Here is a 43,855-nt window from a genome sequence, read left to right as displayed (position 1 = left end):
CTCGCTAAGGCTCGCTAGAATGACGATCCTTTTTGGTTTGGAGGCTGTTAAAGTCATCATCATTCTGAACAGCGAGGGACGAGTGTGATTCAGAATCTACGCACAGAGTGCTCCGAGTTTGAAATAAACTGACTGAGCTCGCGAATTACAATGGAAAAGTAACAGCGAATAATGAAGGAGAATGAATCATCGATAAGACACCTTGCGTTTATATCCTAACGTCAAATAACAACGCCGTTCTCTACATAGGTGTTACCAGTCAGCTGCCCCAAAGAATATGGCAACATAAAAATGGAGTAGTGGAAGGATTTACTAAGAAATACAACGTTCATAAGCTCGTTTACTTTGAGTTATTCGACGATATGGCTAATGCTATAAACCGAGAAAAGCAGCTCAAGCAGTGGAAGCGTGAGTGGAAGTTAGCCTTGGTAAGAGAAACGAACCCTAACTTTCTCGATCTATCTACTGAGTATCAGTAAAAATCATCCCTATCTTTAAACGTATTTAAGCTAACCACATCCGCTTTTTGTGTCGGTGCCGCTTCCCCTTCTAGCGCTGCTTTGAACTTTACGACCTGTTTTTGCAACTCGTTCATCAATACCACATTGGTGTGATGAGGGTTTTTACACGTGCTGATGACTCTATCAATGTGGCTTTGTTGAGCCCACAATCTTTCTTTCATATTTTCTGATGCGCTTTCGATCATCTCTTTCGCCATCTCATGACGAAATTGCTCAAAAGCTTCTGGGTCTCGCTCTGCCATTCGAACCATTTCATCGAATGGAGGAAGCGTTTGGGACGGGATATGACGTAGATTAGACATCGATGCTCTCCAAATCCTTATGGAAATTGCCTTTAGTTACTAAAAGCCTATACCACTAGAAAGAGGAGAGAGGATGAATTCTTCAGCCGTCTCACTTATAAGAGAAGCTTTCAAGCTTGAGATTGAATAAGTGCGGCATGTCGATGTTTGGTTGTGGTGGTTACTGTAGTTGTTGGATGCGGTAAACGCAGCGTCTTTGGCCGCTAATGATGTGTTCGGTACGCTCTACTTTGGTGTCACGTCCAAGTAAAGACTGAAAGACACTTAATTCTGACTGGCACAAGCTTGGGCAGCGAGTTGCGGCTTTACAAATCGGACAGTGATTTTCGATCAAGATGAATCCGTTCTCATCTTTCTCGAGCTCGGCCATATAGCCTTCTTGCTCTCTTAATGTGACAAGTGTTTCTAGTTTGCTTTGCAGAGAGTCGCATTGCTCAAGATGCTGACGATAACTTTGTAACGTGAGTTTTTCCCTTTCTGATGTGACTTTTTCCAGTCCATCTTTGCCAAAGATATGTTCGACAGCTTCTATAAACTGAATGGTCAACTCACCGTGACGGTCAGCAAATTGCTCATGACCTTTTTGAGTGAGAGACCAATGACGAGCAGGGCGACCAACTTTCACTTTTACGTCATGGATAGAAAGAATGCCATCATCTTCTAAACTTTGTAGGTGCTGACGAGCCCCCATGGTTGTCATACCTAGCTCAGAAGAGAGTTGTTTTGCAGTGACGGAGCCATCACGCTTAACGATTTGCAATATCCTATCTACGGTCTTCATATACCCACCATTTATACGTCAGTACATATTATGCGCGATAGGGTTAGTAAAGAAAAGTGTTGACTTAATTTGAGTGTGGATTTGTAGGGGCTATGTTCATATGAGCCAATATATGTCGTCATTCTGAACGGCGAGGAATAAGGTGATTCAGAATCTATCTTTTGGTTGAGCAGCGGTTAAGGCGAGCAGGACAGAATAGGAGTTTGCTGTTACCAGATTCTTAGTCTCGCTGGAGCTTGCTAGAATGACGAGTTCTTTCGATTTAGAGCTTATTAAAGTCACCGTCATTCTGAACAACGAGGAACGAGTGTGATTCAGAATCTATTGCCCGTTGTGCCGGAAAGAAAGGCTCAAACTCAGACTGAGCGAGAGCCTCGAGAAATGCTTAAAGAATAATATCACGCACTTCTGGATCTTTACGATCTAAGTAGTGAGTCGATTTGATGCGGCGAATAGTTCGGCATCTACCGCGCACGAGCAGCGTTTCTGTGGTCGCCATATTGCCTTGACGAGAGATACCTTCCAGCAAGTCACCTTTAGTGATGCCTGTAGCTGAAAATACCACATTGTCGCTACGAGCCATGTCTTCCATTTTGAGGACAACATTCGCTTTTACGCCCATTTCATCGCAGCGTTTTAGTTCATCTGCGCCGTAAATGCGGTTTTCTTCAGTATCGCCTTTTACTTCGTGACGAGGAAGCAGACGACCGTGCATGTCACCGTCTAGCGCTCGAATTACCGCTGCTGATACAACCCCTTCTGGCGCGCCGCCAATACAGTACATCATGTCCACTTCACTGTCTGGCATACAAGTCAGAATAGAGGCAGCCACGTCACCATCAGGCACCGCAAAGACACGCACGCCCATTGCTTGCATTTCTGCAATAACGTTATCGTGGCGAGGTTTCGCAAGGGTAATAACGACTAGGGTATCAAGTGGCTTGTTCAGGGCCTTTGCTACGTTCTCTAGGTTTTCTTTTAACGGCTTTTCTAAGTCAATTACGCCTTTTGCACCAGGGCCAACAACCAGTTTTTCCATGTACATATCTGGCGCTTTAAGAAAGCTGCCTTTCTCACCTGCGGCAAGTACGGCTAGTGCGTTCGATTGTCCCATTGCCGTCATACGCGTTCCTTCAATCGGGTCGACTGCAATATCTACTTCATCACCACCAATACCCACTTGCTCACCAATGTACAGCATTGGCGCATCATCGATTTCACCCTCACCAATGACAATTTCACCACTGATATCTGTTTTGTTCAGTAGCGTGCGCATAACTTCAACAGCAGCGCCATCGGCTGCGTTTTTATCGCCACGGCCAAGCCATTTGTAACCAGCCAGAGCTGCACCTTCAGTCACACGGGAAAATGCCATTGCTAAATCGCGTTTCATGATGTCTCCAAGTAAGCAAGAGGGAAGAAGAATTTGCGCGGCGATTCTATCACAAGGTCGAGTAAACGTTTGCCTTTTTGCGAGGCTTTTACTTTATCTAACTTGAATTTGATCAATACTTAGGGCGATTTTCAGCGTAGCGAGACGCAAAATCCTTGCTCAAAAATGCTTCGGCGACAAGAAAAGTCAGCGTTTAGTGAGATTGCGCTGATTTTTTGACCAAATGATGCAAAATATCGAATATAGTGAGTGTTTCTCATCGCGACGCTGAGTAGAATGAACCTTATATAGGTTAGGTGTGCATCAATCTCGCACATCGTCCCAACGGAATAACATAGGTAGGCCAAGATGTCTTTTGAAGTACTAGAACAACTAGAATCTAAAATTCAAACTGCAGTTGACACAATCACTCTTCTTCAGATGGAAGTCGAAGAGCTGAAAGAAGATAAAGCTAAACTTGCGGAAGAAGCGAACGAGCTTCGCTCTCAACGTGAAGAGCTAGAGCAAAAAGCACAACAAGCACAGCAAGAGCACGCACAATGGCAAGAGCGCATTCGTGCACTACTTGGCAAAATGGACGAAGTGGAATAATTCGGCTTCTTCATTCCAAATTAAAAACACCCGCGTTAAGCGGGTGTTTGTGTTTTAGGGAAGTAGAAAATGTTAAGACAAGGCTAGGCGCTAAGAGCCAAGAGAAGACCCTATAACTTAGGCGCCTAAGACTCGTTATGCTTCTTCATCCAACTCTAAATCAATATTCAATGGTTCAGGCGACAGGATAATTCCGGTGCTATCAGCATAAATATAATCTTCAGGTAAGAAGCTGACGCCGCCAAAGTTGACTGGTACATCCAATTCACCAATACCCTGGCTGGTCGCTCCAACAGGAATAGAAGCGAGGGCTTGAATGCCTAAATTCATATCTTCAAGTTCATCGACTTCACGAACACAACCGTAAACGACAATGCCTTCCCACTCGTTTTCTTCCGCAATGGTTGCGATTTCTGCATCGATAAGGGCTTTACGTAGGGAACCGCCACCGTCAATTAACAAAACGCGACCAAGTCCATCTTGCTCTAATGTCTCGCGGATCAACGAATTATCTTCAAAACACTTGATGGTGGTGATTTGCCCGGCAAATGAAGCGCGACCGCCAAAGTTACTGAACATTGGTTCAACCACATCTACCTGATCGAGGTAGATATCACAGAGTGCTGAGGTATTGTATTCCATAGCGTACCTTTCTAAACAGAAATTGGTTGTCTTTGAGTATATCTAGGCATTAAGTCAATGCAATGACAATCCTTTTTTAACTTACTAGAGTTTGAGCTACCACAATTGTTGCAAACAAAACGTTGGTGACTAAAGAGCATTTCACGATGACTGGCATCATTGGTGCTATCTGAGCGGGCTTTTGTGTATGCCAAACCGCTTTACCATGATCGGCCACGAAATAAATACTAAGTAAAAATGGCAAGCTAATCCAAACGGGTTTGTCTTGAATTAACAAGTAAGCCGCAAAGGCAAGAATAGCACCGCCAAGTAAAACAAAGTGGTACTGCTTGGCTTTGCGTTGACCCAATCGCACTGCGACTGTGCGTTTACCACACTCTCGGTCGTTCTCGATATCACGCATATTGTTGATGTTGAGTACTGCAACGGCGAGTAAACCGCAGCCTAGAGCAGGTAAGAATAGCGTGGTATCTACGTGACCAGTATGCAAGAAATAAGTACCGGATACGCCGAGTAAACCAAAAAACAAGAAAACTGAAATATCGCCAAGCCCCACGTAACCGTATGGTTTGCTACCCATGGTATAAGCAATGGCTGCGAGAATGGCCAGAATTCCCAGCCCGATAAAAGTAACAATACTTTCCAGTGAACTTAGTGAATAGAAAACTAACACCAAGCCTGAAATGGCGGTCAGAGCGATGTTAAAGATAATCGCCTGTTTCATCTGTTTCGCACTTACCGCGCCTGACTGCATCGCTCGTAATGGGCCGAGGCGTTTGTCGTTATCTGTACCTTGAACGGCATCGCCATAGTCGTTTGCCAGGTTGGACAGAATTTGCAGCAATGTCGCGGTTACGAAAGCCATGATGGCAATCGTCAGTGAGAAATGACCCGCCGAGTAGGCGAGTACACTACCTGTTAAGATAGAGACTAATGCCAGAGGTAATGTTTTTGGACGAGCGGCTTCAAGCCAGATCTGTAGAGATTGTTTCATGGAAATTTCGTGCTAGTAACCAATGTGCCCAGTATAAGCACAAAGAGGCAGATACGCTATTGACCTAAAACAACTCAACTAGAAGTCAAAGGGTGATTCAGAATCTATCATCCGGTTGTGCAGTGGTGAAGGTGAGTGGGAAAGAAAGGCGTCTGCTGTTAGCAGATTCTTAGTCTCGCTTAAGCTCGCTAGAATGACGAGAGCTTTTGATCTAGATGTTGTCTAAGTCACCGTCATTCTGAACAGCGAGGAACGAGTGTGATTCAGAATCTATCATCCGATTATGAAATGTTGTGGTGAGAGAGAAAGAATAGGCGTTTGCTGTTAGCAGATTCTTAGTCTCGCTTAAGCTCGCTAGAATGACGAGATCTTTTTGATTTAGGTGTTGTCACAGTAACCGTCATTCTGAACAGCGAGGAACGAATGTGATTCAGAATCGATCATCCGATTGTGCGGTGATTAAGGTGAGAGAGGAAAAATAGGCGTCTGTTGTTACCAGGTTCTTAGTCTCGCTAGATCTCGCTAGAATGACCAGACCTTTTGATTTAGATGTCGTCTAAGTGACCGTCATTCTGAACAGCGAGGAACGAGTGTGATTCAGAATCCATCATCCGATTGTGCAGTGGTTAAGGTGAGAGAGAAAGAATAGGCGTCTGCTGTTAGCAGATTCTTAGCCTCGCTTGAGCTCGCTAGAATGACGAGATCCTTGATTTGGGTGTTGTCTAAGTCACCGTCATTCTATACAAAAAGCCCAGAAACAAGGTTCTGGGCTTTGGTAAAATAGATTGCGATTAAAGAATAAAGCGGCTTAGATCTTCATCTTCAATTGTGTCGCCTAGGCGCGCTTTCACGTAAGCGGAATCAATAACGAATTTAGCGCCAGATTGCTCCGCTGCGTCGTAAGAGATTTCATCCATCAAGCGTTCCATTACGGTGTGTAAGCGACGAGCACCGATGTTTTCTGTGCTTTCGTTGACCGTCCATGCCGCTTCCGCGATTTGCGTGATGCCGTCTTCTGTGAATTCGATGTCCACATCTTCCGTTTTCATCAACGCAACGTACTGCTCTGTTAGAGAGGCTTTTGGTTCTGTCAGAATGCGTTTGAAGTCGTTGCTGCTTAGTGCTTCTAGTTCAACACGAATTGGTAGACGACCTTGCAATTCTGGGATCAAGTCAGATGGTTTTGCCACTTGGAATGCACCAGATGCAACAAACAGAATATGGTCTGTTTTTACCATGCCGTGCTTGGTTGATACCGTGCTGCCTTCAATCAATGGAAGTAGGTCGCGCTGAACACCTTCGCGTGAAACGTCTGGGCCTGAGCTCTCGCCGCGTTTACAGATCTTGTCGATCTCATCGATAAATACGATGCCGTTGTTTTCAACGTTGAAAATCGCTGCTTCTTTTAGCTCTTCTTGGTTTACCAGTTTCGCCGCTTCTTCTTCCGCTAACGCTTTCATTGCGTCTTTGATTTTCAGCTTACGTTTTTTCTTAGTGTCGCCTGCCAGGTTTTGGAACATGCCTTGCAGCTGGTTAGTCATCTCTTCCATACCAGGAGGCGCCATGATCTCTACGCCCATTTGTGGTGCGGCTACGTCGATTTCAATTTCTTTATCGTCTAGTTGGCCTTCACGCAGTTTCTTACGGAAGATCTGGCGAGTGTGAGAAGACTCTTCCGTTTGCTCTGCTTGACCCCAACTATCACGTGCTGGTGGCAGTAGCGCATCAAGAATACGTTCTTCCGCTTGCTCTTCTGCGCGGAATTTCACTTTCTCCATCGCTTGTTGATGCGTCATTTTCACAGCGACATCTGTTAGGTCACGGATGATGGTTTCAACTTCTTTACCAACGTAACCCACTTCGGTGAATTTTGTCGCTTCAACTTTGATGAAAGGGGCATTTGCCAGTTTTGCGAGGCGTCGTGCGATTTCAGTCTTACCAACACCAGTAGGACCAATCATCAAGATGTTTTTTGGCGTCACTTCGGCACGCAAGCTTTCTTCAAGCTGCATGCGGCGCCAGCGGTTACGAAGTGCAATCGCAACCGAACGCTTGGCTTTTTCTTGACCGATAATGTGGCGGTTCAATTCATGAACGATTTCGCGAGGCGTCATTTCAGACATATTCTTTCCTTACTTCGTTACGATTACGCGGTTGGTTTTTCAGGCTCTACTGTTGAGTCTAGCTCTTCTACCGTGTGGTGATGGTTAGTGAAGACACAAATATCACCCGCGATATTGAGAGCTTTTTCCGCGATCTCACGAGCATCTAGATCTGTGTTTTCTAGTAGGGCGGTTGCGGCAGCTTGTGCGTAAGCACCACCAGAGCCAATCGCAATCAGGTCATGTTCTGGCTGTACGACATCACCATTACCGGTAATGATTAACGATGCGGTTTCGTCGGCAACGGCAAGTAAGGCTTCGAGCTTGCGCAAAGCACGATCGCTACGCCAGTCTTTAGCTAGCTCAACTGCCGCTTTGGTTAGGTGACCTTGGTGCATTTGCAGTTTGCTTTCGAAGCGCTCAAAAAGGGTGAAGGCATCCGCAGTACCGCCGGCAAAGCCCGCTAGTACTTGGTTGTTGTACAGGCGGCGAACTTTGCGCGCATTACCTTTCATTACGGTATTGCCTAGAGATACTTGGCCATCACCCGCGATGACGACTTTATTATTTCGACGTACAGATACAATGGTAGTCACAGTCGACCTCTTGATTATTTCTCTTTGGATTTAATTCAGTATATGGGGGAGGAGAAATGGGGATTCAAGGGGGCAAAAAGAAAGGCCCTAGGATCTTAGCTCCTAGGGCCTGAGTTTAAAGATTTTCTTTCCAAATCGCACACGGCTCGATTTTCGCGCGTTGCAGTTTATGACGGTCACGTTCTGCATCACGTTTGAACTTATACGGACCTAGCACCACGCGATACCATGAACTGCCTTCTTTCTTACGAATCTTGCTCGACATCCCTTGGAACGCGATTGCAAGCTTACGCTCTTCGGCTTGTGCCTGGGTTTTGTACGCGCCACACTGCATGATGTAAGGAATTTTAGAAACTTCAATTTCTTTGGCCACAACTTCAACTTCACGTTTCGGTAGTGACTCAACATATTCCCATTTTTCTTCTGGTGGTGGCGGCAAGTCTTTTTTCGGCTTTGGTTTGCTTACAGTGGTTGTTGGCTGCTTCACGACTGGTTGTTTAGGTTCTGGGTCACTACTCAAAAGGTAAAGACCATAGCCAAAACCGCCCACGAGCAAGATAGCGAGCAGGCCACTGCGCCAAGGTTTTTTTCTTTTCGGCGGCTGTTTTTTTGTCGACTTTTTTGGGGCGCCTCGCCCTCGTCTTACATAATCTCTATTTGCCACGGTTATTTCTGGTCATCAAGGATTCTTGCAAATATGTTAATCCAGAACGAGTTGAGAAAACACCCTATTGATAGAATCTTGATAGCTAAAGCGCGACAACGCCCGAGTGTAGGAGTGTGTTTCCGTTCTCACTTACATTTATTCAGGGATACACAAAAAGCAGGAGGGGTAAATAAAAAAAAGCGGCGCCTTAGCACCGCTTTGGGGATGAATACCTAATCTTTAGGTTAAGGGCGCTGTGGTGGCGCTGCACTTCCACGAATGACGAGATTAGTTTCAAGCAGACGTGAGCCTGAATGCACGTCGTGGCCTTTTAACATCTCGAGCATCATTAGCATCGCTTGTCGACCAATCTCATAGCGAGGTTGAGAGATGGTGGTCAACGGTGGATCGCAGTACTGAGCGAAGTTAATGTCATCAAAGCCCACAACAGAGAGATCTTGCGGTACTCGTAAGCCAAGCTTTTTCGCTTCTTGAATTGCGCCGATGGCCATTGTGTCACAGTGACAGAAAATAGCCGTTGGTGGTTCTGGCAATTCGAGCAGTTTACGAACGGCTTTTGCTCCGCCATCAAAAGAGAACTCAGTAATGACACTATATTGCGGATCTTTATTGATGCCGGCACGGCGCAGGGCTTGTTGGTAGCCTTGCTGGCGGAATTGACACAATATTGCTGTATCTGGTCCAGAGATTTGAGCAATGCGTTTATGACCTAATTGGGTCAGGTAATTCACCGCTTCAAATGCTGAGGTCAGGTTATCAATATGTACTGTCGGAAGCTCGAGTTCAGGCGCAAATTCACACGCCATTACCATCGGAGGTAAGTTCTTTTGCTCTGGCTTACTGACATCGAATGGTAGATCTGTACCAAGCAGTAGCATTCCATCTGCCTGCTTAGTAAATACGAGGTTAACGAAAGAGCTTTCGCGTTTCTTCTGTTGTCCGCTATCACCCAACAGGACTAGATAGCCATGTTCCATGGCTGCATCTTCAATACCGCGAATAATTTCAGAAAAATAAGGATCACAGATGTCGGGAACGATAGTAACAATGGTTTTTGATTCGTTTCTACGTAAGTTACGCGCTAATGAGTTTGGAGAATAACCCGCTTCAAGTACGGCATCTTCTACTCTCTTTCTTGTAGAAGAAGAGACTTTCTCTGGATTCATTAAGGCTCGAGATACCGTAGCCGTAGACACTCCCGCAAGCTGGGCAACATCCTTCATTGTCGCCATAGTTTTTAACCTCTCATTTATTTTTTGCCAAGATGACGTTATTCCGGTTTGAAATCAGAGTAATCAAACCGAGTTAGAGCTGTGTTTGCTCTTCGCTCAGTTCGTGTTAACGAGTGGGAAAATGGATTCTTCACCGCGATATCAATTTGTGGGAATAGTCATTGTTTTAATCTAAGCCTGTGCAAACAAGTCACTTTAGACTTTTCTAATTTGGATAGTCTATTCATTTCTAAAGTGAAAGTTACGGTCTGTTTAACAAAAATTGCAATCTTGGTGTGATCCTGGTCACATTAAATGGTAATTCATTACATAGTTAAACGTTTGCTAGCTGAGATCTTGTGGTTCTATGTCTAAATTCCAGCGCACTTTCTTAGCATTTGGCAACAACTCAATAGCAGGTTTGGCACTGGTTAATAACTTTTGCATCAATGAACGATGCTGAGTTTGCAGTAATAGTTGCCAACGGTATTTACCAGCCCGCTTGGCCAAAGGTGAAGGAGTTGGGCCTAACACCATGCAGGAATCATCGAACAGAGGGTGTGACTCTAACGTAAAGCGAACCTGACGCAGGAAGTCTTCAACTACCTCACTTTGGTTCGCCTCTGCTTTAAACAGAGTCAAGAAACTATAAGGCGGAAGCTGAGCCAGTTTGCGTTCTTCCAGAGCAGTCATAGCAAAGTGGCGATAGTCTTTTTGAAGTAGGGCCTGCAGCAAGCTGTGCTCAGGATGGTGGGTTTGTAGGATAACCTCGCCAGGTTTACTTGCGCGGCCGGCACGACCTGCGACTTGAATAAACAACTGCGCTAGTCGCTCGGAAGCGCGGAAGTCACTACTATAAAGAGAGCCATCAACATCCAAAAGAGCAACGAGCGTTACATTTGGAAAATGGTGCCCCTTAGCCAGCATTTGGGTGCCAATCAGAATTTGATGTTCACCTTTACGAATCGATTCAAGGGCATCTTCCAAACTACCTTTGCGGCGTGTGCTGTCTCTGTCGATGCGAATGGCGTTGTATTCTGGAAATAACTGAGCCAATTGTTGTTCGAGTTGTTCCGTTCCTACGCCGACGGTAACCAATTGGGTTGAACCACACCCCTGACATTGATGAATCACCGGTTGTTGTGAGCCGCAGTGATGGCAGCGTATTTCGTTGCTGTAATGGTGGAACGTATAGTACGCATCACAGCGTTTACATTCTGCAATCCAACCGCATTCATGGCACATCAAAGCGGGCGAAAAGCCTCGACGGTTAAGAAACAACATTACTTGATTGCCCGCTTTTAAATGCTTGCGCATCTCGGCAATCAGTTGGGCAGATAAGCCACTTTCTAAATACTGACCTTTTACATCTAACACTTTATTGGTGGTTGGTACGGCAGAGCCAGCTCGTTGGGTTAGTGTTAAATGGTGATACTTGCCTGACAAGGCATTGTGCAATGTCTCCAGTGCAGGTGTGGCTGAGCCCAGAACAATCGGAACTTGTTCTTTATGAGCGCGCATTACAGCAACATCGCGTGCATGATAACGCAAGCTATCTTGCTGTTTGTAAGAGGTGTCATGTTCCTCGTCCACAATGATAATCCCGAGATCAGCAAAAGGCGCGAGTAGGGCAGAGCGTGTGCCGATAATGATTCCGGCCGCTTTGTCGCGTGCAGAAAGCCACGCATTCAGACGCTCCGTCTCGTTTAACCCGGAGTGGATGACGTCAACTGGCACATTAAAACGGCGTTTAAAGCGGTTGATGGTTTGGGGCGTTAAGCCAATCTCTGGTACTAAAACCAAGGCTTGTTTCCCTTGCTCTAAAACTGGCTTGATAAGGTTGAGGTACACTTCTGTCTTACCTGAGCCCGTGACGCCTTCTAATAAATAGGAGGCAAAACCTGTTTGGCTATTTACACTCGCAATAGCCAGCGCTTGTTCGTGGTTGAGCTTTGGCTTTTCGACGTCGCATTCAACGTGCTGTCCCCACTGGGTGATTACAGGCTTCTTCTCGATACGTTCAATCCAGCCTTTCTCTTCTAAAGACTTTAGTACTGTTGAGGCTATCTCTTGGTCGACAAATTCCTGGTGAGGCAAAGCGCCGTTAACCAACATTTGCAAGACCTTCTGTTGTTTGACCGCTCGACGATCAAGCCCTTGCATCAGCTTGTCTTTACCGGATTCGGTAATTTGCCACTCTTGTAGCGTCGCAAAATCTGCAGGCTTTCCTTTACGTAGAGCTGCTGGCATCGCATTGTGTAGCGTATCTCCAAGTGGGTATTGGTAGAACTGGCTGCACCAAGTCAGCAACGAATAAAGCTTTTCAGACCATATCGGCTGAGAATCAAGAACTGCTTTGATTGGCTTGAGTTGATCTTTGGGAAAGTCCGAGTGATTAACCATCGCGGTGACGATGCCAACTAACGTTTGGCGTCCAAAAGGTACGGAAACGCGTCCACCAATGATCGGAAACAGGTGCCCCGGAATGGCGTAATCAAATTGTTTGTCGAGCGGAACGGGTAATGCCACTCTAGCAATGGTTGGACGCATAAATTCTTAGATATTAAAAAAGAGGGAAAGGAAATGAGAGTCTATTAAAATCGGTATGGAAATTCGAGTAAAGCAATGCGATTCAGCGTGAATCGTGCCTCTATGATTAGTCTGGCTAAAAAAGTGGCGAAAAAGTTGCCAAATGTGTTGATCCGAGCAATGTGATTCTTTACTATATGGCGCCTTGAGATATGGCGTCGGCAATTAGTTGATGCGGTATCCCATTTTATTATTAATTGCGTGTGGTGTGCGGCTTAGATTCGTATAGCGACACGGCCTACTATTGAGGTTATCCCATGAAAGCTGGTATCCACCCAGAATACAAAGCAGTAAAAGCGACTTGTTCTTGCGGCAACTCTTTTGAGTTCAACTCTACTCTAGGTAAAGAGTCTATCCACCTAGACGTATGTGACAAGTGTCACCCATTCTACACTGGTAAGCAACGTATCGTTGATACAGGCGGCCGTGTTGATCGCTTCAACAAGCGTTTCGGTGCACTATCAAGCGGTAAGAAATAATAGCAGCCGCTATTACGATTACAGTTTAGAAAAGGACGCTTCGGCGTCCTTTTTGTTTAATGGCTACCAAGCGAAGAGGGATGTATAGGGTTTGGAATATTCCCGATTATTTTTCACTCAGCGCTTGCAACCTAAAGTGTGATCTGTATAATGCAGCGCACTGGTTAAGCCAGTTGTGAACCAATGAGCAGTGAGGAGCGAGCAAATCTAAGGATTTGCGAGGTAATGTATACTCAGCTTATGTTCGCGGTTAATACAATTAGCTATCTTTTCTTCGGAAAAACTATCCTCAAAGGTGACTTTGGCATATAGGGATAGTTAATCGAAAATTAACTGACAATGCGTCCTAATCTTGGATGCTACGGTTTCACATAAATCAATCGGCATTCTCTCGTCTTGACGAGTTTGAGTGGCGATATTGTTTGTGTAATTTATTAAATTTGGAGCTCTGTCTCATGCAGAACCAACGTATCCGTATCCGCCTAAAAGCTTTCGATTACAAACTAATCGATGCTTCTACAGCGGAAATCGTTGAAACAGCTAAGCGCACTGGCGCACAGGTTCGTGGTCCAATCCCACTGCCAACTCGTAAAGAGCGTTTCACAGTTCTTATCTCTCCACACGTTAACAAGAAAGCACGTGACCAGTACGAAATCCGTACTCACAAGCGTCTAATCGACATCGTTGAGCCAACAGACAAGACTGTTGATGCTCTAATGCGTCTAGACCTTGCTGCGGGCGTTGACGTTCAAATTAGCCTAGGTTAAGGGAGATTAGAAGTATGATTGGTCTAATCGGTCGTAAAGTGGGCATGACCCGCGTATTTACTGAAGAAGGCGTTTCTATCCCAGTAACAGTTGTTGAGGTTGAAGCTAACCGTGTTTCTCAAGTGAAAACTCTTGAAACTGACGGCTACGCAGCAATCCAGGTTACAGCTGGTTCTAAGAAAGCTAACCGCGTAAACAAAGCTGAAGCAGGTCACTTTGCTAAAGCTGGCGTTGAAGCTGGTCGCGGTCTTTGGGAATTCCGTTTAGAAAACGGCGAAGAGTTCGAAGTTGGTTCAGAACTAACTGTTGAACTATTCAACGAAACTAAGAAAGTAGACGTTACTGGTACATCTAAGGGTAAAGGTTTCCAAGGCGCTGTTAAGCGTTGGAACTTCCGTACTCAAGATATGACTCACGGTAACTCATTGTCTCACCGTGCTCCTGGTTCTATCGGTCAATGTCAGACTCCAGGTCGCGTATTTAAAGGCAAGAAAATGGCAGGTCACATGGGTGCTGAGCGTGTAACGACTCAAAACCTAGAGATCGTACGTGTTGACGCTGAGCGCAACCTGCTTCTTATTAAAGGTGCAGTCCCAGGCGCAACTGGCGGCAACGTGATCGTTAAACCAGCTGTTAAAGCATAACGTCTCAGGAGTAAGTAATGGAACTAATGGTTAAAGGTGCCGATGCACTAACTGTTTCCGAAACTACTTTCGGACGTGAGTTTAACGAAGCTCTTGTACACCAAGTAGTTGTTGCGTACGCAGCAGGTGCTCGTCAAGGTACTCGTGCTCAAAAAACACGTTCAGAAGTTTCTGGCGGTGGCGCTAAGCCATGGCGTCAAAAAGGTACTGGCCGTGCGCGTGCTGGTACAATCCGTAGCCCAATCTGGCGTACAGGTGGTGTTACTTTTGCTGCGAAACCACAAGATCACAGCCAAAAAGTAAACAAAAAAATGTACCGTGGTGCTATGAAGAGCATTCTTTCTGAGCTTGTTCGTCAAGAGCGTCTAATCGTTGTTGATAACTTCTCAGTTGAAGCACCAAAGACTAAAGAGCTAGTTGCTAAGCTTAAAGAGCTTGAGCTAACTGACGCTCTAATCGTGACTAGCGAAGTAGATGAGAATCTATTCCTAGCTGCTCGTAACCTATACAAAGTTGACGCACGTGATGTTGCTGGTATCGATCCAGTATCTCTAATCGCGTTTGACAAAGTTGTAATGACTGCAGAAGCAGTTAAGCAAGTAGAGGAAATGCTAGCATGATCACTGAAGAGCGTATCCTAAAAGTTCTACGTGCACCGCACATCTCTGAAAAAGCAACTATGGCAGCTGAGAAAGCGAACACTATCGTTTTCAAAGTAGCTAAAGATGCGACTAAAAAAGAGATCAAAGCAGCTGTAGAAAAGCTATTTGAAGTTGAAGTTAAGTCTGTAAATACTCTTATCACTAAGGGTAAGACCAAACGTCAAGGTCTACGCCAAGGTCGCCGCAGCGACGTTAAGAAAGCGTACGTTACTTTGAAAGAAGGTCAAGATCTTGACTTCGTTGGCGGCGCGGAATAACAGGAGTAGTTAAAAATGGCTATTGTTAAATGTAAGCCGACTTCCCCTGGTCGTCGTCACGTTGTTAAAGTTGTTAACGCTGACCTACACAAGGGCAAGCCATACGCACCTCTTCTAGAGAAAAACTCTAAGAACGGTGGTCGTAACAACAAGGGTCGTATCACAGTACGTCACATCGGCGGTGGTCACAAGCACCACTACCGTGTAGTTGACTTCAAACGTACTAAAGATGGTATTCCAGCGACAGTTGAGCGTCTTGAATACGATCCAAACCGTAGCGCAAACATTGCTCTAGTTCTTTACAAAGACGGTGAGCGTCGCTACATCCTAGCACCTAAAGGTGTTGTAGCTGGTGATGTTATTCAGTCTGGTGTTGATGCACCAATCAAAGCTGGTAACACTCTACCAATGCGTAATATCCCAGTAGGTTCAACAGTACATAACGTTGAACTTAAGCCTGGTAAAGGTGGTCAGCTAGCTCGTTCGGCTGGTGCTTACGCTCAAATCGTTGCTCGCGACGGTGCGTACGTAACTATCCGTCTACGTTCTGGCGAGATGCGCAAAGTTCTTTCTGAAGGCCGTGCAACAATCGGTGAAGTTGGTAACTCTGAGCACATGCTACGTGAACTTGGTAAAGCAGGTGCATCACGTCATCGCGGTATCCGTCCAACGGTTCGTGGTGTTGTAATGAACCCGATTGACCACCCACATGGTGGTGGTGAAGGTCGTACTTCTGGTGGTCGTCACCCAGTATCTCCTTGGGGTATGCCTACTAAAGGCTTCAAGACTCGTAAGAACAAACGCACTGACAAGTACATCGTACGTCGTCGTAACAAGTAATCTATATAAAGAGGAATCGCCATGCCACGTTCTCTCAAGAAAGGTCCTTTTATTGACCTACACTTGCTGAAGAAGGTAGAGAAAGCGGTGGAAAGCGGAGACAAAAAGCCTATTAAGACTTGGTCCCGTCGTTCAATGATCATCCCTACGATGATCGGTTTGACCATCGCTGTCCATAATGGTCGTCAGCACGTACCAGTATTTGTAACTGATGAAATGATCGGTCACAAACTGGGTGAATTCGCACCAACACGTACTTACCGCGGTCACGCTGCGGATAAGAAAGCTAAGAAGCGCTAAGGAGTAGATAATGGAAGCAATTGCTAAACATAACTTTGCTCGCATTTCGCCTCAGAAAGCTCGCTTAGTTGCGGATCTAATCCGTGGTAAATCTGTTGACCAAGCTCTAGAAATCCTAACGTTCAGCAACAAAAAAGCTGCTGCACTAGTTAAGAAAGTTCTAGAGTCTGCTATCGCTAACGCGGAGCACAACGAAGGTGCAGATATTGACGATCTGAATGTCGCAAAAATCTTTGTAGATGAAGGCCCAACCATGAAGCGTATTATGCCTCGTGCTAAAGGTCGTGCGGATCGTATCTTGAAGCGTTCAAGCCACATCACTGTTGTTGTAGCAGATCGCTAGAGACTAGGAGAGTAAGCAATGGGTCAAAAAGTACATCCAAATGGTATTCGTCTAGGCATCGTTAAGCCTTGGAATGCTACATGGTTTGCTAACACCAAAGATTTCGCTGACAACCTAGACGGCGACTTCAAGGTACGTCAGTTCCTTACAAGTGAACTGAAAAAAGCGTCTCTATCACGTATCGTTATCGAGCGTCCTGCTAAGAGCATCCGTGTGACTATTCACACTGCTCGTCCAGGCGTTGTTATCGGTAAGAAAGGTGAAGACGTTGAGAAGCTACGCGCAGCTGTAGCTAAAATTGCAGGTGTACCAGCGCAAATTAACATCGCTGAAGTACGTAAGCCTGAACTAGATGCGCAACTTGTTGGTGACAGCATCGCGTCTCAGCTAGAGCGTCGTGTTATGTTCCGTCGTGCTATGAAGCGCGCAGTACAGAACGCAATGCGCCTAGGCGCTAAAGGTATCAAAGTGGAAGTAAGCGGTCGTCTAGGCGGCGCTGAAATCGCACGTTCAGAGTGGTACCGTGAAGGCCGTGTGCCTCTACACACTCTACGTGCTGACATTGATTACGCAACTTCTTCGGCTCACACTCAATACGGTGTGATCGGCATTAAAACTTGGATCTTCAAAGGTGAAATCCTAGGTGGTATGCCAGCAGCTAACGCTGTAGAGCCTAAAGGCGACAAGCCTAAGAAGCAGCGTAAAGGCCGTAAGTAAGGAGTCGACAGATGCTACAACCTAAACGTACTAAGTTCCGTAAGGTTCAGACTGGTCGTAACCGTGGTCTAGCTAAAGGTACTGATGTAAGCTTCGGCGAATTCGGTCTTAAAGCTGTTGGCCGTGGTCGTCTAACTGCTCGTCAAATCGAAGCGGCACGTCGTGCAATGACACGTCACGTTAAGCGTCAAGGTAAAATCTGGATCCGTGTGTTCCCAGACAAACCAATCACAGAAAAACCACTTGAAGTTCGTCAAGGTAAGGGTAAAGGTAACGTTGAGTACTGGGTAGCCCAAATCCAACCTGGTAAGGTTATGTACGAAATGGGTGGTGTACCTGAAGAATTGGCACGTGAAGCGTTCCGTCTTGCGGCACGTAAACTGCCTTTCAAAACTACATTTGTAACTAAGCAGGTGATGTGATGAAAGCACAAGATCTACGCGAGAAAAGCGTTGAAGAGCTTAACGCTGAGCTAATGAATTTGCTACGCGAACAGTTCAACTTGCGCATGCAAGCTGCGACTGGTCAACTACAGCAAACTCATACTCTGAAAGCTGTACGCCGTGATATCGCACGTGTGAAAACTGTTTTGACTGAGAAGGCAGGCGCATAATGAGCGAAGTAAAACGTACTCAACAAGGTCGTGTTGTTAGCGACAAGATGGACAAGTCTATCACTGTTGCTATCGAACGTTTCGTAAAACACCCAATCTACGGTAAATACGTAAAACGTACGACTAAAGTACACGCACATGACGAGAACAACGAGTGTGGCCTAGGCGACACAGTTGAAATCGCAGAGTGTCGTCCACTGTCTAAGACTAAGTCTTGGACTTTGGTAAAAGTTCTAGAAAAGGCGAAGATTTAATCTCGTTAATTCTATGAAACTAAAGCGGCTCCAAAATATTTTTGGAGCCGTTTATTTTTTGACTACCCAATCACAAAAAAGGGTGGTACAATTCGCGTCCCTTTTAAAGAGGCAGCCCGACCCGTGATGGGTCTAGTTATTAATATTTAGCGGAGCACTAACATGATCCAAATGCAAAGTATGCTGGACGCAGCTGATAACTCAGGCGCACGCAGCGTAATGTGTATTAAGGTTCTGGGTGGCTCTCACCGCCGTTATGCACATATCGGTGACGTCATCAAAGTTACTGTGAAGGAAGCAATCCCTCGCGGTAAAGTTAAAAAAGGTGATGTTCTGAAGGCGGTGGTAGTGCGCACCCGTAAAGGCGTACGTCGTCCTGACGGTTCTGTCATTCGCTTCGACCGAAATGCTTGCGTATTGCTAAACGACAATACTGAGCAACCAATCGGTACACGTATCTTTGGTCCTGTGACACGCGAACTTCGTGGCGATAAGTTCATGAAGATCGTTTCACTGGCTCCAGAAGTTCTGTAAGGAGCACGTAGAAATGGCAGCTAAAATCCGTCGTAATGACGAAGTAATCGTTCTTGCTGGTAAAGACAAAGGCAAGAAAGGTAAAGTAACTAAGGTTCTAGCAACTGGTAAAGTTATCGTTGAAGGTATCAACCTAGTTAAGAAACATCAGAAACCTGTTCCAGCTATGGGTATCCAAGGCGGTATCGTAGAGCAAGAAGCAGCTATCGACGTTTCTAACGTGGCTATCTTTAACGCAGCTACTGGTAAAGCTGACCGTATCGGTTTCCGTTTTGAAGACGGCAAAAAAGTTCGTTTCTTCAAGTCTAACGGCGAAACCGTTTCTAACTAATAGAAGTAATTTGGAGTTCTACTATGGCGAAACTGCATGATTACTACAAGTCGTCTGTAGTCGCTGAACTGACCAAACAGTTCGGTTACACAAGCGTCATGCAAGTCCCTAGAATCGAGAAAATCACCCTAAACATGGGTGTTGGTGAAGCAATCAACGATAAGAAACTGCTAGAAAATGCAGCGTCTGATATGGCAACGATCTCTGGTCAAAAGCCACTTATCACAAAAGCGCGCAAATCTGTTGCAGGTTTCAAAATCCGTGAAGGCTACCCTATCGGTTGTAAAGTAACCTTGCGTGGCGAACGTATGTGGGATTTTCTTGAGCGTTTAATTAACATCGCTCTTCCACGTGTACGTGACTTCCGTGGTGTTAGCGCTAAGTCTTTTGACGGTCGCGGTAACTACAGCATGGGCGTTCGCGAGCAAATCATCTTCCCGGAAATCGACTTTGATAAAGTTGATCGAGTACGCGGTCTAGACATCACTATTACGACGTCTGCTGGTACTGATGAGGAAGGCCGTGCTCTGCTGGCTGCCTTTAACTTCCCATTCCGTAAGTAAGGTGAAGGGTTACTGTTATGGCTAAAAATTCAATGAAAGCACGTGAAGCAAAACGTGCGAAGCTAGTAGCTAAGTTCGCTGAAAAGCGTGCAGCGCTAAAAGCTATCATCAGCGATGTAAACGCATCTGAAGAAGATCGTTGGAACGCGGTTCTTACACTGCAATCTCTTCCACGTGATTCAAGTGCATCACGTCAGCGCAACCGTTGCAACCAAACTGGTCGTCCACACGGTTACCTACGTAAGTTCGGTCTAAGCCGTATTAAGGTTCGTGAAGCTTGCATGAAAGGCGAGATTCCGGGTCTTCGTAAGGCTAGCTGGTAATTGCCACTTAATCATTTGGAGTAAATCATATGAGCATGCAAGATCCGATTTCGGATATGCTGACCCGCGTTCGTAACGGTCAGGCAGCAAACAAAGTTGCTGTAAAAATGCCTTCTTCAAAGCTTAAAGTTGCAATTGCTGCACTACTAAAAGCTGAAGGTTACATCGTTGACTTCGCTGTTGAAGGCGAAGCAAAACCTGAGCTAGAAGTTACACTTAAGTACTTCCAAGCTAAACCAGTAATCGAGCAACTTAAACGTGTTTCTCGTCCAGGTCTACGTGTTTACAAGAAGAAAGATGAACTTCCTTCAGTAATGGGTGGTCTTGGTATTGCTATCGTTTCTACTTCCAAGGGTCTTATGTCAGACCGCGCTGCACGTAAAGCAGGTCTTGGTGGTGAAATCATCGCTTACGTAGCTTAATAAGGAGTAGACTATGTCTCGTGTTGCAAAAGCACCTGTCGCTATTCCAGCTGGCGTAGAGGTGAAACTAAACGGCCAAGAAATCACTGTAAAAGGTGCGAAAGGCGAACTAACTCGCGTTCTTAACAACGCAGTTGTAATCGCTCAGGAAGAAAATAACCTGACTTTCGGTCCTAAAGAAGGTGTTGCTAACGCATGGGCTCAAGCAGGTACTGCTCGCGCTCTAGTTAACAACATGGTTGTTGGTGTTACTGAAGGCTTTACTAAGAAGCTAACTCTTAAAGGTGTAGGTTACCGTGCTGCTATCAAAGGCAACGCTGTAGGTCTAACACTAGGCTTCTCACACCCAGTTGAGCACGAGTTGCCAGCGGGTATTAAAGCTGAATGTCCAAGCCAAACTGAAATCGTGATCACTGGTGCTGACAAGCAACTAGTTGGTCAAGTTGCGGCTGACATTCGTTCTTACCGTGAGCCTGAGCCATACAAAGGCAAAGGTGTTCGTTACGCAGATGAAAATGTGCGTACTAAAGAAGCTAAGAAGAAGTAAGGTAACACTATGGATAAGAAAGCATCTCGCATCCGTCGTGCTACACGTGCACGTCGTAAGATTGCAGAACTGGGTGCGACTCGCCTAGTTGTACACCGTACTCCTCGTCACGTGTACGCACAGGTTATCGCGGCTAACGGCTCTGAGGTTATCGCAGCAGCTTCTACTGTAGAAAAAGCGATCCGTGAGCAAGTGAAATACACTGGTAACGTTGATGCAGCTAAAGCAGTGGGTAAAGCTATTGCTGAGCGCGCTCTAGAGAAGGGCGTAACTGCAGTTGCATTTGATCGTTCTGGTTTCCAATACCACGGTCGAGTAGCGGCGCTAGCAGAATCTGCTCGCGAAGCTGGTCTGAAATTCTAAGGTAGGGTTGGAAGATGGCTAAAGAACAACAAGTTCAAGCGAATGATTTGCAAGAAAAGCTAATCGCAGTTAACCGTGTTTCTAAAACGGTTAAAGGTGGTCGAATCATGAGCTTCACTGCACTAACAGTAGTTGGTGACGGTAACGGTCGTGTAGGTTTCGGTTACGGCAAAGCTCGTGAAGTACCTGCAGCGATTCAAAAAGCAATGGAAAAAGCGCGTCGTAACATGACTACGATCGCTTTAAACGAAGGCACTCTTCACCACCCAGTGAAAGGTCGCCATTCGGGCTCTAAAGTTTACATGCAGCCTGCTGCAGAAGGTACTGGTGTTATCGCAGGTGGTGCGATGCGTGCAGTACTAGAAGTTGCTGGTGTACACAACGTACTATCTAAAGCGTACGGTTCTACGAACCCTATCAACATCGTTCGTGCAACGATCGATGCACTAGGTAGCATGAAGTCACCAGAAATGGTTGCTGCTAAACGTGGTCTAACTGTTGAATCTATTTCGGAGTAAGAACACCATGGCAACTATTAAAGTAACTCAAACTAAAAGCTCAATTGGTCGTCTGCCAAAGCACAAAGCTACTTTGCGCGGTCTAGGTCTTCGTAAAATCAACCACACAGTAGAACTTGAAGATACTCCGTGTATTCGCGGTATGATCAACAAGGTTTACTACATGGTTAAAGTTGAGGAGTAATCAGAATGCGTTTGAATACTCTAGCACCGGCTGCTGGCGCGAAAACTTCTGCGAAGCGAGTAGGTCGTGGTATCGGTTCAGGCCTAGGTAAAACTGGTGGCCGTGGTCACAAAGGTCAAAAATCACGTTCTGGCGGCAGTGTTCGTCCAGGTTTCGAAGGCGGTCAGATGCCTCTGAAACAACGTCTACCAAAATTCGGTTTCACTTCTCGTAAGAGCCTAGTGTCTGCTGAAGTTCGTCTAGCTGAGCTAGCGAAAGTTTCTGGTGACGTAGTTGATCTAAACAGTCTTAAAGCTGCTAACATCATCACTAAGAACATCGAATTTGTAAAAGTTGTTCTTTCTGGTGAAATCAACAAAGCAGTGACTGTTAAAGGTCTACGTGTGACTAAAGGCGCTAAAGCTGCAATCGAAGCTGCAGGCGGTAAAATCGAGGAATAATCTCGAGGAACGAGGTACAGATGGCTAAGAAACCAGGACAAGATTTTCGTAGTGCTCAGAGCGGCTTAAGTGAACTAAAGTCGCGCTTGTTATTCGTAATTGGTGCACTTTTAGTATTCCGAGCCGGCTCTTTTGTGCCGATTCCTGGTATTGACGCTGCTGTACTTGCCGATTTGTTCGAACAGCAAAAAGGTACCATCGTTGAAATGTTTAACATGTTCTCCGGTGGTGCTCTTGAGCGTGCATCTATATTAGCATTGGGCATCATGCCGTATATTTCGGCATCTATTGTTGTCCAATTGCTAACTGTAGTTCATCCAGCGTTAGCTGAACTCAAAAAAGAGGGTGAAGCAGGCCGTCGTAAGATAAGCCAATACACACGCTACGGCACGCTTGTACTTGCAACCTTCCAAGCTATAGGTATTGCAACTGGCCTACCAAACATGGTCGACAATCTGGTTGTTATCAACCAAACCATGTTTACGCTAATTGCTACCGTAAGTTTAGTAACCGGTACCATGTTCTTGATGTGGTTAGGTGAACAAATTACAGAGCGCGGAATTGGTAACGGTATTTCGATACTGATTTTTGCAGGTATTGTTGCTGGATTGCCTTCTGCAATCGGTCAAACAATCGAGCAAGCGCGTCAAGGTGAATTGCATGTACTTCTTCTGTTGCTAATCGCGGTATTAGCTTTTGCAGTAATTTACTTCGTTGTTTTCATGGAACGTGGTCAACGCCGAATCGTCGTTAACTATGCGAAACGTCAACAGGGTCGTAAAGTGTTTGCTGCGCAAAGCTCGCACTTGCCTCTTAAAATTAACATGGCAGGTGTAATTCCAGCGATTTTTGCATCAAGTATTATCTTGTTCCCAGGAACATTGGCTCAGTGGTTTGGTCAAAACGGTGAGAGCAGCGCGTTCGGTTGGTTAACTGACGTGTCTTTGGCTCTTAGCCCTGGTCAACCGTTGTATGTAATGCTTTATGCAGCAGCAATTATCTTCTTCTGTTTCTTCTACACGGCGTTGGTTTTCAACCCGCGTGAAACAGCAGATAACTTGAAGAAGTCTGGTGCATTCGTACCCGGTATCCGCCCAGGTGAGCAGACAGCGAAATACATTGATAAAGTAATGACACGTTTAACCCTTGCTGGTGCACTGTACATTACCTTTATCTGTCTGATTCCCGAGTTCATGATGGTCGCGTGGAACGTACGTTTCTACTTCGGCGGTACATCGCTACTAATCGTAGTTGTTGTAATTATGGACTTTATGGCACAGGTACAGACTCATCTGATGTCTCAACAGTATGATTCTGTGTTGAAGAAAGCGAATCTGAAAGGCTACGGCCGTTAATCCGGCGGTAGACTCAGTTTCATTTACGGAGTTTAGCAATGAAAGTTCGTGCTTCCGTTAAAAAAATCTGCCGTAACTGTAAAGTAATCAAGCGTAACGGTGTCGTTCGCGTGATTTGCAGTGAGCCAAAGCACAAACAGCGCCAAGGCTAATTAGCAGAAATTTTTACTTGAAAATGAAGGTTGGGTCGAGTATATTCCTCGGCCTACCTTTTGCGTGCAAAAGAAGTAGTATTCCGCAGCGTATCCATAACGGGCTTTGCTGCGGCTAATTCTTTTATAGAAACACTTAGGAGTGAATAATGGCCCGTATAGCAGGCATTAACATTCCTGATCAGAAACATGCAGTAATCGCTCTAACAGCGATCTACGGCATCGGTAAAACTCGCTCTCAAGCTATCCTAGCTGAAGTGGGTATTGCTGAAAATGTTAAGATCAGTGAACTAACTGAAGAGCAGATCGATCAACTGCGTGATGGTGTAGCTAAGTACACTGTAGAAGGTGATCTACGTCGTGAAGTATCTATGAACATCAAGCGTCTTATGGACCTTGGCTGTTACCGTGGTCTTCGTCATCGTCGCAGTCTACCACTACGTGGACAGCGTACTAAAACCAACGCTCGCACCCGTAAGGGTCCGCGTAAGCCGATCAAGAAATAATCGGGAAGGTAGAGTACAATGGCTAAACAACCAACTCGCGCTCGTAAGCGCGTACGCAAGCAAGTTGCAGATGGCGTTGCGCACATCCATGCTTCTTTCAATAACACAATCGTAACCATTACTGACCGTCAAGGTAACGCTCTTGCATGGGCTACTGCAGGTGGTTCTGGTTTCCGTGGTTCTCGTAAGTCTACTCCGTTCGCTGCACAGGTTGCTGCTGAGCGTTGTGCTGAAATGGCTAAAGAATACGGCCTAAAGAACTTGGAAGTTATGGTTAAGGGTCCTGGTCCAGGTCGCGAATCTACTGTTCGTGCACTAAACGCCGCTGGTTTCCGCATCACAAACATCGTTGATGCTACACCAATCCCTCATAACGGTTGTCGTCCACCTAAGAAACGTCGCGTATAACGTTTCTAGGACAATTGGAGAAGAATCATGGCAAGATATTTGGGTCCTAAGCTGAAGCTTAGCCGTCGTGAAGGCACTGACTTATTCCTTAAGTCTGGTGTTCGCGCGATCGATACCAAGTGTAAAATTGATAACGCACCAGGTGTACACGGCGCTCGTCGCGGTCGTCTATCTGAGTATGGCGTTCAGCTTCGTGAGAAGCAAAAAGTACGTCGTATGTACGGCGTTCTAGAAAAACAATTCCGTAACTACTACAAAGAAGCTGCTCGCCTAAAAGGCAACACTGGTGAAAACCTACTTCAGCTTCTTGAAGGTCGTCTTGATAACGTAGTTTACCGCATGGGCTTTGGTGCAACTCGCGCAGAAGCACGTCAGCTAGTTAGCCACAAAGCTATCCTAGTAAACGGTAAAGTTGTAAACGTTCCTTCTTTCAAAGTAGCGGCTAATGACGTTGTTTCTATTCGCGAGAAAGCTAAACAGCAAGCTCGTATCAAAGCAGCTCTAGAAGTTGCTGAACAACGTGAAAAACCAACTTGGATTGAAGTAGATGGTGGCAAGATGGAAGGTACATTCAAGCGTATGCCTGAGCGTTCTGATCTATCAGCTGACATCAACGAACAATTGATCGTCGAGCTTTACTCTAAGTAAGGTTTAAACTAAAGAGAGGACACAATGCAGGGTTCTGTAACAGAATTTCTTAAGCCACGTCTAGTTGACATCGAACAAATCAGCTCGACTCACGCAAAAGTAACTCTTGAGCCATTAGAGCGTGGCTTTGGTCATACTCTGGGTAATGCACTTCGCCGCATCCTTCTATCTTCTATGCCAGGTTGTGCTGTAACAGAAGTAGAAATTGAAGGCGTACTTCATGAGTACAGCACGAAAGAAGGCGTTCAAGAAGATATTCTTGAAATTCTTCTAAACCTTAAAGGTTTGGCTGTGCGCGTTGCCGAAGGCAAAGATGAAGTGTTCATTACTTTGAACAAATCAGGCTCGGGCCCTGTGGTTGCAGGTGACATCACCCATGATGGTGATGTAGAGATCGCTAACCCTGAACACGTAATTTGTCACCTAACGGATGACAACGCTGAGATCGCAATGCGTATCAAAGTTGAACGTGGTCGTGGTTATGTTCCAGCTTCTGCGCGTATCCATAACGAAGAAGACGAGCGTCCTATCGGTCGCCTACTAGTAGATGCTACTTACAGCCCAGTAGACAAAATTGCCTACGCTGTAGAAGCAGCTCGTGTAGAACAGCGTACTGATCTAGACAAGCTTGTTATCGATATGGAAACAAACGGTACTCTAGAACCTGAGGAAGCAATCCGTCGTGCAGCTACAATCCTAGCTGAACAATTGGATGCATTCGTAGATCTTCGTGATGTACGAGTTCCTGAGGAGAAGGAAGAGAAGCCAGAATTCGATCCGATCCTACTGCGTCCTGTAGACGATCTTGAACTAACAGTTCGCTCTGCTAACTGTTTGAAAGCAGAAGCGATTCACTACATCGGTGATCTAGTACAACGCACTGAGGTTGAGCTACTTAAAACGCCTAACCTTGGTAAAAAATCTCTTACTGAGATTAAAGACGTACTTGCGTCACGTGGTCTGTCTCTGGGCATGCGCCTAGAAAACTGGCCACCTGCATCAATCGCTGAAGATTAATCGATACTAGTTAGAAGGATTAGGTCATGCGCCATCGTAAGAGTGGTCGTCAACTCAACCGCAACAGCTCACATCGCAAAGCGATGTTCAGCAACATGGCTAGCTCTCTAGTACGTCATGAAGTTATCAAGACTACTTTGCCAAAAGCAAAAGAGCTACGTCGCGTAGTTGAGCCTTTGATTACACTAGCTAAGACTGACAGTGTTGCTAACCGTCGTCTAGCATTTGCACGTACTCGTGACAACGAAGTAGTTGCAAAACTATTTAACGAACTAGGTCCACGTTTTGCTGCTCGTCAGGGCGGTTACACTCGTATCCTAAAAGCTGGCTTCCGTGCTGGTGATAAAGCTCCAATGGCTTACATTGAGCTTGTAGATCGCCCAGCTGCTGAAGAAGCTGCTGAGTAATCAGTTCGTAAGAACGAGAAAGCCGAGCATTAGCTCGGCTTTTTTGTATCTGTAATTCAGTAAACCTTTATATCCAGCCTGCATTTATTTCAACCCATGCAGACTGGCAATTTAAAAAGTGATTATCACTTGCGCTTATTTACTAGTATTCCACAACCCGCCCAACGAACTTAGAAGCCCTTCGCTAGCGCCTTGCTTGTTCAAGTAATCCAAGATTACTGGAGCAAACTGACTGATCATAGATGGATCTAAACCTAACGTATCGAATGCACTTTTTACTGCACTGATATTCTCAATATTTCCTAGTAAGCTTTGTGCTCCTTGCAAGTTTGAAAGTCCAGGAATCAAAGACTGTAATTCACTACTATTTTCTTGCGAAAGCTGGCTTTGAGCCAAAGCGAGTAGCGCACCACTGCCTCCGGCTGCTTGCTCAGTGGATACTGGTAATTGGCTAGTTAGCATGTCTGTTAATGGAGATGACTCGGTGTTCAAGCTGCTGCCGACCATGTCCATCAGGCCACTTTCTTTACTTTTTTGAGTGACTGAATCTAAGAATGCGTGCGCACTACCAATGTTGATTGATAGGAGTGCTAGAGTTAGGAGTGTTTTACGCATAGTACCTCCAAAGGTTGAGCGTTTTTTAAAAGTGATTTTATTTTTAAAGGCTATCAGAGTGAAAGGTTCAGAGGTGAGAAAGTCTATTCAGTTTAGACAAAAAAACGGCGCTAGTGCGCCGTTTTATTTAATCATAATTGAAAATGGTTTCAATTAGATAATATCTAATAGTTCTACTTCGAAAACTAAAGCTGCAAATGGAGGGATAGCCGCACCAGCGCCACGCTCACCGTACGCAAGATCTTGTGGTACGTATAGCTTCCACTTAGAGCCAACAGGCATTAGTTGTAGTGCCTCTACCCAACCTTTGATTACACCTGTAACAGGGAATTCAGCAGGTTGACCGCGAGATACAGAGCTATCGAATACAGTACCGTCAGTTAGCTCACCGTGGTAGTGAACGCGAACTGAGCTTTCTGCTGTAGGAACTGCACCAGTACCTTCAGAAATGATTTCGTACTGAAGACCAGAGTCTAGAACGTTAACTTCAGGTCGTAGAGCGTTGTCTTTTAGGAACGCTTCGCCTTCTGCTGCCGCAATTTTTGCTGCTTCTTGGCGAGCTGTTTCTGCACGAGTGTGAAGTTCTTGTAGTGCTTTGTTGATTTCATCAATTTCGATTGATGGCATGTCACCAGTTAGTGCTGTTGCAATACCTGCTGCGATAGCATCAACGCTAAGACCTTCAAGACCAGAGCCTGCAAGTTGCTGACCCATTTGCAGACCAATGCCGTAGCTTGCTTTTTGTTCTGCAGTTTCAAATTTAATTTCAGACATGAATGTCGCTCTTATTAGGAGTGATAAAGGTAACAGGATATCAGTTTCGAGCTTAGGTTTAAATGATTGCGACTGAATGCTTAATTGAGGCGGCCAGGTTGTGACTTATCTCTTACTCCAAGTGAAATTTCTGCTAATTTAATCCCAATTCCATTTTAGTTTGGTGAAAAACATATACTCTCCGCGTCGGTATTTTTATACTGACCGTAGAAGTATTAAGGGACTCATTACAATGAATCGTCGCAGAAAGAAAAAGCAGCAAGTCGACTATGTCGAATTGGTTAAACAAAAATTCGCTGCTATCGACTGGAAGCAGCCGTTCAACAAAGAGCAATGGTTGGAGCGTATACAGCCTGTTAAGCAGTTTTGGTTGCGTCTGCCTAAATTTCATCAGCGTGCTTTGATGGTCTTAGTGCCATTGATTCTGGTACTCCTTGTTATTCCTTTGCCAAATAAAACAGATCAACCAGTTGAGCAGACTGAGGTCGATCATCAACGCGTAGCGATTGAGCTGAACGCGCAGAGTTTAAGCCAGCAGAGAACCTCTCAGAACTCTGGACCGAAATCTGAAGACTGGAAAGAGTACACGGTTAAAAATGGTGATACATTAGCGCAGGTTTTCAGAAGTAATCAGCTCTCTATGGCGGATCTTAGCGCTCTGGTCAAAATAGAAGGCAGTGATAAGCCGCTAAGCCAAATAAAGCAGGGACAATTGATTCGCTTTAAGCTTAGTGACGAAGGTGAGTTAGATATGCTACAGCTGGAAAAAAGCGGGCGGTCCGTTATGTTTTTCCGTTTATCGGATGGGACCTTTGGACGTAACAAGTAAACGCTTCAAATGAAAAGACGCGAAGATATCGCGTCTTTTTAGTCAGTTTTTCATAGCGATTAGTTTTCATAGTAACCAATCGAGTTGAAGCTTATAGCGCTACGGATTCTTTCCGCATATCCACATGAGGGATACCATCTTCAAGATAGCACTCTGAGATAACCTTGAATCCATGACTAGCATAAAACTGGATGAGGTGTTCTTGAGCACCTATATCTATTGTCTGTCCTGGCCATAATGTTTCGCATTGTGCCAAGGCCTTGTCCAATAACTTATGACCTAAGCCACCGCCTCGCGCGGTCTGCTTTGTCACCACTCGACCAATACTCACATTGTCATACGTAGTGCCTGCGGGCAGTAATCTTGCGCAAGCAACCAGTTCATCACCGTGATAGCCTATTAGATGATAAACACCTTCCAGCGTGTCCTTACCATCCAGTTCAGGATAAGGGCAGGTTTGTTCAACAACGAATACATCCACACGCAATTTCATCATTTCATACAGCTGTGTGGTTGTTAGCTGAGCAAAGGGCAAAGTAATCCAAGTGAGCATGTTGTTATCCGTAGTGAGAATAGAGTGACTGACTTTACTTTGTTTTGAGCTCATACTCATTAACAAAGGTTAATTAGCACTGGTTTTCCCACCAAATCTGGTGATAATGTGCCCTCTTTCCATCTCACCTGAGGATATCCCCGTGAGCAAACAAACATTCGATCAAGTTGGGCTGAACCCAGCGTTACTCGCCACACTTGATTCCCTGAACTATACCCACATGACGCCAATTCAAGCTTTGAGCTTGCCTGCAATCCTAAAACATCGTGATGTCATCGGGCAGGGTAAAACGGGCTCAGGTAAAACCGCTGCATTTGGTTTAGGGGTTTTATCGAACCTCAACGTCAAACGCTTTCGTGTCCAGTCATTAGTATTGTGTCCAACACGTGAGCTTGCAGACCAAGTAGCGAAGGAAATTCGTACTTTAGGTCGCGGCATTCATAATATTAAAGTGCTTACTCTCTGCGGTGGGATGCCAATGGGGCCACAAATTGGTTCGCTGGAGCATGGTGCGCATATTCTAGTTGGTACACCTGGTCGTATTTTGGATCACCTTGAGAAAGGCCGAATTGATCTTAGCGAACTGAATACCTTGGTGCTAGATGAAGCTGATCGCATGTTGGACATGGGTTTCCAAGACGCATTAGATGCAATCATCGATGCAGCGCCAAAGCAGCGTCAAACTCTACTTTTCAGTGCTACTTTTCCAGAAAAAATTGAGCAAATTGCGCAGCGTATAATGCAGACACCGGAAGTGATTAAGGTGGAATCGACGCATGATACCTCAAGCATTGCGCAGTACTTCTATAAAGTTGAAGGCTCGGAAGCACGTGATGAAGCGTTGGCGAATTTGCTGCTGACTCACCAACCAGAGTCCGCGGTGGTTTTTTGTAATACCAAAAAAGAAGTGCAAAGTGTCGCAGATGAGTTGCATCACAAAGGATTCAGCGTTATCGATATCCATGGGGACTTAGAGCAGCGTGAACGCGACCAAGCATTGGTGCAGTTTGCTAACAAGAGTGTGTCTATCCTTGTTGCAACAGACGTTGCGGCGCGTGGTTTGGACGTTGATAATCTTGACGCTGTCTTTAACTTTGAGCTATCGCGCGATCCTGAGGTTCATGTGCACCGTATTGGTCGTACAGGTCGTGCGGGTAGTAAAGGTTTAGCGTTCAGCTTTTTTGGTGAGAAAGACGGTTTACGTGTAGCTCGTATTGAAGAATACCTAGAGATGGACGTGGTACCAGCAACATTGCCTGCCAAATCAAATCAGCAGCCATACCAAGCGAAAATGGTGACGATTAACATTGATGGCGGTAAGAAACAGAAAGTACGACCGGGTGATATTTTAGGTTGTTTGACAGGAAAAAATGGTATTCCAGGCTCTCAAGTCGGAAAGATTCACCTGTTCCCTGTGCGCGCTTATGTTGCCGTCGAAAAATCTGTGGCTAAAAAGGCTCTACAAACCATTAGTAACGGCAAGATGAAAGGGCGCCAGTTCCGGGCGCGAATTCTTAAATAGCTCAAATAGCAGAGAAAAAGCTCTTCGTTTGAAGAGCTTTTTTCTTTTTTGAGTTTATTTGAGAGTGTGATCTTTGGTTAAGCGTGCTTTGATTCGACTCAAACTGATTGGCGTAATGCCCAGGTAGGCCGCAATTTGACTATCGGTAATACGTTGCTTTAAATCTGGGTAATGAGCGCAAAATAATTGATATCGTTCCTCTGGAGAGTAGAGCAACATAAAGCGTTCTTTGTTCTCTTTATTAACCAGTTGGTTTTCGAGTAGCTTTAAGTAAATGGCGTGCTTTTCTGCTCGCCAGTGATGCAACGTTTCAATTGGCAAGCAAAATAGCTGACAAGCGCTCAGCGTTTCCAATAAGTAAGGCGAAGGTTGGTCCTTTATTATGCTCTCAAACCCGATAACCCAGTCCTTCTCCCAATAAAATTCTTTACTGAATTCTTTGCCGTGCTCAGTAAGATAGCTTGCGTGGCATAACCCCTCAATGATGAAGTAAAGGTGTGAGCTAAACTCCCCTTGGTGATTAAGAATGTGGCGTGTAGGCAGTTCGAGCAACTCACCATTTTCAATAAGTTGGTTTGCTTCTGTCTCTAAAAAGCCATGTTTGACTAAGTCTGAAAAAAGATCGCTGTGCATGTGATAACTCAGAAACGGTTTTCTTTATTTTAACGGGTTTTATTGATAACAAAAAAGCGGCTCATGAGAGCCGCTTAGTGTTGCTGTCAAATCAACCTTATTTATTCAAATCGATTTGATAAATCGCGAAACCAATGTCATCTGTTGACACGCGCTTCATTGGGTATTGTCCTTTCTCTTTGATGAACTGCGCCGCTTTATCGCTAGGGGAGGTTTCGAAACGAATATCTAGCTTGTTATCGGACTTAATCGGTGCGAAAGACCAGTTGTTGTCAGCGCTTGGTGTCACTTCTCCTTTTTCTTCACTCACGCGAGAAATATAAGTGGCGACGACAGAGCGGTTTTCATCTGGTGCGTCAAATGCAATGAAATCTGGGCCTGTACCAGGGAAAGTATTGCTATAAGCACGGTAGTTATTGGTTGCGATGATGAAATCTTGCTTCGGATTGACAGGCTTACCATTGAACGTCAGATTCACAATGCGCTGAGAATCTGGATTAATCACTTTACAATCCGCATCGTACTTCGGCGGTTGGGTAACGTCGATTTGGTAGTTAACCCCATCAATAACATCGAAGTTGTACGTACGGAAATTATCCCAATCAATCAAAGATTGCGGTTTAGGATTGTTGATGTCGATGTGGTTGAATTGACCCGCACTGCACTCTAGCCATTCGCGAACTTCTTTACCTTTCACTTTCATCGCAACCAAGGTGTTTGGATATAAGTAAAGATCGGCCGCATTACGGAAGGTGAGCTGACCGGATTCTACTTCTGTAAAGTTATTCGGATCGTTCTTACGACCGCCGACTTTAAATGGTGCTGCCGCACTCAGTACTGGAATGTCAGAAAGGTCTGGGTCGCCTTGAATAAAGCGTTCTACGTAGTCTTTCTGAGCAAGGTTAACGATTTGAATGGTGGGGTCGTCCTGCACTAATGCCAAGAAGCTGTACATGACATCATTTGCTTTGCCGATTGGTTGGTTTACAAATTCACGAGTGCCTTTGTGATCTTCTTCTAACGCTTTCACAATATCTTCATCGGCTTTAGCTAATGACTTCTTATTTACTTTATCGAAGATAGGGCGTGCTTCTGCTTGGCCTTCGACGACTTGCCATCTGCCGTCTTTCTCTTTCAGCATCAAATCCATCACACCTACGTGACTTCCCCAGCGGCCCGGCATCACGGACGTTACACCATTGATGGTCCCTTTATCTATATCAACACCAGGTAGGTTTGCGAAGTCTTTCCCTGGGAAGACTGCGTGAGAGTGGCCAAAAGCAATTGCATCAATACCTTCAACTTCTGTGAGGTAGTAAACAGAGTTTTCAGCGCCTAGCTTGTATGGATCAGTAGAAATGCCCGAGTGTGGAATTGCCACAATCACGTCTGCGCCTTCTTTCTTCATTTGAGGAATCAGTTTCTCTGCTGTTTCCTTAATGTCTTTAGCAAAGACTTTGCCTTCTAAGTTCTTCTTATCCCACACCATAATTTGTGGTGGTACAAAGCCGATGTAACCCACTTTGATTTCGTGGCTTTGACCATCAGTGTCTTTGAACGTGTGCGTTTTAATTAGATAAGGTTTGAAGTAGTGCTCGCCTGTCTTCTTGTCGAAAACGTTAGCACTAACATAAGGGAAGTTCGCACCGTCGATAGAGTTTTTCAGGAACTCAAGGCCATAGTTGAACTCATGATTGCCAATGTTGCCCACATCGTAGTCTAGCTGGTTCATCGCTTTGTAGACTGGGTGCACGTCGTCGGGATTAATCCCCTTTGCCGCCATGTAATCGCCCATTGGGCTGCCCTGAATTAAATCACCGTTATCTACTAGTACCGTGTTTTCTGTCTCGGACTTAGCTTGTTTCACTATTGTCGCTGCGCGACTTAAACCGATTTGCTGTGATGGTTGGTCTTTGTAGTAATCGTAATCCATCACGTTGGTGTGAATGTCGGTGGTTTCGATAATACGAAGCTTGATGGTATCGGCCATTGCTGGGCCAGCAAGCGTTAGCATGCCACTTAATACTGCGAGGGAAATAGGATGAACTGCCACTTTCATTTGGTGCTCCAATTCAATGATAAGGGGAAATTGTACTGCGTAATGTATCAAACACAGGTGCAACTCGATGATAAAGATACAGAAAACTGTGAACATTAATCAGTTTACTGAACCTTATTCATATTAACCGCCGACTTTTTCACGCTTTTGAATGAGACCAAACAAAAACTTCTTAGCAGATTTTTGAATAAAAAATGAAATTTTAGAATTTCAGGTAATATAAACGCCCCGCCATAATGCTTGCATAACGATATCAATGGACGATGAGCAAGCACATGGCAACGAACGATTCAGTCACTTCTTTTCCTAAACCAAAGCCCCGGTTAGTTTCTGACAACCCAGTCGCTGGTGTTACTCGTTTTGCAAAGCAATCGCTACAGCCTGGTGAAGTTGCCTTAGTAGGTGCAGGACCAGGCGATCCTGAACTTCTGACGGTGAAAGCACTGAACTGCTTGCAGCAAGCTGACGTGGTTTTGTACGACTACTTGGTGTCTGAAGAAATCATGGCATTGATTCCAAGCGATACGATTTTGGTGTGCGTTGGGAAGCGAGCTGGGCATCACAGTGTGCCGCAGGAGAAGACGAATCAGCTTTTGGTGGATTTTGCCAAGCAGGGCTACAAAGTAGTGCGCATTAAAGGTGGGGATCCGTTTGTATTCGGTCGTGGTGGTGAAGAGTTAGAAGTGCTTGCTGATGCCGGCGTTCGTTTTCAAGTTGTCCCTGGCATTACCGCAGCAGCTGGCGCAACCGCTTATGCTGGTATTCCACTGACTCATCGTGATTATGCGCAATCGGCCATCTTTGTGACTGGCCACTTGAAAGAAGAAAGTGATGAGATGGATTGGTCCACGTTGGCGCGTGGGAATCAGACTTTAGTGATCTACATGGGGCTGATGAAATCACACTATATTCAGAATCAACTCATTAAACATGGTCGTTCAGCGTCGACTCCGATTGCCATTATTGAGCGTGGCACGCAGATTCAACAAAAAGTATTTACGGGAGAACTCTCCCAACTCTCTGATTTATCGAAGGAAGCACAATCGCCATCTTTGATTGTTGTCGGAGAGGTAGTGCGACTGTCTCAAAAGTTAGACTGGTTTTTGTCTAGTACTGAATTCAACAAAAGTGCTATTGCCAACTCCATATAATTTCAGACCAAAGATTAGAGACGTAATGCGCCTTCAAGCTTAAAAAGGAAATACAAAACATGGACCAACAACGTTTAACTCACCTTAAACAACTCGAAGCGGAGAGTATCCATATTATCCGCGAAGTTGCGGCTGAGTTTGATAACCCAGTCATGATGTATTCGATTGGTAAAGACTCATCAGTGATGCTGCACCTAGCGCGTAAAGCTTTTTACCCAGGTAAGATTCCATTTCCATTGCTGCATGTCGACACCGATTGGAAGTTCCGCGAGATGATTGAATTTCGTGATCGCACCGCGGCCAAATACGGTTTTGAGCTTTTGGTACATAAGAATCCAGAAGGTCTAGCCATGGGCTGTAGTCCGTTTGTTCATGGTTCTTCTAAGCACACTGACATCATGAAGACTCAAGGCTTAAAACAAGCGCTGAACAAGTACGGTTTTGATGCGGCCTTTGGTGGTGCGCGCCGCGACGAAGAGAAATCACGGGCGAAAGAGCGCGTGTATTCATTCCGCGATAAGAACCATACATGGGACCCTAAAAACCAACGTCCTGAGCTATGGAAGACCTACAACGGTCAGGTTAATAAGGGTGAGAGCATTCGTGTATTCCCACTGTCTAACTGGACTGAGCTTGATATCTGGCAATACATCTATTTAGAAAACATCGAGATCGTGCCGCTTTACCTCGCGGACAAACGCCCAGTTGTTGAACGCGATGGCATGCTGATCATGGTTGATGATGATCGTATGGAGCTTCAACCGGGTGAAGTGATTGAAGAGAAGAGCGTGCGCTTCCGTACCCTTGGTTGTTATCCATTGACCGGGGCCATCGAGTCTGAAGCAAACACTTTAACTGGCATTATTGAAGAGATGCTGGTGGCAACGTCGAGTGAGCGCCAAGGCCGAGCGATCGACCACGATCAGTCAGGATCGATGGAGCTTAAGAAACGTCAAGGTTACTTCTAAAGGATCTAAGGAAAGATAATGAACAGTGCAGTTGAAGCTCAATTAGCCGAGCTTGGTATCGAAGGCTATTTAACACAACACCAGTACAAGTCGTTACTTAGATTCTTGACTTGTGGCTCGGTGGATGATGGTAAAAGTACATTAATTGGTCGCTTACTCCATGACTCAAAACAAATTTATGAAGATCAGCTAGCGGCAGTGCATTCAGACAGCCAACGTGTGGGCACCACGGGTGAAAAGCCTGACCTTGCGTTGTTGGTCGATGGCTTACAAGCTGAGCGTGAGCAGGGGATCACTATTGATGTGGCTTACCGCTATTTCTCGACGCAGAAACGTAAATTCATCATTGCAGATACTCCTGGACACGAGCAGTACACACGTAACATGGCTACAGGTGCATCGACATGTGACTTAGCTGTGATTCTAGTTGATGCACGTAAGGGCATTCTCGATCAAACTCGTCGTCACTCTTTCATTTCCAACCTGTTGGGTTTGAAGCACTTTGTTGTGGCGATCAACAAGATGGACTTAGTGGATTACTCCCAAGAGCGCTTTGAAGAGATCCGCGACGAGTATCTGAAGTTCTCTGAGAATCTGACAGGGGATATTGATATTCAAATCATCCCGATCTCAGCGCTTGAAGGGGACAATGTGGTGGATAAAGGCCAAAACCTGACTTGGTTTAAAGGCCCATCATTGCTTGAGCTTCTTGAAACGGTCGATGTGGATCAAGAAAAAGGCGCGGGTGAGTTCCGCTTCCCTGTGCAATACGTTAATCGTCCTAACCTAGATTTCCGTGGCTTTGCGGGGACCATTTCTTCTGGTTCGATCAAAGTTGGTGATGCCATTAAAGCATTGCCATCGGGTAAAACGTCAACTGTGGCTCGTATTGTGACCTTTGATGGTGATATCGAAGAAGCTCGTGCCGGATTAGCTGTCACTCTGACGCTAAGCGATGAGATCGATATTAGCCGTGGCGATTTGATTGTTCTAGATAATGCTCAAGTGGAAACCACAAACCATTTGCTTGCCGATGTGGTATGGATGACAGAGCACCCCCTGCAACCGGGTCGTGACTATGACATCAAAATCGCAGGTAAGAAAACCGTAGGTCATGTTGAAGCGATTCGTCATCAATATGACATTAATAATCTCTCGACTCATAGCTCGGCAGAGCTGCCATTGAATGGTATTGGTTTGTGTGAATGGTCTCTTAATGAGTCAGTCGCGCTGGACAATTATCAAGACTGTGCAGATACCGGTGGCTTTATCATTATCGATCGTCTGACAAACGTGACGGTTGGTGCTGGCATGGTTAAAGAGAGCCTCGCCGTGGTTGAGCGCGATTTGACGGGCATCTCTGCGTTTGAAGTTGAGCTTAATGCGCTTGTCCGTAAACACTTCCCACACTGGGAAGCAAAAGACGTCAGCCAGTTTCTGAAAAAGTAACTGGCTTACCCAAGTACGATAATTTCAGGCTCTGTCTGCTGTTGTACTTGGGGCGTCGCTACCTAACTGAATTGCGAAATGTCGTTAGGTATTCTCCTAATACCAGAATGCTTCGGTGGAGCCCAAGAAAACCGAGCATTCTGATGTTCTTTTCGCTTGCGCTGATTTTTGTCTGTTTACTCGTTTGTCGGTGTTTCATGGATAAATGAGTCGTTGTTGTGCCCTTTGGGGCTATTTGGTAAGGAAAGGCTATGTGGGAACAAGGGTTTGTGTTAGCGATTTTGCTTGGCATTATCACTTGCTTGCTTGTCACGAAAATTAAGCCTAGTTACGTCTTTGCGGGTGCCGCTTTTATTGCATTCATGGCTGGGATGATGGATTCAGCCACTATCGCATCCAATTTTACCAACTCTTCATTGTTAACCCTGGTTCTATTGATTCTTGCATCCTGTGCTCTAGAAAAAACACTGCTGATCAGTTGGGTGAGCCGAAGTATCTCTGAGGGTCAGTTAGGCAGCGTGATTGCTAAGCTCGGTGTGTCGACCGCCTTGCTTTCTTCATTTACGAATAATACCGCTGTGGTTGTCTCATTGATTGGGGCGATTAAGCGTAATCAGCAGCATGCACCTTCGAAATTACTTATTCCCTTGTCTTATGCCGCCATTTTTGGTGGCACGTTAACTTTGATTGGTACGTCGACTAACTTAATCATCAACAGCTTTGTCGAAGACGCAGGCTTACCGAGCCTGAGCTTTTTTACACCTACGATGATAGGTTTGGCTGTGCTGGTGGGAGGGATGCTGATTCTTATCCCACTGAGCTACTTGCTACCGAATTATGATGATCAAAGTCAAGAAGATTTACCTTACTTTCTTGAGTCTCGCGTTGAGCCAGGCTCACCGCTAGTTGGGCGTACGATCAGCGAGAATAATTTACGTGCGCTGCGCAAACTGTTTCTTGCAGAAGTGGTGCGCGATGGTGTTACTGTTTCTTCTGTGGGACCGGATTTTGTGCTCAATGCAAAAGACCGCCTGTTATTTTGTGGCGATGTTGAGAGCGTCGCGACCCTGCAAGAAATTCCGGGCCTCAAGTTGTTTGGTCAGCAGCACTTAAATGGGCAAAACTTTATCGAAGTTGTGGTGAGCTCGTCGGCGACATTTTGCTACAAAACCCTCAAAGAGAGCCGATTCCGCGACCGATTCGATGCCGTTGTTGTGGCGATTCGCCGAGGCCACGAACGCCTAGAAGGTGGCTTGGGTAGTATTACCTTAGCGCCTGGGGACACGTTAGTTCTGGTTCCAGGAAAGCGTTTTGAGTCTGAACGCCGAGCTCATCGTAAAGAGTTTGTTTTAGTGCATGACTTGGACTCTAGCGCTCGGCTTGATACGAATAAGTCTTCCATTGTATTACTGGGCTTTGCAGCCGTAATTGGATGCGCTCTATTAGAGTTAGTACCGATTATTAAAGGTCTAGCTGCGTACCTTATCGCGCTTATTGCGTTTGGTATTGTGCAGATTTCAGAACTGCGCCGCCGTTTTCCGATCGATATCGTCGTGATTGTCGGTTCCGCTTTGTCTATTGCTCAACTGATGATCTCTTCTGGATTGTCAGAAAGAATGGGAGTGATGTTTATTGAAGCGTTTAATGGCTGGGGAGTATTTGGTGCCTTGGTGGCGACTTATATCATGACATTGGTACTCACTGAATTGGTGACAAACAATGCCGCGGCTGCGCTTTCTTTTCCTATCGGCTATAGCATGGCGGTGGGTTATGGCGTGGATCCGATGCCATTCATCATGGCGGTTTTGTTCGGCGCGAGTGCGAGCTTTATCTCTCCCTACGGTTACCAAACTAACCTGCTGGTGTACAGCGTAGGAAATTACAAATTGACCGACTACGTGAGAATTGGAGTGCCAATTTCGATTGTGTACTCTGTATTAGTACTTACTTTGATCCCGGTCTTTTTCCCGTTTTAATTCCGATATTTACAAGGATACGTTATGACTGCCGAAACGACGGTAAAAGATGAAAACATTGTTTGGCACCAGCATTCGGTTGATAAACAGTTTCGTGCTGAATTAAAGAAGCAAAAACCTGCCGTATTGTGGTTCACTGGCTTATCTGGAGCGGGTAAATCAACCGTAGCGGGGGCGTTGGAAAATCGCCTTGCAGCATTGGGTTACCACACCTATTTATTGGATGGTGACAATGTACGACATGGTTTGTGTAGCGATTTAGGTTTTTCTGAACAGGACCGTCGCGAGAACATTCGTCGTATTGGTGAACTGGCGAAGTTGATGGCAGATGCGGGTTTAATTGTTCTGTCGGCGTTTATTTCACCGCATCGTGCAGAGCGGAAGTTAGTGCGCGATTTATTGCCAGAAGGCGAGTTTATCGAAGTGTATGTCAATGCATCTCTAGAGGTTTGCGAAGGTCGAGATCCTAAGGGTTTATACCGTAAAGCCCGTGCGGGAGAGATTCCTAATTTCACTGGTATTGATTCGGAATATCAAGCGCCAGAGAGCCCTGAAATCGATTTGCCCGCGGGAGAAAAGAGTGTCGATGAGCTGGTGGATTTGTGCTTAATCGATCTTAAACAACGCGGTGTGATCCGATAAAAAAGCATTTAGATCATAGGTGACCTAAAGCTCTTTGAGCAGCTGGAGAAGTATTTGGATCATAGGTGATCAAATGCTTCTCAAGCTGGCTAGACGGTATGATGAACCGTACTTTTAGCTTCACTATGGACACTAAATCTATGATTTAACAGTGCAAGCATTTGATCGTAGTATTCGGCATGTGGTTTGTTTCCGAGCAAGGTACAGAGCTCATTGCCTGTGGGTGTGAAGCGGTAATATAAAAGGCGGACACCTTTACTGTTTACGTTCAGTGACAAGTTTTTACCTTGGTAGGTGAGGACCAACGGTGTTTCGATACTAATTTCGCCAGATTCAAGTTCGGCACTGTGCAGCAGCCCTAATTCAATTAAGAGCAACAAGCTTGAATACGGCAGTTGAAAACTTCCCATATTTAGGCTGTTAGCGACGTCTCGCTTGCCGAAGCTAAATATGCCTCCTTGGGCTTTGTAACCAATCAGCAGTTTTCTGCTGTGATCCCCTCCAAAACTGCACGCTAAAGAGGCGGCTCTTTGCAGAGTTTGTGCTTCCTTTGGTGACATATCCTTGAGGGTTTTCAACGCTTTCATGGACGTTGAACCCGGATTGGTCACTTCACGCTTCATCACTTGAGCCCATAGCTTTTGCATCGCGCTGTTATGGATGTCTTGAGCCATCTCAAAAAATCGATGCAACCAATCTTGGTCTGGCTCTCCCGCTGTCTCATCTCGGCATGAACTGTGCGCTAATTTTAAAATCTGTTCTAAGTTTTTTTGTCGCTGTTCTTGGCGTCGTTGCTCTCGCAATTGGGCTCTTTCAAACGCAGATTTGGCTGGCGGTTCGGTTTGCAGTAAGGCGTCAAGACCGTGTATTTGGGCTATGGTTTTTACCTTACTAGCACTGTCTTTTATGTAGCCTTGTTTCTTTTCTTGTTGCGTATTTTTTTTTGTGTCTGACTGATGTTCGATGACAACAGGTTGCTTTGTCGGGTCTGCCATTCGTTTTCCTACCAAGAACTGCGCGGTTCGCACGTTTAAATTTACACCTTATCTGACCAAGCGACCAGACAGGAGTTCTCAGTTTTTGAACGAATAGGGCTATTCAAAATGATAATGAGTTGTTAAAATTGTTATCGTTATTTTGGAGGGGCTATGAAGTTCTCAGAAGCAGGTAAACTCAAAAAGCACCTGTCGATAGCGTTTCTTTTGGTTATTTATGTGGGCGTGTTAGCGTATTTATCTCGTTATATCGTGTAGCACAAAGCTAAAAAAGGCGCCAGTGTGACGCCTTAGGTGTAGCGAGGCTTATCGACGACTTAAATTACATATCGTCGTAGGCTTCTATTTCTGATCCCTCAATAACGTAAGCCGTTTCTGCCAGTTCGTGGTTTATCGTCTCGGTTTTCAACGTTCCAACCACATATATAACATCCCACAACTCTTGAACAGGCGCGCCTTTCGGAAACTTCACGTAAATGATCTGGTTTGGAGGCGGTGGTGGCACGTGAATACAAGCTCCAAAATATGGCACCAATAAAAATTCAGTGACGGTATCGGCATCACCTTCAAGTGGGATAACAAACCCCGGAATTTTAACTTGGCTTCCGTTCAGTTCTGGTCGAACGTTACCAATCTTGGACTGCTGGGCTGCGCCACCACTGTGATCAGATGCGGGCATGCCTATACTGTCGAACAATTTACGCTCTTTTTCTGGAACAAGGTCAATCCAGTCAAGCTTTAATGGTTCTTCGCTGGCCATAACAGGCGCTGTGAATGCGACGACCAGCAAGCAACTTGCGAGTATTTTTTTCCACATTTTATTAAATCCTTATTGTCATTCCGTCACTCAGTGACTGTCGGTAGGCGCGGAGTGCGGGAATGAAACCAATCACAATACCAGCGCATTGTACGAAACCTAATAGCATCCACTCATAAGTAGATAAGATGCTTAAGGTGAGATGTATTCCATAGTGCTGTTGGATGATCGGCTGCGCGATAGCAAGAATGGCATACAGCCCAGTAACGCCAGTAATAATACCAGCAGCAGTAAGCAAGCTAGCTTCACTAATTAAGAGTGAGAAAACATGACGAGGCCTTGCTCCCATGGCACGCAAAATCGCCATTTCACGGCGGCGTTCCTGTAGGCTAGTTAATAGACTGCTTAACATACCTAACAACCCTGCAATCACGACAAAACCAGATACTGCCATTAGGGCTTGCTCTGCAACCGACATCATTCCCCATAACTCATGCAACGCAACGCCGGGCATAATGGCGCTAAGCGGCTCTTTGGGGTAGGTGTTAATTTGTCTTTGCAGGGCGAAAGTTTGAATACGAGATTTCAAACCAACGAGCATAGCGGTAATTTGTTTGGGCTGAAAGTCTCTGTTTTTGAGATCTTGTGCCTTGGGTGTCGGGCCCAAACGCGCACCACTTTCCCATCCGACGTGAATGGCTTCGATTGCTTCTAGTGATACATGGACGGTTTTGTCGACTGGTGTTCCTGTAGGTGCAAGGATACCGACAACTTTAAATGGCAGATTGTCATGACGGCTAAAGCCAACGTCGCTAATGCCGTGGGCAATGATGATTTCGTTACCGATATCATAACCAAGTTGTTTAGCGACATCAGAACCTAGCACGGTTTCAAATAAACCATTGAATTCTCTACCCTTGCTGAATGTTAGTGGTTGCTTACTTCCAAACTTGTAATGCTCAAAGTAACTGTGATTGGTTCCCATAACTCGGAAGCCTTTATGCGAGTCGCCAAGCGAGATTGGAATAGCCCAATCGACTGAACGATGATTGGCAAACTCTTGGTAGCTTTTCCAATCGATGTTGTTGGTCGCATTACCAATACGAAACACAGAATAGAGCAATAGGTTCACTTGCCCAGAGCGTCCACCAATAATGAGGTCAGTGCCTGAAATTGTATTGGCGAAGCTATCCTTGGCTTGAGTTCGGATACGCTCGACGCCCAAGAGGAGTACCACTGAAATCGCAACGGTCATGATGGTTAGAATTGCCGTCGCTTTGCGGTTCATCAAGCTTTTCCAGGCGAGCTTTACAACAGCACTCATGATATGGCTCCTAGGCTAGATACTTGATTAATGTCGGGTAGATTGAGCGTGCGATCGAATAAGGGTTCGAGTGTTGGGTCGTGGCTAACGAATACCAGTGTGGCATTGGCTTGATTCGCTTGCTCCATAAGGAGCTCAATAAATGCTTTACGATTGTCATAGTCTAAAGCTGAGGTTGGTTCGTCAGCGATCACTAACTCTGGATGTCCTATCAGAGCTCGAGCCGCAGCCACACGTTGTTGTTGACCAATACTCAATTCAGAGACAGGGCGTGTATGAAGCTCGTTTGGCAAGTGCAGTCGTTCTAGTAGGGCCTGAGCCTGTTCATTTAACGTTTGAGATGAGACACCTAAATGGGCACGGTCACGTCGTATTTTACTGAACTGACATGGCAATAATACGTTTTCAAGTACGTTAAGGTACGGCAATAAATTGAACTGTTGAAAGATGTAGCCAATATGATTGGCGCGAAAGCGGTCTCTCTGACTGGCACTTAAACTAGCAAGGTCAGTATCGAGTACAGATAGAGAGCCTGAAGTTAATGTGTTAATCCCCGTCAACAAAGCGAGCAAGGTCGATTTACCGCAGCCACTTGGACCTTTGATAAACACATGCTCGCCTTGTG

The 43,855-nt window shown here is 45.5% G+C and carries 57 protein-coding genes (1 of these 57 running past the window's edge); 38 read left to right on the top strand and 19 right to left on the bottom strand.

The annotated features are described in order from the left end of the window. Positions 1-185 precede the first annotated feature (185 nt). Positions 186-479, top strand: a complete 294-nt coding sequence (locus R7P69_RS10665) for a GIY-YIG nuclease family protein (RefSeq protein ID WP_025768346.1) — start codon at positions 186-188, stop codon at positions 477-479. Here R7P69_RS10665 and R7P69_RS10660 read toward each other — a convergent pair. The 3 genes from R7P69_RS10660 to glpX form a co-directional block, all read right to left on the bottom strand. Next, positions 473-823 (bottom strand): DUF3135 domain-containing protein, encoded by a 351-nt coding sequence (locus tag R7P69_RS10660; protein ID WP_238952188.1) that lies wholly within the window; start codon positions 821-823, stop codon positions 473-475. The genes R7P69_RS10665 and R7P69_RS10660 overlap by 7 nt on opposite strands. A 160-nt stretch (positions 824-983) precedes the next feature. Continuing rightward, the gene (locus R7P69_RS10655) at positions 984-1,604 is read right to left on the bottom strand and encodes a helix-turn-helix transcriptional regulator (RefSeq protein WP_005379532.1); all 621 of its coding nucleotides are present in this window, start codon (positions 1,602-1,604) and stop codon (positions 984-986) included. A 385-nt stretch (positions 1,605-1,989) separates the two neighbouring features. Next, positions 1,990-2,997: a class II fructose-bisphosphatase gene (gene glpX, locus R7P69_RS10650; RefSeq protein ID WP_025768348.1), complete on the bottom strand. Its 1,008-nt coding sequence runs from the start codon at positions 2,995-2,997 to the stop codon at positions 1,990-1,992. Positions 2,998-3,345: 348 nt separating this feature from the next. Between glpX and zapB the strand changes: the two genes are divergently transcribed. Then, positions 3,346-3,588: a cell division protein ZapB gene (gene zapB / locus R7P69_RS10645; RefSeq protein WP_005379536.1), complete on the top strand. Its 243-nt coding sequence runs from the start codon at positions 3,346-3,348 to the stop codon at positions 3,586-3,588. 135 nt (positions 3,589-3,723) lie between these two features. On the opposite strand, the gene rraA is transcribed toward zapB, so the two are convergent. From rraA to priA, 7 genes are all read right to left on the bottom strand, one after another. Continuing rightward, positions 3,724-4,230 (bottom strand): ribonuclease E activity regulator RraA, encoded by a 507-nt coding sequence (gene rraA / locus R7P69_RS10640; protein WP_005379537.1) that lies wholly within the window; start codon positions 4,228-4,230, stop codon positions 3,724-3,726. Positions 4,231-4,306: 76 nt separating this feature from the next. Then, complete coding sequence (locus R7P69_RS10635; protein ID WP_213891727.1) at positions 4,307-5,224, bottom strand: 1,4-dihydroxy-2-naphthoate polyprenyltransferase; 918 nt, start codon at positions 5,222-5,224, stop codon at positions 4,307-4,309. Between the two features lie 791 nt (positions 5,225-6,015). Further along, entirely contained in the window at positions 6,016-7,347 is a 1,332-nt protein-coding gene (gene hslU / locus R7P69_RS10630) for an HslU--HslV peptidase ATPase subunit (protein ID WP_025768349.1), read from the bottom strand. A 23-nt stretch (positions 7,348-7,370) separates the two neighbouring features. After that, positions 7,371-7,922: an ATP-dependent protease subunit HslV gene (gene hslV, locus R7P69_RS10625; protein ID WP_005383176.1), complete on the bottom strand. Its 552-nt coding sequence runs from the start codon at positions 7,920-7,922 to the stop codon at positions 7,371-7,373. A gap of 115 nt (positions 7,923-8,037) precedes the next feature. Then, positions 8,038-8,586, bottom strand: a complete 549-nt coding sequence (gene ftsN, locus R7P69_RS10620; protein WP_047101882.1) for a cell division protein FtsN — start codon at positions 8,584-8,586, stop codon at positions 8,038-8,040. A gap of 227 nt (positions 8,587-8,813) precedes the next feature. Then, positions 8,814-9,842: a DNA-binding transcriptional regulator CytR gene (gene cytR / locus R7P69_RS10615; RefSeq protein WP_254901949.1), complete on the bottom strand. Its 1,029-nt coding sequence runs from the start codon at positions 9,840-9,842 to the stop codon at positions 8,814-8,816. Positions 9,843-10,145: 303 nt separating this feature from the next. Next, the gene (gene priA / locus R7P69_RS10610; RefSeq protein ID WP_053349704.1) at positions 10,146-12,350 is read right to left on the bottom strand and encodes a primosomal protein N'; all 2,205 of its coding nucleotides are present in this window, start codon (positions 12,348-12,350) and stop codon (positions 10,146-10,148) included. 296 nt (positions 12,351-12,646) lie between these two features. Here priA and rpmE point away from each other — a divergent pair, with 296 nt between their 5' ends. The 29 genes from rpmE (at position 12,647) to rplQ (ending at position 26,983) form a co-directional block, all read left to right on the top strand. Next, the gene (gene rpmE / locus R7P69_RS10605; protein ID WP_005379546.1) at positions 12,647-12,868 is read left to right on the top strand and encodes a 50S ribosomal protein L31; all 222 of its coding nucleotides are present in this window, start codon (positions 12,647-12,649) and stop codon (positions 12,866-12,868) included. Positions 12,869-13,323: 455 nt separating this feature from the next. Continuing rightward, positions 13,324-13,635, top strand: coding sequence for a 30S ribosomal protein S10 (rpsJ, locus tag R7P69_RS10600; RefSeq protein ID WP_004410492.1), 312 nt, complete (start codon positions 13,324-13,326; stop codon positions 13,633-13,635). 14 nt (positions 13,636-13,649) lie between these two features. Next, complete coding sequence (gene rplC / locus R7P69_RS10595; RefSeq protein ID WP_005379555.1) at positions 13,650-14,279, top strand: 50S ribosomal protein L3; 630 nt, start codon at positions 13,650-13,652, stop codon at positions 14,277-14,279. Positions 14,280-14,296: 17 nt separating this feature from the next. Beyond that, positions 14,297-14,899 (top strand): 50S ribosomal protein L4, encoded by a 603-nt coding sequence (rplD, locus tag R7P69_RS10590; RefSeq protein WP_005379556.1) that lies wholly within the window; start codon positions 14,297-14,299, stop codon positions 14,897-14,899. Continuing rightward, positions 14,896-15,198, top strand: coding sequence for a 50S ribosomal protein L23 (rplW, locus tag R7P69_RS10585; protein ID WP_004398471.1), 303 nt, complete (start codon positions 14,896-14,898; stop codon positions 15,196-15,198). The genes rplD and rplW overlap by 4 nt, the downstream gene beginning before the upstream one ends. 15 nt (positions 15,199-15,213) lie before the next feature. Then, positions 15,214-16,038, top strand: coding sequence for a 50S ribosomal protein L2 (rplB, locus tag R7P69_RS10580; RefSeq protein WP_005383168.1), 825 nt, complete (start codon positions 15,214-15,216; stop codon positions 16,036-16,038). A gap of 21 nt (positions 16,039-16,059) precedes the next feature. Continuing rightward, positions 16,060-16,338, top strand: coding sequence for a 30S ribosomal protein S19 (gene rpsS, locus R7P69_RS10575; RefSeq protein ID WP_004394525.1), 279 nt, complete (start codon positions 16,060-16,062; stop codon positions 16,336-16,338). A gap of 10 nt (positions 16,339-16,348) precedes the next feature. After that, positions 16,349-16,681, top strand: coding sequence for a 50S ribosomal protein L22 (gene rplV, locus R7P69_RS10570; RefSeq protein ID WP_005383164.1), 333 nt, complete (start codon positions 16,349-16,351; stop codon positions 16,679-16,681). A gap of 18 nt (positions 16,682-16,699) precedes the next feature. Beyond that, positions 16,700-17,398: a 30S ribosomal protein S3 gene (rpsC, locus tag R7P69_RS10565; RefSeq protein ID WP_005383161.1), complete on the top strand. Its 699-nt coding sequence runs from the start codon at positions 16,700-16,702 to the stop codon at positions 17,396-17,398. 11 nt (positions 17,399-17,409) lie between these two features. Then, on the top strand, positions 17,410-17,820 hold the full coding sequence (gene rplP, locus R7P69_RS10560; RefSeq protein WP_005379577.1) for a 50S ribosomal protein L16: 411 nt from the start codon (positions 17,410-17,412) through the stop codon (positions 17,818-17,820). After that, a complete protein-coding gene (gene rpmC / locus R7P69_RS10555; protein WP_005379576.1) occupies positions 17,820-18,011 on the top strand; it encodes a 50S ribosomal protein L29 in 192 nt (63 codons plus the stop codon). The genes rplP and rpmC overlap by 1 nt, the downstream gene beginning before the upstream one ends. After that, positions 18,011-18,265 carry a 30S ribosomal protein S17 gene (gene rpsQ / locus R7P69_RS10550; RefSeq protein ID WP_005379575.1) on the top strand — a complete coding sequence of 85 codons (255 nt, stop codon included), beginning with the start codon at positions 18,011-18,013 and terminating at the stop codon, positions 18,263-18,265. Before rpmC ends, rpsQ begins: the two co-directional genes overlap by 1 nt. 162 nt (positions 18,266-18,427) lie before the next feature. Then, positions 18,428-18,799 (top strand): 50S ribosomal protein L14, encoded by a 372-nt coding sequence (gene rplN, locus R7P69_RS10545; RefSeq protein WP_004410450.1) that lies wholly within the window; start codon positions 18,428-18,430, stop codon positions 18,797-18,799. 13 nt (positions 18,800-18,812) lie between these two features. Beyond that, entirely contained in the window at positions 18,813-19,130 is a 318-nt protein-coding gene (rplX, locus tag R7P69_RS10540; protein WP_005379574.1) for a 50S ribosomal protein L24, read from the top strand. A gap of 23 nt (positions 19,131-19,153) precedes the next feature. Beyond that, complete coding sequence (gene rplE / locus R7P69_RS10535) at positions 19,154-19,693, top strand: 50S ribosomal protein L5 (protein WP_005379573.1); 540 nt, start codon at positions 19,154-19,156, stop codon at positions 19,691-19,693. A gap of 17 nt (positions 19,694-19,710) precedes the next feature. Further along, a complete protein-coding gene (gene rpsN, locus R7P69_RS10530; protein ID WP_004410442.1) occupies positions 19,711-20,016 on the top strand; it encodes a 30S ribosomal protein S14 in 306 nt (101 codons plus the stop codon). A gap of 29 nt (positions 20,017-20,045) precedes the next feature. Next, the gene (gene rpsH, locus R7P69_RS10525) at positions 20,046-20,438 is read left to right on the top strand and encodes a 30S ribosomal protein S8 (protein WP_005379572.1); all 393 of its coding nucleotides are present in this window, start codon (positions 20,046-20,048) and stop codon (positions 20,436-20,438) included. A 13-nt stretch (positions 20,439-20,451) separates the two neighbouring features. Continuing rightward, positions 20,452-20,985 carry a 50S ribosomal protein L6 gene (gene rplF / locus R7P69_RS10520; RefSeq protein ID WP_005379570.1) on the top strand — a complete coding sequence of 178 codons (534 nt, stop codon included), beginning with the start codon at positions 20,452-20,454 and terminating at the stop codon, positions 20,983-20,985. A gap of 9 nt (positions 20,986-20,994) precedes the next feature. Then, positions 20,995-21,348, top strand: coding sequence for a 50S ribosomal protein L18 (gene rplR, locus R7P69_RS10515; RefSeq protein WP_005379568.1), 354 nt, complete (start codon positions 20,995-20,997; stop codon positions 21,346-21,348). 14 nt (positions 21,349-21,362) lie between these two features. Continuing rightward, positions 21,363-21,866, top strand: a complete 504-nt coding sequence (rpsE, locus tag R7P69_RS10510; RefSeq protein WP_004745894.1) for a 30S ribosomal protein S5 — start codon at positions 21,363-21,365, stop codon at positions 21,864-21,866. Between the two features lie 7 nt (positions 21,867-21,873). Next, positions 21,874-22,050: a 50S ribosomal protein L30 gene (gene rpmD, locus R7P69_RS10505; RefSeq protein ID WP_005379565.1), complete on the top strand. Its 177-nt coding sequence runs from the start codon at positions 21,874-21,876 to the stop codon at positions 22,048-22,050. Positions 22,051-22,055: 5 nt separating this feature from the next. Continuing rightward, positions 22,056-22,490, top strand: a complete 435-nt coding sequence (gene rplO, locus R7P69_RS10500) for a 50S ribosomal protein L15 (RefSeq protein ID WP_005383155.1) — start codon at positions 22,056-22,058, stop codon at positions 22,488-22,490. Positions 22,491-22,510: 20 nt separating this feature from the next. Further along, positions 22,511-23,845, top strand: coding sequence for a preprotein translocase subunit SecY (gene secY / locus R7P69_RS10495; protein WP_005379562.1), 1,335 nt, complete (start codon positions 22,511-22,513; stop codon positions 23,843-23,845). A 38-nt stretch (positions 23,846-23,883) separates the two neighbouring features. Continuing rightward, positions 23,884-23,997, top strand: a complete 114-nt coding sequence (gene rpmJ / locus R7P69_RS10490) for a 50S ribosomal protein L36 (protein WP_000868186.1) — start codon at positions 23,884-23,886, stop codon at positions 23,995-23,997. Between the two features lie 149 nt (positions 23,998-24,146). After that, positions 24,147-24,503: a 30S ribosomal protein S13 gene (gene rpsM / locus R7P69_RS10485; RefSeq protein ID WP_005383154.1), complete on the top strand. Its 357-nt coding sequence runs from the start codon at positions 24,147-24,149 to the stop codon at positions 24,501-24,503. Positions 24,504-24,521: 18 nt separating this feature from the next. Beyond that, positions 24,522-24,911 carry a 30S ribosomal protein S11 gene (rpsK, locus tag R7P69_RS10480; RefSeq protein ID WP_001118870.1) on the top strand — a complete coding sequence of 130 codons (390 nt, stop codon included), beginning with the start codon at positions 24,522-24,524 and terminating at the stop codon, positions 24,909-24,911. Between the two features lie 27 nt (positions 24,912-24,938). Then, the gene (gene rpsD, locus R7P69_RS10475; protein WP_005383146.1) at positions 24,939-25,559 is read left to right on the top strand and encodes a 30S ribosomal protein S4; all 621 of its coding nucleotides are present in this window, start codon (positions 24,939-24,941) and stop codon (positions 25,557-25,559) included. Positions 25,560-25,583: 24 nt separating this feature from the next. After that, positions 25,584-26,576, top strand: a complete 993-nt coding sequence (locus R7P69_RS10470; protein ID WP_005383143.1) for a DNA-directed RNA polymerase subunit alpha — start codon at positions 25,584-25,586, stop codon at positions 26,574-26,576. Positions 26,577-26,602: 26 nt separating this feature from the next. Continuing rightward, a complete protein-coding gene (gene rplQ / locus R7P69_RS10465) occupies positions 26,603-26,983 on the top strand; it encodes a 50S ribosomal protein L17 (protein WP_005383141.1) in 381 nt (126 codons plus the stop codon). Between the two features lie 135 nt (positions 26,984-27,118). Here the strand turns inward: rplQ and R7P69_RS10460 are convergent, their stop codons facing one another. Next, positions 27,119-27,598: a DUF2780 domain-containing protein gene (locus R7P69_RS10460; protein WP_017820297.1), complete on the bottom strand. Its 480-nt coding sequence runs from the start codon at positions 27,596-27,598 to the stop codon at positions 27,119-27,121. Between the two features lie 153 nt (positions 27,599-27,751). After that, positions 27,752-28,372 (bottom strand): FKBP-type peptidyl-prolyl cis-trans isomerase, encoded by a 621-nt coding sequence (locus R7P69_RS10455; protein WP_005383137.1) that lies wholly within the window; start codon positions 28,370-28,372, stop codon positions 27,752-27,754. Between the two features lie 232 nt (positions 28,373-28,604). Between R7P69_RS10455 and R7P69_RS10450 the strand changes: the two genes are divergently transcribed. Then, the gene (locus tag R7P69_RS10450; protein ID WP_017820296.1) at positions 28,605-29,201 is read left to right on the top strand and encodes a LysM-like peptidoglycan-binding domain-containing protein; all 597 of its coding nucleotides are present in this window, start codon (positions 28,605-28,607) and stop codon (positions 29,199-29,201) included. Positions 29,202-29,292: 91 nt separating this feature from the next. On the opposite strand, the gene R7P69_RS10445 is transcribed toward R7P69_RS10450, so the two are convergent. Continuing rightward, positions 29,293-29,754 carry a GNAT family N-acetyltransferase gene (locus R7P69_RS10445; RefSeq protein ID WP_017820295.1) on the bottom strand — a complete coding sequence of 154 codons (462 nt, stop codon included), beginning with the start codon at positions 29,752-29,754 and terminating at the stop codon, positions 29,293-29,295. A gap of 142 nt (positions 29,755-29,896) precedes the next feature. Between R7P69_RS10445 and dbpA the strand changes: the two genes are divergently transcribed. Next, a complete protein-coding gene (gene dbpA, locus R7P69_RS10440) occupies positions 29,897-31,276 on the top strand; it encodes an ATP-dependent RNA helicase DbpA (RefSeq protein ID WP_005379583.1) in 1,380 nt (459 codons plus the stop codon). 54 nt (positions 31,277-31,330) lie between these two features. Here the strand turns inward: dbpA and R7P69_RS10435 are convergent, their stop codons facing one another. Together R7P69_RS10435 and cpdB are read right to left on the bottom strand one after the other, a co-directional pair. Then, positions 31,331-31,909 carry a Crp/Fnr family transcriptional regulator gene (locus tag R7P69_RS10435; protein ID WP_017820293.1) on the bottom strand — a complete coding sequence of 193 codons (579 nt, stop codon included), beginning with the start codon at positions 31,907-31,909 and terminating at the stop codon, positions 31,331-31,333. Positions 31,910-32,006: 97 nt separating this feature from the next. Beyond that, positions 32,007-33,968 carry a 2',3'-cyclic-nucleotide 2'-phosphodiesterase gene (cpdB, locus tag R7P69_RS10430; protein WP_213964173.1) on the bottom strand — a complete coding sequence of 654 codons (1,962 nt, stop codon included), beginning with the start codon at positions 33,966-33,968 and terminating at the stop codon, positions 32,007-32,009. 275 nt (positions 33,969-34,243) lie between these two features. Here cpdB and cobA point away from each other — a divergent pair, with 275 nt between their 5' ends. The 5 genes from cobA (at position 34,244) to cysC (ending at position 40,154) form a co-directional block, all read left to right on the top strand. Further along, a complete protein-coding gene (cobA, locus tag R7P69_RS10425; protein ID WP_031780800.1) occupies positions 34,244-35,119 on the top strand; it encodes a uroporphyrinogen-III C-methyltransferase in 876 nt (291 codons plus the stop codon). Between the two features lie 59 nt (positions 35,120-35,178). Further along, positions 35,179-36,087: a sulfate adenylyltransferase subunit CysD gene (cysD, locus tag R7P69_RS10420; RefSeq protein ID WP_005379592.1), complete on the top strand. Its 909-nt coding sequence runs from the start codon at positions 35,179-35,181 to the stop codon at positions 36,085-36,087. Between the two features lie 18 nt (positions 36,088-36,105). Next, on the top strand, positions 36,106-37,536 hold the full coding sequence (gene cysN / locus R7P69_RS10415) for a sulfate adenylyltransferase subunit CysN (protein ID WP_047101905.1): 1,431 nt from the start codon (positions 36,106-36,108) through the stop codon (positions 37,534-37,536). A gap of 251 nt (positions 37,537-37,787) precedes the next feature. After that, positions 37,788-39,512, top strand: coding sequence for an SLC13 family permease (locus tag R7P69_RS10410; RefSeq protein WP_047101907.1), 1,725 nt, complete (start codon positions 37,788-37,790; stop codon positions 39,510-39,512). 24 nt (positions 39,513-39,536) lie between these two features. Further along, positions 39,537-40,154 (top strand): adenylyl-sulfate kinase, encoded by a 618-nt coding sequence (gene cysC / locus R7P69_RS10405; protein ID WP_213965503.1) that lies wholly within the window; start codon positions 39,537-39,539, stop codon positions 40,152-40,154. A gap of 89 nt (positions 40,155-40,243) precedes the next feature. Here cysC and R7P69_RS10400 read toward each other — a convergent pair whose 3' ends face one another. The 4 genes from R7P69_RS10400 to R7P69_RS10385 form a co-directional block, all read right to left on the bottom strand. Continuing rightward, positions 40,244-41,149, bottom strand: coding sequence for a TIGR03899 family protein (locus tag R7P69_RS10400; protein WP_005379599.1), 906 nt, complete (start codon positions 41,147-41,149; stop codon positions 40,244-40,246). A 322-nt stretch (positions 41,150-41,471) separates the two neighbouring features. Then, entirely contained in the window at positions 41,472-41,966 is a 495-nt protein-coding gene (locus R7P69_RS10395) for a DUF3299 domain-containing protein (protein ID WP_005379600.1), read from the bottom strand. Positions 41,967-41,970: 4 nt separating this feature from the next. Continuing rightward, positions 41,971-43,230: an ABC transporter permease gene (locus tag R7P69_RS10390; protein WP_182015967.1), complete on the bottom strand. Its 1,260-nt coding sequence runs from the start codon at positions 43,228-43,230 to the stop codon at positions 41,971-41,973. Next, positions 43,227-43,855, bottom strand: the 3' portion of a protein-coding gene (locus R7P69_RS10385) for an ABC transporter ATP-binding protein (RefSeq protein ID WP_238952189.1). 100 nt of this gene lie beyond the right edge of the window; only the last 629 of its 729 coding nucleotides appear in the window; its start codon lies beyond the right edge, outside the window; its stop codon occupies positions 43,227-43,229. The genes R7P69_RS10390 and R7P69_RS10385 overlap by 4 nt, the downstream gene beginning before the upstream one ends.

The sequence above is a fragment of the Vibrio sp. 661 genome (genome assembly GCF_033339315.1).
Classification (GTDB): domain Bacteria; phylum Pseudomonadota; class Gammaproteobacteria; order Enterobacterales; family Vibrionaceae; genus Vibrio; species Vibrio alginolyticus.
The sequence above is the reverse complement of the archived record's forward strand: the minus strand, read 5'-3'. Positions and strand labels throughout refer to the sequence as shown.

Bases quoted from the DNA above. Each gene is read 5' to 3' on its own strand.
- R7P69_RS10660 (WP_238952188.1), bottom strand. From the start codon at position 823: ATGTCTAATCTACGTCATATCCCGTCCCAAACGCTTCCTCCATTCGAT.
- R7P69_RS10655 (WP_005379532.1), bottom strand. From the start codon at position 1,604: ATGAAGACCGTAGATAGGATATTGCAAATCGTTAAGCGTGATGGCTCC.
- glpX (WP_025768348.1), bottom strand. From the start codon at position 2,997: ATGAAACGCGATTTAGCAATGGCATTTTCCCGTGTGACTGAAGGTGCA.
- zapB (WP_005379536.1), top strand. From the start codon at position 3,346: ATGTCTTTTGAAGTACTAGAACAACTAGAATCTAAAATTCAAACTGCA.
- rraA (WP_005379537.1), bottom strand. From the start codon at position 4,230: ATGGAATACAATACCTCAGCACTCTGTGATATCTACCTCGATCAGGTA.
- R7P69_RS10635 (WP_213891727.1), bottom strand. From the start codon at position 5,224: ATGAAACAATCTCTACAGATCTGGCTTGAAGCCGCTCGTCCAAAAACA.
- hslU (WP_025768349.1), bottom strand. From the start codon at position 7,347: ATGTCTGAAATGACGCCTCGCGAAATCGTTCATGAATTGAACCGCCAC.
- priA (WP_053349704.1), bottom strand. From the start codon at position 12,350: ATGCGTCCAACCATTGCTAGAGTGGCATTACCCGTTCCGCTCGACAAA.
- rpmE (WP_005379546.1), top strand. From the start codon at position 12,647: ATGAAAGCTGGTATCCACCCAGAATACAAAGCAGTAAAAGCGACTTGT.
- rpsJ (WP_004410492.1), top strand. From the start codon at position 13,324: ATGCAGAACCAACGTATCCGTATCCGCCTAAAAGCTTTCGATTACAAA.
- rplC (WP_005379555.1), top strand. From the start codon at position 13,650: ATGATTGGTCTAATCGGTCGTAAAGTGGGCATGACCCGCGTATTTACT.
- rplD (WP_005379556.1), top strand. From the start codon at position 14,297: ATGGAACTAATGGTTAAAGGTGCCGATGCACTAACTGTTTCCGAAACT.
- rplW (WP_004398471.1), top strand. From the start codon at position 14,896: ATGATCACTGAAGAGCGTATCCTAAAAGTTCTACGTGCACCGCACATC.
- rplB (WP_005383168.1), top strand. From the start codon at position 15,214: ATGGCTATTGTTAAATGTAAGCCGACTTCCCCTGGTCGTCGTCACGTT.
- rpsS (WP_004394525.1), top strand. From the start codon at position 16,060: ATGCCACGTTCTCTCAAGAAAGGTCCTTTTATTGACCTACACTTGCTG.
- rplV (WP_005383164.1), top strand. From the start codon at position 16,349: ATGGAAGCAATTGCTAAACATAACTTTGCTCGCATTTCGCCTCAGAAA.
- rpsC (WP_005383161.1), top strand. From the start codon at position 16,700: ATGGGTCAAAAAGTACATCCAAATGGTATTCGTCTAGGCATCGTTAAG.
- rplP (WP_005379577.1), top strand. From the start codon at position 17,410: ATGCTACAACCTAAACGTACTAAGTTCCGTAAGGTTCAGACTGGTCGT.
- rpmC (WP_005379576.1), top strand. From the start codon at position 17,820: ATGAAAGCACAAGATCTACGCGAGAAAAGCGTTGAAGAGCTTAACGCT.
- rpsQ (WP_005379575.1), top strand. From the start codon at position 18,011: ATGAGCGAAGTAAAACGTACTCAACAAGGTCGTGTTGTTAGCGACAAG.
- rplN (WP_004410450.1), top strand. From the start codon at position 18,428: ATGATCCAAATGCAAAGTATGCTGGACGCAGCTGATAACTCAGGCGCA.
- rplX (WP_005379574.1), top strand. From the start codon at position 18,813: ATGGCAGCTAAAATCCGTCGTAATGACGAAGTAATCGTTCTTGCTGGT.
- rplE (WP_005379573.1), top strand. From the start codon at position 19,154: ATGGCGAAACTGCATGATTACTACAAGTCGTCTGTAGTCGCTGAACTG.
- rpsN (WP_004410442.1), top strand. From the start codon at position 19,711: ATGGCTAAAAATTCAATGAAAGCACGTGAAGCAAAACGTGCGAAGCTA.
- rpsH (WP_005379572.1), top strand. From the start codon at position 20,046: ATGAGCATGCAAGATCCGATTTCGGATATGCTGACCCGCGTTCGTAAC.
- rplF (WP_005379570.1), top strand. From the start codon at position 20,452: ATGTCTCGTGTTGCAAAAGCACCTGTCGCTATTCCAGCTGGCGTAGAG.
- rplR (WP_005379568.1), top strand. From the start codon at position 20,995: ATGGATAAGAAAGCATCTCGCATCCGTCGTGCTACACGTGCACGTCGT.
- rpsE (WP_004745894.1), top strand. From the start codon at position 21,363: ATGGCTAAAGAACAACAAGTTCAAGCGAATGATTTGCAAGAAAAGCTA.
- rpmD (WP_005379565.1), top strand. From the start codon at position 21,874: ATGGCAACTATTAAAGTAACTCAAACTAAAAGCTCAATTGGTCGTCTG.
- rplO (WP_005383155.1), top strand. From the start codon at position 22,056: ATGCGTTTGAATACTCTAGCACCGGCTGCTGGCGCGAAAACTTCTGCG.
- secY (WP_005379562.1), top strand. From the start codon at position 22,511: ATGGCTAAGAAACCAGGACAAGATTTTCGTAGTGCTCAGAGCGGCTTA.
- rpmJ (WP_000868186.1), top strand. From the start codon at position 23,884: ATGAAAGTTCGTGCTTCCGTTAAAAAAATCTGCCGTAACTGTAAAGTA.
- rpsM (WP_005383154.1), top strand. From the start codon at position 24,147: ATGGCCCGTATAGCAGGCATTAACATTCCTGATCAGAAACATGCAGTA.
- rpsK (WP_001118870.1), top strand. From the start codon at position 24,522: ATGGCTAAACAACCAACTCGCGCTCGTAAGCGCGTACGCAAGCAAGTT.
- rpsD (WP_005383146.1), top strand. From the start codon at position 24,939: ATGGCAAGATATTTGGGTCCTAAGCTGAAGCTTAGCCGTCGTGAAGGC.
- R7P69_RS10470 (WP_005383143.1), top strand. From the start codon at position 25,584: ATGCAGGGTTCTGTAACAGAATTTCTTAAGCCACGTCTAGTTGACATC.
- rplQ (WP_005383141.1), top strand. From the start codon at position 26,603: ATGCGCCATCGTAAGAGTGGTCGTCAACTCAACCGCAACAGCTCACAT.
- R7P69_RS10460 (WP_017820297.1), bottom strand. From the start codon at position 27,598: ATGCGTAAAACACTCCTAACTCTAGCACTCCTATCAATCAACATTGGT.
- R7P69_RS10455 (WP_005383137.1), bottom strand. From the start codon at position 28,372: ATGTCTGAAATTAAATTTGAAACTGCAGAACAAAAAGCAAGCTACGGC.
- R7P69_RS10450 (WP_017820296.1), top strand. From the start codon at position 28,605: ATGAATCGTCGCAGAAAGAAAAAGCAGCAAGTCGACTATGTCGAATTG.
- R7P69_RS10445 (WP_017820295.1), bottom strand. From the start codon at position 29,754: ATGCTCACTTGGATTACTTTGCCCTTTGCTCAGCTAACAACCACACAG.
- R7P69_RS10435 (WP_017820293.1), bottom strand. From the start codon at position 31,909: ATGCACAGCGATCTTTTTTCAGACTTAGTCAAACATGGCTTTTTAGAG.
- cpdB (WP_213964173.1), bottom strand. From the start codon at position 33,968: ATGAAAGTGGCAGTTCATCCTATTTCCCTCGCAGTATTAAGTGGCATG.
- cobA (WP_031780800.1), top strand. From the start codon at position 34,244: ATGGCAACGAACGATTCAGTCACTTCTTTTCCTAAACCAAAGCCCCGG.
- cysD (WP_005379592.1), top strand. From the start codon at position 35,179: ATGGACCAACAACGTTTAACTCACCTTAAACAACTCGAAGCGGAGAGT.
- cysN (WP_047101905.1), top strand. From the start codon at position 36,106: ATGAACAGTGCAGTTGAAGCTCAATTAGCCGAGCTTGGTATCGAAGGC.
- R7P69_RS10410 (WP_047101907.1), top strand. From the start codon at position 37,788: ATGTGGGAACAAGGGTTTGTGTTAGCGATTTTGCTTGGCATTATCACT.
- cysC (WP_213965503.1), top strand. From the start codon at position 39,537: ATGACTGCCGAAACGACGGTAAAAGATGAAAACATTGTTTGGCACCAG.
- R7P69_RS10400 (WP_005379599.1), bottom strand. From the start codon at position 41,149: ATGGCAGACCCGACAAAGCAACCTGTTGTCATCGAACATCAGTCAGAC.
- R7P69_RS10395 (WP_005379600.1), bottom strand. From the start codon at position 41,966: ATGTGGAAAAAAATACTCGCAAGTTGCTTGCTGGTCGTCGCATTCACA.
- R7P69_RS10390 (WP_182015967.1), bottom strand. From the start codon at position 43,230: ATGAGTGCTGTTGTAAAGCTCGCCTGGAAAAGCTTGATGAACCGCAAA.